The sequence below is a fragment of the Bradyrhizobium sp. U531 genome (genome assembly GCF_051710265.1).
Classification (GTDB): Bacteria; Pseudomonadota; Alphaproteobacteria; order Rhizobiales; family Xanthobacteraceae; genus Bradyrhizobium.
Window position 1 is genome coordinate 160,907 of sequence record NZ_JASVEN010000009.1, and the last position, 54,883, is coordinate 215,789.

Below are 54,883 nucleotides of genomic sequence, written 5' to 3' on the forward strand. Positions count from 1 at the left end.
ATCAGCCCCCAGGCGTAACGTGCGGTCGGCGAGAAGAACCATCGCCACAACCGCTTCAGGCGTCCCGGCCGTGCGGCGGCAACGGCTGCAGAAGTGCTGGTGTCCTGCATGTCAGCCTCACTTCGCCTGCGTCGCGTTCTGGAAGATGTTGCCGACCAACGGCTTCGCATCGGCCTGCGGCACGTGGCATTGCTGGCAGAAGTAGCGCGTGCCGGCGACCTTATCGAGCCGCACGCCCTGGCGGTCGACGTAATGCGTCTCGGAGATCTTCGGCGCGTTCACCCGCGTGTTGCCGGGCCAGTCGTGACAGCCCATGCACGCGTTGTTCTGCGTCGTGATCTGGTAGCCGTCGATCTTGTGGGGGATCAGCGGCGGCTGCTGGCGATAGGCGCGCTCGAAGCCGCTCGCGGGCACCGACTGCTTGGTCACGTCGGGCGGTGCCGACATCTCGGTCAGCGGAGCCTCACGCAGCGCCTTGGGTTGCTTGGCTTCCTGCGCGAGCGGCCCTGGCGCTGCGAACGGAATGACAAGCGCGACGGTCACGGCCGCCGCCGCAATCCACGGAATCAGTCGAACAAACGTCATGGGAGGTCCCTTTCAAGGACGGCCGGCTGGGAAGAGACGACACGCGCCGCTGGCGATGGCGCGGAAGGATCCGGACGCACCGCATTGCGGCCGCGCAGACCAAGATGGAAAACCTGCTTGGAGCAGACATCGATGCAGGCGCCGCAGACGGTGCAGTCGCCCGCGGTGATGACCGGCGTGGCGCCGCTGCGCTCGCCCCGCAGCGCCGGGCTGATGACGTGCGGCTCCGGACAGACCGCGAAGCAATCCATGCAGTCGTTGCAGGCCGCGCGGTTGTCGGCGGTGACGCGCAGCAGCGCGACCTTGCCGATCTGGCCGTAGAATGCGCCGACCGGACAGAGATGACCGCACCAGCCGTGCTTGGCGACCAGGAGGTCGAACACGAAGATCGCGGCGGTTCCGCCGGCGCCGAACCAGAGACCGAACACCAGCGCGCGATGCAGCGCCGTCACCGGGTTGATCAGCTCCCAGGCGATCGACCCCGACAGCACTGATGCCGCAAGCACCGCGCCGACGAAATAGAGCCTGAGGTCCGGGCGGATCTTGGCCGTGAAAGTGATGTTGAGCCGCCGCCTCAGCCAGGCCGCGAGATCGGTGGCCGGGTTGATCGGACAGACCCAGGAGCAATAGGTCCGGCCGCCGAACAACAGATAGGCCGCGAGCACGATGGCCGCGCCGATCGCCGAGAGGCCCTCGGGCCAGTGCCGCGCCGCGAGCGATTGCAGGAAGACGAAAGGATCGGTCAGCGGCAGCGTGCCGAGCGTCATCGACGAGGACAGCGTGCCCTTGGCGATCCAGACGCCCAGAAGCGGCCCCGACAGGAACAGCGCGAGGAAGAACAGCTGGCTGGTTCGGCGCAGCACGAGAAAGCGCGAGGCGGCCCACAGCCCCTTCTCCGCGCGCGCCTCGACATAGGGCCTGGCTTTGGCCGTCATGGCGTGCCTCCCTCGGGCCTGCGCACCGGCAGCTTGAGCGGCGCGTCGACGAGGGCGCCGCCGGCTTTTGTCTTCTCTTCCCAGCCGCGCTTGTAGTGCTCGTCCTGCTTCAGCGCGGCGATCTCGATCGGCAGCACCTTGATCGCGGACTCCGTCAGCACGCAGGACTTCTCGCACTTGCCGCAGCCGGTGCAGTATTCGGCGTGGACGACTGGCTCGAAGATCGCATGCTTGGTGGTGCGCGCGTTGTGCGAGACCTCGAGCGTGATCGCCTTGTCGATGGCCGGGCAGACCCGGTAGCAGACGTCGCAGCGCAGGCCCTGCAGATTGAGGCAGGTCTCACGGCTGGTGATCACCGCGACGCCCATCTTGGCCTTCGCGATGTCGGTCAGCGCATGCTCGAGCGCGCCGGTCGGGCAGGCCTTGACGCAGGGAATGTTGTCGCACATCTCGCACGGCACGTTGCGCGCGACATAGTACGGCGTTCCCATGGCCGGCCCGTCCGCCCAGTCCGCGAGCTTCAGGGTGTCGTAGGGACAGTCGCGCACGCAGAGCCCGCAACGGACGCAGGCTGCCAGAAAGTCCTTTTCTGGCAGCGCGCCCGGAGGCCGCAGCGTCTGCGCAGGCTTGGCTCGCGAGGACACGCCGAACGCCGTCAGCATCGTCGCGGCGACGGCTGCGCCGCCGCCGAAACGCGTCATATCCTGCATCGCCTTGCGGCGGCGCGGATCGCGCGGGATGCCTGAGCTGGAGTCCGACATGGCTCGTCCATCGAGGGTTTAGGCCGACGTCACGCGGCACGCGCACTTCTTGAAGTCGGTCTCCTTCGAGATCGGACAGGTCGCATCCAGCGTGAGCTGGTTGGCGAGCTGGCTTTCGTCGAAGAAGGGGAAGTAGACGAGGCCGCGCGGCGGCTTGTTGCGCCCCTTGGTCTCGACCCGCGTGACGACTTCGCCGCGTCGCGTCTGGATCTTGACTGGCTGTCCGCGCAACAGCTTGCGCTCGGCCGCGTCATCCGGATGCATGAACAGCGTCGCGGCCGGCACGGCACGGTGCAGCTCGGGGACGCGGCGCGTCATCGAGCCGGAATGCCAGTGCTCCAGCACGCGGCCGGTGCACAGCCACAGATCGAACTCCTTGTCGGGCGTTTCGGCCGCCGGCTCGAACGGACAGAAGATGATGCGCGCCTTCTTGTCCGGCTTGCCGTAGAACGACACGCCTTCACCCGGCTTGACGTAGGGATCGTAGCCCTCGCGGAAGCGCCAGAGCGTCTCCTTGTTGTTGACGACCGGCCAGCGCAGGCCGCGCGCCTGGTGATACTGCTCGAAATCCGCGAGGTCGTGGCCGTGGTCACGGCCGAACTTCGCGTATTCCTCGAACAGGCCCTTCTGCACGTAGAAGCCGAACGCCGCGCTCTCCGAATTGTCAAAACCCTTCTGGCATTCGGTGACCGCGAACTTGTTCACCTCGCCGTTGCCGTAGAGCACGTCGAACAGGGTCTTGCCGCGCACTTCGGGCTTCTTGGCGATCAGCTCCTCCGGCCAGACTTCCTCGATCTTGAAATGCTTGGAGAACTCCATCAACTGCCAGAGATCCGAGCGCGCCTCACCCGGCGCCTTCACCTGCTGGCGCCAGAACTGGGTGCGCCGCTCGGCATTGCCATAGGCGCCTTCCTTCTCCATCCACATCGCCGTCGGCAGGATGAGGTCTGCGGCGAGCGTCGTCACGGTCGGATAGGGATCGGAGACGACGACGAAGGCGGCCGGATTGCGATAGCCGGGATAGCCCTCCTCGTTCATGTTCGGGGCCGTCTGCATGTTGTTGTTGCACTGGACCCAATACGCGTTCAGCTTGCCGTCCTTCAGCATCCGGTTCTGCAGCACGGCGTGGTAGCCGATGTTGGCGGGAATGGTGCCTTCGGGCAGCTGCCACAGCTTCTCGGCCGTCTCGCGATGCTTCGGGTTGGTGACGACCAGGTCGGCCGGCAGGCGATGCGCGAAGGTGCCGACCTCGCGGGCGGTGCCGCAGGCGGAGGGCTGGCCGGTCAGCGAGAACGGGCCGTTGCCCGGCTCTGAGATCTTTCCCATCAACAGATGCACGTTGTAGATCATGTTGTTGACCCACGTGCCGCGCGCGTGCTGGTTGAAGCCCATCGTCCAGTAGGAGACGACCTTCTTCTTGGGATCCGCATAGAGCTTTGCGAGCCGCTCGAGATTCTCCTTCGGCACGCCCGACATCTTGTGGGCGTAGTCGAGCGTATAGGGCTCGAGCAGCCGCTTGTATTCCTCGAAGCCGATCTTGTCCTTGAAGCCGGCCGGATCGAGCGCGCCGTCCTTGCCGGCCTTGTGCGAGGCGTTGACCGCCTTGATCTCGAGGGCGTGGGTCGGGCGCAGTCCGTAGCCGATGTCCGTGACGGTGGACGCGAACTCGACGTGCTTCTCGACGAAATCCTTGTTCATCGCGCCGGAGTTGACGATGTAGTTCTGGATGTAGTTGAGGATCGCCATGTCGCTCTGCGGCGTGAACACCAGCGGATTGTCGGCGAGCTCGAACGAGCGGTGCTCGAAGGTGGAGAGCACGTGGACCTCGCAGCCCTCATGCGTCAGGCGGCGATCGGTGAGGCGCGACCAGAGAATCGGGTGCATCTCCGCCATGTTCGAGCCCCACAGCACGAACGCATCGGCGTGCTCGATGTCGTCGTAGCAGCCCATCGGCTCGTCGATGCCGAAGGTGCGCATGAAGCCGGTCACGGCCGAGGCCATGCAATGGCGCGCATTCGGATCGAGGTTGTTGGAACGGAAGCCGGCCTTGTAGAGTTTCGCGGCGGCGTAGCCTTCCCAGATGGTCCACTGGCCCGAGCCGAACATGCCGATCGTCGACGGCCCGCCCGCCTTAAGCGCGGTCTTCCACTTCTCGGCCATCAGCTTAAAGGCTTCGTCCCAGGAGATCGGCGTGAAGTCGCCGTTCTTGTCGAACTTGCCGTTCTTCATGCGCAGCATCGGCTGGGTCAGCCGGTCCTCGCCGTACATGATCTTCGACAGGAAGTAGCCCTTGATGCAGTTGAGGCCGCGATTGACCGGCGCATCCGGGTCGCCCTGGGTCGCCACCACCTTGCCGCTCTTGGTGCCGACGATCACGCCGCACCCGGTGCCGCAGAAGCGGCACACGCCCTTGTCCCAGCGGATGCCGTCGGTCTTGCCCGGCTGCGCGCTCACAGTTTCCGGCAGCGTCACACCGATGGTCGAGGCGGCGGCAACCGCCGCGGCCGCCTTCAACGCATCGCGGCGGGTCGCCGTGGCTTCATTTCCGTTTGTCGATTTCGTAACCATCGTCGGTCTCTCCGGCTCAACGAATCTCAAATTGTGGAGGCGCGCGCATGCGCACCGGAATTGTCGCAATGGCCGCCGCAGCACGCGGCAGGCTCGGTCTCGTCGGCGCCCTCGTCGTCGGCCGTATCGAATGCGTGAAAGATCAGCGAGGCGCTGACGACGCCGGGCAGGCGATGCATGGCGGCGATCTGGTCGATCGCCAGCGAGGCCGGCGTGTCGATCACGGTCAGCGCGAGCCGGTTTTCGCCGGATGCGGCTTCCAGCTCGACGCCGGGCATCGCCAGGATCCGGCCCGTCAGATCGCGCGCGGCTTCAGGCGCCAGATAGACGGCAACGCCGCAGATATTGGTGGTTTCAGCCATTGTGCACGACCAGGTTTGCGAGTTCGGATACCAGCGCGATCCGGTCGCGCGGCGCGAGCGTGATGGCCTCGACCGGGCAGACGGGAATGCAGTCGCCGCAGCCGGTGCAGGAAGCAGCGTCGATCACCGCGCCGAGCTTCTCGCGCGCGAAAATGCGGATGGCGGAATGCTCACAGGCTTCGACACAGCGGCGGCAGACCACGCCTTGTCTTTCAACGCAGGCGCTCGCGCTGGAGACGGTGGCCACCTGCTCGGGGCACGGCTGGTCCACGCGCGGCGCAAGCGCATCGCGGCCGGATGCGAAAGGCAGAACGGCGGAAAACAGTGAGCGTCGTGACATAGGTCTCGGCATATCCGAATCCCCACGGACAGACCCGTGTTGAGGAATTTTCAGGAGAATGCGCCCCATCAGGCACATCTCGGTCGACGCCGTTGTCACCGCTGCGGACCATAGGTTCGCGCTGTCCATATCGCATTGCGCTAGATCAACCGGCACCGCGAACGCGCGCAAGCAACGATTAACCTGCGCCTTGTTTGCCGCATGAAATTGCGCAAATCGGGCGAGGCGTTTACTTCGCATTCACCTGCAACGTGATGAGGCGGATGCGTGCTCGCGAGGCGCGCAAGCGGAAGCGGACCACCGCCCGCAAGCGGACGGTGCTCCTGCAGCGACGTTCGAAGCTGGGGGACGGCCCTTTCCGCCTCGATCTTCGCCGCCGCATCCCGCTTGAAAGCGGGGGTCGAATGATTAACTTGGGGCATGGCGAATCGCCGCCTTTTCGCCCTCCCACAAGATAGATATGGCCAGTTTCACCCCGCATCAGGATGCCGCGCTCAAGGCTGTTGGCGACTGGCTCAAGGCCAAGCCGGGCCGCAACGGCACGCCGCCGATTTTCCGCCTGTTCGGCTTTGCCGGCACCGGCAAGACCACGCTGGCGCGCCATATTGCTGAAGGCGTCGACGGCGAGGTGAAATTCGCCGCCTTCACCGGCAAGGCCGCCCTCGTCATGCGCAACAAGGGTTGCGACGAGGCCTCGACCATCCATTCGCTGATCTACCGTGCCCGCGAATCCGGCGAGGAGCAGCCGAGCTTCGAATTGTGGGACGACGCGCCGGCCTCGAAGGCGAAGCTGATCGTGATCGACGAATGCTCGATGGTCGACGCTGAACTGGGCCGCGACCTGATGTCGTTCGACTGTCCGCTGCTGGTGCTGGGTGATCCCGCGCAGCTGCCACCGATCCAGGGCGGCGGGTTCTTCACCAACACCGAGCCCGACGCGATGCTGACCGAAGTGCACCGCCAGGCGCAGGACGATCCGATCGTGCGGATGTCGATGGACGTGCGCGAAGGCCGCGAGCTCGACATCGGCCGCTACGGCGAGAGCGAGGTGGTCTCGCGCAAGGAGCTCGATCCGGACAGGGTCATGGGCGCCGACCAGGTCCTGGTCGGCCGCAACAACACAAGGCGCGCCTACAACATGCGGGTGCGCCAGCGCCAGAACATCGAGGACACCTTTCCGGTCGCAGGCGACAAGCTGGTCTGCCTGCGCAACAACCGCAAGAAGGGCCTCTTCAACGGCGGCCTGTGGCGCGTGAAGTCGCGCAACACCTCGCGCTCGAAATCACGCATCCTGTCGATGCGGCTGTCGCCCGACGAGGATTTCGGCCACAAGGTGACGAAGGTCTCGGTGCGCGCCGACTGCTTCGAGGGCGGCGTCGAGCAGATCGCCTGGGAGCAGCGCAAGCCCTATGACGAGTTCGACTACGGCTACGTGCTCACCGTGCACAAGTCGCAGGGCTCGCAATGGGACGACGTCGTGCTGTTCGACGAGAGCTTTGCGTTTCAGGATTCGCGGGCACGGTGGCTGTACACGGGCATCACGCGCGCGGCGAAACGGCTGAGTATCGTGGTATGATCCGTAGGGCGGATTAGCCGAAGGCGTAATCCGCCAACCTTGTCTCCGCGGGTGAAGACAGCGGCGGGTTACGCTTCGCTAACCCGCCCTACGCACCTACCGCCCTCACTTCCCCGCCACAAAATAAAAATCTTCCCGTCCCGGCGGCGAGCCGTAGGTGAAGGGCTGTTGCTCGTGCCTGGTCGCGGCCCAGACGTCGTCGCGGATGATGTCGAACAACTTTCTGATCTCGACGCGGGGCTGCTTGATCTCGCGGGCGAGCGCGGTGGCGAACGGGCTGTTGGCGGCACCGTCGCCATCCATCGCGGTCTCGCCGTGCTTGGCGGCGTAGACCACCATGAAGCCGGTCCCGGGCTCGATGTTGGAAAAGCCCTTGTCGACCAGCTTCATCGACAGCGTGCGTTGCATGGTCGGCGCGAACGGATTGTCGCGGCAGGCATCCAGCACCACGAGACGCATTTTTCGCGCAGCCCCGACCGCGGCGATGACCTGCTCCAGCGCGACGGCCTCGGTTTCCGCGTCCTTGTCGGCGGTGAGCTTGGCATCGACCGGCACGAGATAATTCACGCCGCCAATCTCGAACCCGTGGCCCGCGTAGTAGACCACGGCCCAATCGGCCTTCTCCGCTTCATTGGCGAAGGCCTGCAGGGTCTGGAAGAACTTGTCGCGGGTGAGGTCCTTGGTGTCCATCACGGTCTGGAAGCCGAGATCGCGCAGCACGCCTGCGATCAGCTTCGAATCGCGCGGTGGATTAGGCAGGGCGTGCACGTTCTTGTAGGCGCCGTTGCCGATCACCAGCGCAACGCGGCGGCCGGTGGGCGCGCTCCCCGGCGCCTGCGGCGTCAGCGCGGCGAGCCGTTCCTGCGCGACGGCGCGGGCGCGGGCGACGTCGGGCTCGTCGAACTTCGTCAGCGAATAGGCGGCCGCGCGGTAGTCGGCGCGCGCCTGCGCGAGATCCTTCTTGCGCTCGTAGATCTGGCCGCGGCCGGAATGCGCGCGGATGTTGTTCGGGTTGATCTGGATCGCCGTATTGTAGTCCTTCAGCGCAGCCTCGATGTCGCCCTTCATCATGCTGACATCGGCGCGGTTGTTGATCGCGTACACGTTCTTCGGCTGCCGCCCGATCAGGCCGTTGCAGTCGGCAAAGGCCAGGTCGAACTTGCCCATCATGCCGTAGGTGATGCAGCGGTTGCTCGCGATCTGCGGCGCGGCCGGGTCGATCTTCTCGGCCTCCGCGAAGTCGGCGATCGCGCCGTCGAAATCTTTCATCAGCGTGCGCGCGCGGGCGCGATTGGTCCAGCCGAGCAGGAATTTCGGCGTGTATTTGATCGACAGGCTGAAATCGTCGATCGCGCTTTGCATCGCGCCGCGGCGCGCGTAGATGACGCCGCGGTTGTTGTAGGGGACGCCATAGGCCGGACGTTTCTGGAGAGCGAGGTTGTAGTCGGCCATGGCGAGGTCGTCCTTGCCGCTACGTTCATAGGCGAGGCCGCGCAGGTTGAGGGCGATGACGTAGTCCGGATCGAGATCGAGCGCGACCGACAGGGTCTCGATCGCGTGGTCGTAGTCGCGCTTGTTGATCTGCGTGTTGCCGCGCACGGAGAGCGCGATCGCCTTGTCCTTGCTGCTGAGCTTGTCGGCCTTCAGCAGGTTTTCGCAGGCGCTAGCGCGGGCCGGCGCCTCGGCCTGGCGGTCCCGGCAGATGGTGAGGTCGTCGGCTTGCGGATCGGCCGCGGCGCTCGAGAGGCCGGCGGCCAGAATGACGAGGGTCAGGGAAACCGCGCGCAACATGGTGTCAGCCTGCTCCAGCCAGCAAGTTCTTCGTTAAGTCGAGGATCGATCAGCCGGGTTCATCTAGCCCGGAGTTCCCGGTCTCGCCAAGGCGGGCGCCCGCCGGGCCGTTCCGGCGCGCCCCATTTCACGGACTCGTGTCCGTCCCGTCGTAACAATCGGCGGCGGTGCCCGTATCTCGGATGACGCGAAAAGGCGGCCGGACAACTGGTCGTCCGGCCGCGACCGTCCTAGACTGTCAGCCCTTCCGAAAGAGGATACGCCATGCGCCGACCTGCCCTCGCTTCCCTGCTGGCCGCAACGACCGCTGTGTCGCTAACATTTGCGCTGGCCTTCGCGCCGTCCCGGGCCGCGGAAGAGGCCGTCGTGATCCCCACCCCCGCCATGGACGCGGCCCCCGCCAGCGGGATCCAGACCGCCGTGATCGCCGGTGGCTGCTTCTGGGGCGTGCAGGGCGTCTTCCAGCACACGGCCGGCGTCGTCAACGCGGTCTCCGGCTATGCCGGCGGCACCAAGGCGACCGCCGACTACCAGACGGTCTCGAGCGGCCGGACCGGCCACGCCGAGTCGGTCGAGATCAAGTACGACCCGAAGAAGATCTCCTACGGCAAGATCCTCCAGATCTACTTCTCGGTGGCGCACGATCCGACCCAGCTCAACCGCCAGGGCCCGGACAGCGGCCCGCAATATCGCTCGGCGATCTTCACCACCTCCGACGAGCAGAAGAAGGTGGCGGAGGCCTATATCGCCCAGCTCAACAGTGCCAAGGTGTTCGGCAGGCCGATCGTGACCAAGGTCGGCGCGCTGGAAGCGTTCTATCCGGCGGAAGCCTACCACCAGGACTATCTGACGCTGCACCCGAACCAGCCCTACATCGCCTATAACGACCTGCCGAAGGTCGAGAACCTGAAAAAGCTGTTCGCGGATAACTACATTGAGAAGCCGACGCTGGTGAGTTCCGCTAAGGCCACCAACTGATCGCGACATCACGCCAGAAACGGGAGACCCATGCCCGACATCAAGACGAAAACCACCGACGACAAGGTCATCAAGAGCGAAGAGCAGTGGCGGAGCGAATTGACGCCGATGCAGTACGCGGTGCTGCGCGAGAAGGCGACCGAGCGTCCCTTCACGGGCGAATATGAGCACGACCATCGGGCCGGCACCTATGTCTGCGCCGGCTGCGGCAACGCGCTGTTCGAGTCCGACGCCAAGTTCGATTCCGGCTGCGGCTGGCCGAGCTTCACCCAGCCCGCGGTCGAGAGCCATATCGACGAGGAGCGGGACGTCAGCCACGGCATGATCCGCACCGAGGTGCTCTGCTCCAAGTGCAGCGGCCATCTCGGCCACGTCTTCCCGGACGGACCGGGACCGACCGGCCTGCGCTACTGCATCAACTCGGCCTCGTTGAAGCTGGAGCCGAAATAACCCCGAGCGCCGCCGGGTTCCCCTGTGGAACCCGGCGGCGCGATGTGCTTTTCTTTTCTGGCGGTGCGGCCGATCATCGCAGTGGGCGGCCGCCAGGGAGGATGCCATGACCCTTGGGACCATCCTGATCATCCTGGTGATCATTTATCTGGTCGGCGGCCTGTCCGGCCGTTTCGGCGGCTACGGCTATGGCCTTGGCCATTCCGGCATAGGCATCGGTGGGGTCGTTCTGGTCGTCCTGATCGTCCTGCTGCTTCTTGGCAAAGTGTAAGCCATTTAACCCTTTGAAATAATTCACATTATTTCAGTCGCGGGGCTGCCATGCGCGGATTCATCATCTCCCATCGCAGGGGTCGCATTTTTGTCAGATAAGCCTATATTAGGAGGCGAAAATGACATGCGCGGCGGGCCCGCTCGATTGCGGCCCCTGCCACCCAAACCCCAACGCGCTTAAAGCCCCAGAGAAGCTCACGAGGTCTTTGACCATGCGTCCACTGCGTCCGTTCAACTTCAACACCTCCGCCGAACTCTTCCCCGCTGCGATCCGCAAGAAGAAGCGTGCCGGCTTCACCTATCGCCGGTTCGGCACCGCGGCCGAAGCCGTGCAGTTCGCGATGGAGCAGTTGCCGAACGATTCGCTGAACGGCGCCTATCTCCAGGTCGAGGAAGCGCGTTTCGACCAGAACGGCATCCGCTCCCTCTATGAGAGCGAAGCCTTCCCGCTGCCCCGCCGGCCGAAGCCCGCTCCGGCCGCCGAGACCGACGCCGACGCGGCGTAAGTTTCTTCCAAGCCTCCGATGTGCGGAAAGCGCGATGGCCGAAAGGCTGTCGCGCTTTTTGCGTTTCTGGACCAGCCTTCTCTTCGCCCGCGCTACATCCGCGGCTGCTTGTCGAGCCAGCGGCGAAGCAGGCGGACATTGCGCATGTTGGCGCGGAACATGACGTCGAAGGCGTCCCCGGCGAACGGCACGATGCCGACCACGCCGTCGAGCGCGACATTGCCGAGCATGCGCGCGGTGACGTACCAGGGCGCACCGAGCGCGCGGGCCTCGCGGACCAGCCACAGCGAGATCGCGGTTGTGATGATATCGCCGACGACGGGGATCAGGCCGATCAGCCCGTCGATGCCGTAGCGGATGTTGGTGCCGGGCAGGATGAAAGCGACGTCGAGCAGCTTTGCGATCGCCTCGATCCGCGCGATGCGCTGCTCGCGCGTCAGATTGCCGAACGGGCTTCCGGCGAACGGATTGTCCTTGCCGAACTCGAAACGGAACTCGCGAAAGCCCTGCTCCAGCGTCTCGGGGCGGACTTCCCGGCCGTCCTGGTCGATGATCGTGCCGCGGGCGTCGGCGCCCGAAAAGGCGCCACGCGAGCCGCTCCCCGAACGGGACCTTCGCGGAGGGAGAATATCGTCGTTGGACATGGTCATGGCCTCAGGGGAACGCGCCGGCGTGGCAGAAGTTGCTGCGCCGCGCCGGAACGTCGCGCTCAGGTCGGCGTCGGCGCCGCCAGTGCTTGCGGCTCCTTGATGTATTTATGCACGAGCCAAGACGAAATCACCGCCGGCACGAAGCCGACGAGGCCGTACAGGATGAACTGCACCGCGCCCGAATCCGGCCCGCGCGAGCTGTAGGTGAGCGAGGCCAGCACGAAGGCGAACAGGCCGACCAGCAGCATCCGCACGACCGGGCCGATACGCCGGATGTGGACCAGGATGTCGTCGATCGCGCCGATCATCAGCGACGGCAGCAAGCCGAACAGATAGCTGTATTGCAGGGTCTTGAAGAACACGACGAACAGCTTGCCGACCTCGCCGAGGCCGGTCTGGGCCCAATAGCCGGATTGATAGGTCGTCGTCAGCAGCAGCAGGAACCCGCCGATGAACGGACCGAGCAGCGCAAACACCAGATAGCGTTTCATCGAGCACCCTCACACTTCCCGGCCGGTTATAGCAGCGCCGCGGGAACCTTGAACAGCCGGGCAGGCTCCGCCGTCCGCGGAACAAGTGACAGGGCGACGAGTTCAGACAGGACCTCAATTGTCCCCTGTCAGACTGGAGCCGCCGATGCCCTGTAAATTTCTTCTGGCGACGATCGCATTCGCGGCCCTGACCGGTCTGTCGAACACGTCCGCTCTCGCGCAAGGCCACATGGGCTCGCCGCAGGAGCAGAAGGCCTGCTCGCGGGACGCATCGCGCCTCTGTCGCAAGGACCTCGGCAACGACATGGCCGTGCAGGGCTGCCTGCAAGCCAACCGCGCCAAGCTGTCGAAGTCCTGCAACAAGGTGTTTCAGAGCCACGGCATGTGAGCGCCCCCCGGCGAATGGAGAGAGAAGCCATGTTGCGTGACGAACAACTCTCGATCCTGCGGGACATCAGCCAATCCTTTGCCTTCGCCGACGACCGGCAGGGCAAGATGGGACAATTGATCGCCGACGGCTACGTGATGAAGGACGGCGATCTGTTCGAGCTCACGGCCAAGGGCGTCACGGCCGTCGAGGACCACGCCGCCGCGCTCGGTGTGAGCGAGCTGGAACAAGCGGGGGTCTCCTCCGATCGGCTGATCTGATCGCGCACGCAAGAGTGTTGCGTGACGTCCACGCAACAACTGCAATTTCCTTCATGGCGGCCATTGCAGCCGCTCGACAATGGCGCATACTTCACTCGGGCGGCGCAGCACTTTTCGATTCGAACAATCAAGAAATCGAGCGACCACATGCGGGAGCGAACTCCCGGCGTGAAGGCTGTGACATGCGGCAGATCAAGTCGCGTGCGGCGCCCCAAGAACCAAGCGGCTCAAGCCCAGGGAATTCGGGGATCAAATCTGCATGACACGCACTCAGACCATCGCTTCGCTGTTCAAGTCCACCGCCTCGCTGTTGGCCGTGGCGACCACCGCCATCGCGCTCCAGACTTCACCCGGCCTCGCCTTCTCGTCCGAAGCGCAGCAGATGTGCACGGGCGATGCGATGCGGCTATGCTCCAGTGAAATTCCCGACATTCCCCGCGTGAGGGCCTGCATGGTGCGGAACAAGGCGCAGGTCAGCCCCGGCTGCCGCGCCGTGATGGACCGCGAAGCGGCTGTCGGCGCAGCATCGCGCAAGCGGGAAGCGGCGGCGCAGTAAGCTACTCGAACGCCATTCCGGGGCGGTGCGCAGCACCGAACCCGGAATCCATTTCTCGACGTCGCCTGCTGCACAATAGATTCCGGGCTCGTGCTTCGCACGCCCCGGAATGACGGAAGTGAGATTGGCTCGGCTCAGTCGCCCCACTGCGCGAAGGCGTCGTTGAAGGCGCGCTCGCCGGGGGCGCCCTTCTCGATCGCGATGATGGCGCGGCGCTGGTTGGCGTAGACCAGCGGCACGTCGAACCACGAGCGCTCCTTCAGGAGCTGGACGTTGCGGGCGCGGTCGGCGTCGACGTTGGACAGGCCGACCAGGAAGAAGCCGTCGGTGACCTTGACAGCGAGGCCTGCGAGCGGCGTGCCGCGAGCCTGCTCGTTCGACTTCATCAGGATGCCCGGCACATTGGAGACGCTGCCGCCCGGAAAGTCCGGCGGCAGGATGAAGGTCAGCTCCGCCGTGTGGCTCGCCGGCAGCGAGGAGTCGGTGTTGCGGCGGAACGACATCGTCATCTTGAACTTGCGATCGGGGATCTCGATGTCGGCGCGCACGGCGAGGTCGGCCTTCTGGTTGCCGGAGGCCTTGATCGGCTCCAGCCGCCACACCACCGAGCCGACATATTGCTTACCCTTCGGATCGGACGGATCCTCGTCGTAGAGCACGACCTTCTGCGCCACCGGCGCGACCGGCTGGTCGCTCGCCGAGGGCTGGCCGACGCGATCGGGGATCTTCGGCTTGGTCTGCGGCTGCGAGACATTGCTCGGCGTCTCGACCACCTGGGTCGGCGAGGACTTGAACAAATTGGTGACGGTCTGGACCAGCGGCTTGCCCCAGAGGATGCCGGCACCGACCAGGATCAGCACGATGCCGACGGCGATCGCGCTCTTGAACGGAAAAGCCGAGCGGGTGCGGACCCGCTTCTTGGCCTCGCGCTCCGGTGCGATGCGCGGACGCGGCGACGGCGGCTGGGGCGCGTAGCGCTCGGCCTCCTCGATCGACTCGTCGTAGGAATAGGGCGCCTCGGCCTCGCCGCCGCGGCTTTCCAGGCTCGGCTCGAGCCGGTCGAATTCCGGCGAGGGCGAGGGCACGTTGGCATAGGTCCGGCGCGCGGCACGGCTGGCCTGCGCGGCCGCGCCGCCGAGATCGTTGGCATCGGCCGTGATGTCGCGGAAGCCGCGCACACCGGGTGCCGGCGGCAGCGCCGGCGGAGGTCCCATATCAGGCGGACGGCGCGCACCGGCGCGATCGCGCCCGGCGGCCGGCGGCTCCGGCATCGGGGGTGGCGGCGGCGCGGACGGTCCCGGCTGGCGCGGGGCGTCGAAGCGGGGCGCGCGCGGCGGTCGCTGGGCATCGCCCTGGTCGTCGACGTTGAAGGACGGACGGTCGGCCCGCGGCGGGGGCGGAGCCGGACGCGTCCGTGGAGGGGGTGGCGCGGCTGCCGGGGCGTGGCCCTCGGCGGCCCGGGTGCTGGCGCGGCGGAACGCATCGCCGCTGCCGCTGCCGCCGCTGCGTGCACCGCCACCAGGGCGCGAAGCCTCGCGGGCGCGCTGGGCCGCTTCCGACTCGACCTTGCGGACGGCCTCCTCCAGCGACAGCCGTTCGCGGGTGATCTCGGATTCGGAGAGCGGCGGCTGGACGCTGCGCAGCTGCGCGATCAGGGCCGTGCGCGCCCGTTCATAGAGCGCGCGACGGCTTTCGCCGGGAGCGTTGGGGTCCAGGGCGGCAATAGCGCGGGCGATCAGCGGATAGTAATCAGCCATTTCAACTCAACTATACGCGCGTCCTGGTAAGAGATCGTTAAGCCTCAAACGGGTTTTGCACGAGGATAGTATCTTCGCGTTCGGGGCTGGTGGAAAGCAGTGCGACCGGGCACCCCACCAATTCCTCGATCCGCCGGACATATTTGATGGCCTGGGCCGGCAGGTCGGCCCAGGACCGCGCACTGGCGGTCGGCTCCTTCCAGCCTTCGATGGTCTCGTAGATCGGTTCGACCCGGGCCTGGGCGCCCTCGCCGGCCGGGAAATGGTCGATCTCCTTGCCGTCGAGCTTGTAGCCGGTGCAGACCTCGATCGTGTCGAAGCCGTCGAGGATGTCGAGCTTGGTCAGCGCGAGGCCGTTGATGCCGCAGGTCCGGACCGCCTGGCGGACCAGCACGGCGTCGAACCAGCCGCAGCGGCGGGGGCGGCCGGTGTTGGTGCCGAACTCGCGGCCGCGCTCGCCGATCTTGCGGCCGGTCTCATTGTCCTGCTCGGTCGGGAACGGGCCCTGGCCGACGCGGGTGGTGTAGGCCTTGCACAGGCCGAGCACGTAGCCGACCGCGCCCGGTCCAAGACCCGAGCCGGTCGCGGCCTGCGCCGCCACCGTGTTGGACGAGGTGACGTAGGGATAGGTGCCGTGGTCGACGTCGAGCAGCGCGCCTTGCGCGCCTTCGAACAGCATGCGCTTGCCTTCGCGGCGCTTGATGTCGAGCAGCCGCCACACCGTCTCGGCATAGGGCAGCAGCTGCGGCGCCAGCGCGGTCAGCTCGTTCAGGATCACCTTGCCGTCGAATTCGGGCAGGCCGAGACCGCGGCGGAGTGCGTTGTGGTGAGCAAGCAGCCGGTCGATCTTGTGCGGGAGCGTGTCGAGATCGGCGAGGTCCATCAGGCGGATGGCGCGGCGGCCGACCTTGTCCTCATAGGCCGGGCCGATGCCGCGGCGGGTGGTGCCGATCGCGGTCGCGGCGCTGGCGGATTCGCGGTGCGCATCAAGCTCGCGGTGCAGCGGCAGGATCAGCGTGACGTTCTCGGCGATCCGCAGGTTCTCCGGAGTGATCGCGACGCCCAGCGCCCTCAGCTTGGTGACCTCGTCGAGGAAGGCGGCGGGATCGAACACCACGCCGTTGCCGATCACCGACAGCTTGCCCTCGCGCAACACGCCGGAAGGCAGCAGCGCCAGCTTGTAGGTCTTGCCGTTGATCACCAGCGTATGGCCGGCGTTATGGCCGCCCTGGAAGCGAACGACGATGTCCGCCTGCTCCGACAACCAGTCGACGATCTTGCCCTTCCCTTCGTCGCCCCACTGGGCGCCGACGACGACAACATTGGCCATTCGCGGGTAATCCTTCGAAGATTTTAGATGCGCCAGCCTAGCTGACGGCCGGGAGCCGTTCGCACGCAAGGCAGCCAACCGGATAACGGAAGCAGCCGCTCTAGGCAAGCAAGAACGGGGCTTTTTCGGGGCTCTGGACAGACTTTAAGCCTTTGATATCCCCGGAAAATCCAGAAACGTTTCAAGGGCGCTGTTCTGTCTTCGACCAAAGCGTGAGACCGGTCTTCCCCGCTGCATGGTCGCGATGCATCCGCCCCCCGTTGATGCCGCTCCGATTTCCGTGTCTTTGGACCATGCCGGGCGAAGAGCCGGCCCGACCTCGCCGGGCCGGGGCCTGGCGCGCATGACGCGGGGCCAAAACAATCACAATGTCCGCCACCGGCCAGAGCACGGGCTCCGAATCATCGGGCCACAACTGGATCGCCAACCAGCCCTATTTGCTGCTCAGCATCACCGCGCTGTGCTGGGCCGGCAATGCCATCGTCGGGCGGCTCGCCGCCGGGCACATCCCGCCGGTGACGCTGTCGTTCCTGCGCTGGAGCTTCGCCTTCCTGCTGGTGCTGCCGTTCGCCTGGAAGCACCTGGTGCAGGACTGGCCCGCGATCCGCAGCAGGCTCGGCCTGATGATCACGCTCTCGATCACCGGCATCGGCGCCTTCAACACGCTGCAATATTGGGCGCTGGAGCATACCCAGGCCCTCAACACGCTGCTGTTGCAGTCGGCAGCGCCACTGGTCGTGGCGCTGTGGTCGCTGGCCATCCTCGGCATCCGCCTCACCGCGGCACAGGCGTTCGGCGTGGCTCTGTCGATGTGCGGCGTGCTGACGATCCTGCTGCACGGCGACTTCACCACGCTGTCGAACATCGAGTTCAACAAGGGCGATTTGATCTTCATCGTCGCGCTGATCATCTTCGCGCTCTACTCGGTGTTGACCCTGAAGCGGCCGCCGATGCACGGCCTGTCGTTCCTCGCCTTCACCTTCGGGGTCGGTGCGGCCTGCCTCGTGCCGCTGGAGATCTGGGAATTGTCGGCACGCCCGGTCATGAAGCTCGACGGGCCGAACCTGCTGACGCTGTTCTACGTCGCGGTGTTCCCCTCGACGCTGGCCTATCTCTGCTTCAATCGCGGTGTCCGCCTGATCGGCGCCAACCGCGCGGCGCCGTTCTTCCATGTCGTGCCGGTGTTCGGCTCGATCATGGCGATGGCGTTTCTCGGCGAGCACCCGCAGGCGTTCCATTTCATCGGGTTTGCACTGGTGCTGTCCGGCGTGTTCGTGGCGTCGCGGAAGCAGGCGACCTAGCTGCACTCCATCCTCGCACGCAGGTGCCTTCCCTTCTCCCCTTGTGGGAGAAGGTGGCGCGGAGCGCCGGATGAGGGGTGTCTCTCCGCACGTATCAGTGAGAGTGGACTCGCGGAGAGAGACCCCTCACCCGTCTCGCCGCTATCGCGGCGAGACACCCTCTCCCACAAGGGGAGAGGGAAACAGCGCGCTACGCACGGCGGACATTTCCTACTTCATCCCGAACTTGCTGTAGGCCTCCCTCGTCGCGATGATCACATGCTCCGCGCAGCCGTTGACGCGGTGCGGGTCAGCCTGCGTCTCGTAGGACTCCGACGTCATCATGTCCAAGAAAGCCGAGACGGTGGGGTAGTAGACCAGCGCGACGAAATCCCAGTCGTTGCCGGCGTGCGGTCCGAGCGCGATGGCCTTGGCATCGCCGGTCCACAGCAAGGTGCCGCCGCGTGCTTTGATCATCGGCACGGTGACGGCACTGTAGCGCAGATAGGCATCCCAGCCGGATCCGTCGCCGTCGCGCGAGCGGTCGTGGAAACGCATCAGGTTCAGCATCACCACCGGCGACTGCGGATCGAGCTGCTCGAGGCCCGCGATGTTCAACATATTGACCGCCAAAGGCACCTCCTCAGGGTTTGGCTGCATTGTAGCATTGCGGCGGCGTGACTTGTGCCACGATACCGATCCAGCGCAAGCTCGTGTGCAACGCCAATGACGATCGCTTCGCCCGCGCCACCGGCCTCCAATCCAGCCAGTTGGCTCAACAACCAGCCTTATCTGTTGCTCAGCCTGAGCTCGCTGTTCTGGGCCGGCAACATCGTGCTCGCGCGCCATGTCGGCGCGCATGTGCCGCCGCTGACGGTGACGACGATCCGCTGGTTCGGCGTGTTCCTGATCCTGCTGCCGTTCACCTGGCCGCATCTGAAGCGCGACTGGCCTCTCTTGCGCAAGAGCCTGCCCTTGATGCTGTTCCTGTCGCTGGTGGGCTTTGCCTTCAACAACGCGATCTCCTACTGGGCGATGCAGTACACGGAGGCGCTGAACGCGCTCTTGATCCAGTCGGCAGGCCCGCTGTTCGTGGCGTTGTGGTCGCTGGCGCTGTTCGGCGTGCGGCTGACGGGGGCGCAATTCGCCGGCATCGCGGTCTCGCTGCTCGGCGTGCTGATCATCATCCTGCGCGGCGATCTCGCCGCGCTCGCGGGCATCAGCTTCAACCGCGGCGACATCATGTTCGCCTCCTCGCTGGTGGCGTTCGGCCTCTACTCCGCCTTCATCCCGCGGCGGCCGAAGATCAATCAGCTCTCTTTCCTGTCCTTCACCACCTGCTGCGGCGCGACGATGCCGATCCCCGGGGCGATCTGGGAGGCGGCCAGCGGCCGCGTCCTGCAATTCGACGCGATCACGCTGGCGACGCTGGGCTACATCCTGATCTTTCCCTCGACCCTGGCCTACCTGTTCTTCAACCGTGGCGTGGCGCTGATCGGGCCGAACCGGGCCGCGCCGTTCTTCCATCTGGTGCCGGTGTTCGGCTCGGCGATGGCGATCCTGCTGCTCGGCGAGAAGCTGCAGCCCTTTCACCTGATCGGCTACGCTCTGGTGCTGGCCGGCGTGGTGTTCGCCTCGCGCCAGGGTTCGGCGGCGAAGTAATTCCGCAGCACGGACGCGCGACAGTCTCATGTCCCGGACGCGCTGCGGCACGCAGTGACGCTGCGCTGCGTCCGGGGCACGCAACTCCCGTCTTCCGATTTCAACGCAGAGACGCTAGGTTCCCCGCCAACGAAAAAGAGGGAACGTCTCAAGATGATTTCAGGGCTGCTTCGAAACCTGCGTGCCGCGGCTGCGGCCGCACTCTGCCTTGCAGCGGCGTCCGCCGCCCAGGCCGACACTTATCCGAGCCGAAACATCACGCTGGTGCTCCCGTTCGCGGCCGGCAGCGGCACGGACACCACGACACGGCTGATCTCGCAGCATCTGTCGCAGGCGCTCGGCGTCGGCATCATCATCGAGAACAAGGCGGGCGCCAACGGCATGCTGGCCGCGAGCTATGTCGCGAAGGCCGCGCCCGACGGCTATACGCTGCTGGTGACCACCAACACCACGCATTCGGCCAATCCCTATCTGCTCAAGAGCCTCACTTACGATCCGGTCAAGGACTTCACGCCGATCGCGCGCACTGGCGATCTGCCCTTCATGCTGGTCATCAATCCGGAAGTGCCGGCGAAGACCGTCGCCGAGCTCGTCGCCTACGGCAAGGCCAATCCGGGCAAGCTGAGCTATGCCTCGGGCTCGTCCTCCGCGATCGTGTCGGGTGCGACCTTTGCGCACAATGCCGGGCTCGACCTGCTGCACGTGCCATACAAGAGCTCGCCGCCGGCGCTGAACGACGTCATGGGCGGGCGCGTCTCGATGATGTTCGTCGACATCCTGACGGGCCTGCCGCACGTCAACGGCAACGCGCTGCGCGCGCTCGCCGTCACCACCAAGGACCGCTCGCCGCTGGTGCCGAACCTGCCCTCGATGCAGGAGGCCGGCGTGCCCGATTTCGACATCTCGTCATGGCAGGGCTATTTCGGCCCTGCCGGCATGCCCAAGGAGATCGTGACGCGGCTCAACGCCGAAATCCGCAAGATCATCGAGAAGCCCGAGATCAAGGCCCAGCTCGCCACGCTCGGCATGGACGCGTTCTCAGGCACACCGGAGGAGCTCGGCAAGTTCGTGGGCGAGCAGCTGGTGCTGTGGGAGAAGCTGATCACCAACGCGAAGATCGAGAAGCAGTAATCGCCGCGCCCCGCGAATGCTGTCATCCCCCGCGTAGGCGGGGGATCCAGTATTCCAGAGGCAGCGCGGCTGGAACCGAGAAGCCGCGGCGTACTGGATGCCCCGCCTTCGCGGGGCATGACAACCAATGCAACTGAAAAACAAAAGGTGGGCACGACGCTTTCGCGTCAGTGCCCACCCTACGCAATTTGATGCGACGCTTACGCCGCGCGCACCTTGGCAAGGAAGCCATCCACCGCGCTGCGCAGCGCGCCGGACTGGCTGTCCAGCTCGCGGGCGTTGGTGAGCACGTCGGTGGCGGCCGTGCCGGTCGCTTCCGCGGCCGAGGTGACGCTGCCGATATTGGCGTTGATCTCGTTCGAGCCGGCCGCGACCGACTGGATGTTGCGGGCGATCTCGCGGGTCGCCTCGCCCTGCTGCTCGATCGATGCGGAAATGCCGGCGGTGATCTCGCTCATCTCGGCGATGGTCTGAGTGATACCGGAGATGGCCGTGACCGCGTCGCTGGTCGAGGTCTGCATCGCCGCAACCTGCGCGGAGATCTCCTCGGTCGCCTTGGCGGTCTGGTTGGCCAACGCCTTCACCTCGGAGGCGACGACCGCGAAGCCGCGGCCGGATTCACCGGCGCGTGCCGCCTCGATGGTGGCGTTGAGCGCGAGCAAATTGGTCTGTGCCGCGATCGAGTGGATCAGCTTGACGACCTCGCCGATCTTCTCTGCGCCGGTCGAGAGCACCTGCACGGTGGCGTTGGTGCGCTCGGCGTCGCTGACGGCGCGGCTTGCCACTTCCGTCGAACGGGTGACCTGGCGGGAGATTTCCGCAACCGAGCTCGACAGCTCTTCGGCGGCGGCCGCAACCGTGCCGACATTGCCGGAGGCCTTTTGCGAGGCCGCGCCGACCGTCGCCGCGCGCGACGAAGCGTCGCTGGCGGTCGCGGTCATCGACTGCGCCGTGGTCTGCATGCCGGCCGCGGCCGAGGAGACCGAGCGGACGATGCCGTTGACGCTGCGTTCGAAGTCGCTGGCGATGCCTTCCATGGCGCTGCGACGTTCTGCCGCGACGCGCTCCTTCGCATCGGCTTCGGTCTTCTCGAGGTCGCGGATGCGGACAGAGTTGTCCTTGAAGATCTGGACGGTCGCGGCCATCGCGCCGACTTCGTCGCCGCGGCCGACGCCGGGAATGTCACCCTCGAGCTTGCCGTCGGCGAGATCCTTCATGCGGGCGCCGAGCAGCGCCAGCGGACGGCTGATGCTGCGGCCGATCAGCCAGGCGACGCTGCCGGCGGCGATGACGATGCCGAGCATGGCCAGGCCGAGCAGCCAATAGACCGGGCCCATCTTGGCGTCGATGTCGTCGAGATAGGCGCCGGTGCCGAGATACATGTCGAGGCCGGGGATCGCCACCGCGTAACCGATCTTGCGGATCGGCTTCTCCTGGCCGGGCTTGACGTATTCATAATAGAGCAGGATCGAGCCATTGGCCTTGACGCCGTCCATCAGCTCGACGGACAGCTTGCGGCCGTTGGTCACGACGTCCATGCGATTGGCGCCGATCTGCTTCGGATCGGGCGCGAGCTGGGTGATGCCGTCATAGGACGTGCCGAACAGATAGCCCGAGCCGTTGTCGTAGGTCATCGCGTTGCCGTAGCGGCGAAGCTCGGCCAAGGCCGCGTCCTTCGTCATCTCGCCGGCGCTGACGCGCTTCATCAGCGCAGCGGCGTAGTTGCGTCCCAAGTCGACGATCGACTTGGCCTGGTCGATACGCGCATTCACCATCTCGCGCTTCATCAGGTAACCGGCGAGAACGCCGGAGATGCACAGGCCGAACAAGGTGACGCCGACAAGGATGCCGAGCTTCGGGGCGATCTTCAGATTGCTCAAGTTCACGGGATGGCTCCGGCAATAATGGGATACGGGCACGCGACCAGATCGATCAAAATCGAATCAATTTTTAGGGGGAGGCCTTAGCAAGTTACTTACAGGCCTCCGTAGAAGCCCTTACCCCATGCCGAAAACCGAAAAGAAACCTCGTCATCGACAACCGGGAATTGTACGCGCGCGCCCCGATTTCGCGTAAAAGACGCAAAGGCCCGCCCAGGGAGGCGGGTCACAACAAGAACCGACAAACCAAATCGGGAGCGAAGACATGCCGAAATACAGGGTGGTGACGCCGAAGGGCGCGAGCTTCACGGTCGCGGGCAGCGACTATTCCTACGAGCGCGAGGCGCTCGATCCGATCGATGCCGAGATCATCGAAGCCCCTGCCGACGAGGCCGGATTCATCGCCGCGGCGAAGAACGCCGACGCCATCTATGCCAAGGGCATCCCCATCACCAAGACCATCATCGACAGCCTGGAGAGCTGCAAGGTCATCACGCTGGGCTCGGTCGGCGTCGACAGCGTCGACATCAAGGCCGCCACTGCCCGTAAAATCCCGGTGACCAACATTCCCGATACCTTCATCGAGGAAGTTGCCGACCACGCCATGATGCTGCTGCTGGCCGGCTTCCGCCGCCTGGTCGAGCAGGACCGCATGGTGCGCGATGGCCGCTGGGCCGAAGGGCGGCCGGCGCTGCTCAAGGTCCCCCGGCTGATGGGCCAGACGCTCGGCTTCATCTCGTTCGGGCGCGTCGCACGTGCAGTTGCGAAGCGCGCCGCGCCGTTCGGCCTGCGCATGATGGCCTACGATCCCTTCATCCAGGAAACGCTGATGTACGACCACGGCGTCATCCCGGCGACGCTGAACGAGGTGCTCTCGCAATCCGACTTCGTCTCGATGCACGCGCCGGCAAGGCCCGAGGTGCATCACATGCTGACCGAGAAGCACTTCCGGCAGATGAAGAAGGGCTCGATCTTCATCAACACCGGGCGCGGCGCCACCGTGGACGAGGAGAGCCTGATCAAGGCGCTGCAGGAAGGCTGGATCGCCCATGCCGCCCTCGACGTGCTGGAGAAGAAACCGCCCTCCCACAACAATCCCCTGCTCCGCATGGAGAACGTGACCCTGACCGCCCACGTGGCCTCGGCCTCGGCACGGTTTGACGAAGCGCGCAAGCGGCGGGTGGGCTACGAATTGTCACTGGTGCTGCAGGGCATGTGGCCGGTAAGCTGCGTCAATCCGTCGGTGCTGCAAGACACCACGCTCCGTCGCTGGCAACCCGTCAGCATGGACCGCGGGCCGAACAGCTAGGCGGCTGGCGCAGTCGCGCCAACGACCGGAACGACCCTTCACCGGCGATCAACGCCGGGAAGGGAGACATCATAGGGAGGAACTGATGAGGAACGACATCACACGTCGTGATGCCTTGGCGCTGGGCCTGTCCGCTGCAACGCTCGCGGCCACCGGTGCTGCAGCGCAAACATCCAATATCAAGGCTGCCGATGTTGCGGCACCCAAGCGCGAGATCGAGAAGGGCGCATCCTTGCGCATGCTGCGCCCGGTGCGCTTCGTCCAGGCCGACGAGGACGTGTTCCGCGCCAATGCGGCCAAATTCACCAAGGAGACGGGGGTCGAGATCAAGGTCGACTTCGTCGGCTGGGAGGACATCAACCAGCAGACCGCGGTGACCGCCAATTCCGGCGCCGGCCCCGACATCATCATCGGCTTCTCCGATGCACCGCACATCTATATCGACAAGCTGATCGAGCTGACCGACGTCGCCGACTATGTCGGCAAGCGCTATGGCGGCTGGCTGCCGCTGGCGCAACGCTACGGCAAGAAGAACAAGAGCGACGCCTGGATCGGGCTGCCGTTCGGTGCCACCGCGGGACCGCTGATCTACCGCAAGTCGATCCTGCAATCGGTCGGCTTCGACAAGGTGCCGGAAGACCATGCCGGCATCCTCGACCTCTGCCAGAAACTGCACAAGGCCGGCAAGCCGGCCGGCTTCGCGCTCGGCAACGCCAAGGGCGACGGCAACGGCTTTGCGAGCTGGGCGCTGTGGTCGCACAACGGATCGGTGCTCGATGAAGAGGGCAACGTCATCATCAACAGCAAGGAGACCATCGCCGCGCTGAACTGGGTGAAGCAGCTGTACCCGACCTTCATCGCCGGCACGACGTCGTGGAACGACGTCAGCAACAACCGTGCCTATTCTTCGCAGGAAATTTCGCTGACCGCCAACGGCGTCTCACTGTACTTCTCGCTGAAGAACGACCCGGCGACCAAGGCGATCGCCGACGACAGCGAGCATCAATTGCTGCCGAAGGGCCTCGCCAAGGTCTCGCCGATGGCGGGCCTGACGCTGAACGCGATGGTGTTCAAGCACAGCCAGTACCCCAACGCCGCCAAGGCCTTCCTGCAATTCATGCTGGAAAAGGACCAGTACGAGCCGTGGCTCAATGCCAATTCCGGTTATTGGTCGCAGCCGCTGGCCGCCTATGCCGAGGCTGCGGTGTGGTCGCAGGATCCCAAGGTGAAGCTGTTCAAGGACACGATGAACAGCACCTATTACGACGGCTACAAGGGGCCGATCTCGACCGCGACCGGCGCCGTCAGCGCAGACTACGTGCTGATTCAGATGTTCTCGGCTGTTGCGACCGGCGCGGCGACGCCGGAGGCCGCGGCCGCGGAAGCCGAGCAGCGCTGCAAGCGGTACTTCCGGCGGCAGCGATAGCGCGACGACCCGAACAACCGTCATTGCGAGGAGCGAAGCGACGAAGCAATCCGGACTGCCTCCGCGGAAAGATTCTGGATTGCTTCGCTTCGCTCGCAATGACGGTGTGTTGAACTTCACAGAGACAACGCCCCATGTCCGTGACCACCCTCTCCTCTCCCCTCATGGCCAACCGCCAGCCCAACTGGCTGGTGCGGCTGTTCGACTACAAGCCGTTCCTGATCGTGATGTGCCTGGCGCCCGCGGTCGGGCTGCTCCTGGTGTTCCTGACCTATCCGCTCGGCCTCGGCGTCTGGCTCGCCTTCACCGACACCACGATCGGCCGGCGCGGCATCTATGTCGGCCTCGATAATTTCCAGTATCTGCTCACGGATTCCCTGTGGTGGAACGCGGTGTTCTACAGCGTGGTCTATACGGGGATCGCGACGTTCGGAAAGTTCGCGCTCGGCTTCTGGCTCGCGCTGCTGCTCAACAACCATTTCCCGTTCAAGAGCCTGTTGCGCGCGATCATCCTGCTGCCCTGGATCGTGCCGACCGTGCTGTCGGCGCTCGCATTCTGGTGGATCTACGACCCGCAGTTTTCGATCATCTCCTACCTGCTGGTGGACGTACTGCATTGGCGCACGAGCAATATTGATTTCCTCGGCTCGCCCTGGCCTGCGCGGTTCTCGCTGATCGCAGCCAATATCTGGCGCGGCATTCCCTTCGTCGCGATCTCGCTGCTCGCGGGCCTGCAGACCATCTCCCCATCGCTGTACGAGGCCGCGATGCTCGACGGCGCCAGCGCCTGGCAGCGCTTCCGCTACATCACTTTCCCGATGATGATGCCGATCCTCGCCATCGTCATGACCTTCTCGATCATCTTCACCTTCACCGATTTCCAGCTGGTCTACGCCATCACCCGTGGCGGCCCCGGCAACTCGACCCATCTGCTGGCCACGCTGGCGTTCCAGCGCGGCATTGCCGGCGGCGAGCTCGGCGAAGGTGCGGCGATCGCGGTGTCGATGATCCCGTTCCTGGTGTTCGCGACGCTGTTTTCCTATTTCGGCCTGGCGCGCCGCAAATGGCAGCAGGGAGAGAACAATGACTGACACTGCCGCGCAAGGCGCCGTGGCCAATTCGAAGGCGGCCCCCGACACCATGGAATGGGATTCCGGCCTGCGGCGGCTGATGATGATCTACCTGCCGCTCGGCTGCTTCGTGCTGATCCTGCTGTTCCCGTTCTACTGGATGGCGATCACCTCGTTCAAGCCGAACGCGGAGCTGATGAATTACAAGGAGCACAACCCGTTCTGGATCTCCTCGCCGACGCTGGCGCACATCAAGCATCTTCTGTTCGATACCGCCTATCCGCGCTGGCTGTGGACGACGATGATGGTCGCGATCGGCTCGACCACGCTGTCGCTGATCGCCTCGACGCTCGCCGCCTACGCTATCGAAAGGCTCCGCTTCCGCGGCAGTCCCTATGTCGGCCTCGGCATCTATCTCGCTTATCTCGTGCCGCCCTCGATCCTGTTCATTCCGCTCGCCACCGTGGTGGTGCAGTTCGGACTGTTCGACTCGCCGCTGGCGCTGATCCTGGTCTATCCGACCTTCCTGGTGCCGTTCTGCACCTGGCTGCTGATCGGCTATTTCAAGTCGATCCCCTACGAGCTCGAGGAATGCGCGCTGGTGGACGGCGCAACGCGCCTGCAGATCTTGCGGCGGATCACGCTGCCGCTCGCCGTGCCCGGGCTGATCTCGGCCGGCATCTTCTCTTTCACGCTGTCCTGGAACGAGTTCATCTACGCGCTCGCCTTCATCCAGAGCGGCGCCAACAAGACGGTGCCGGTCGCGATCCTGACCGAGCTCGTCACCGGCGACGTCTACCAGTGGGGCGCGCTGATGGCGGGCTCGCTGCTGGGCTCGCTACCCGTTGCCGTCTTCTATTCGCTATTCGTGGACTATTACGTGTCCTCGCTGACCGGCGCGGTGAAGGAGTAACAGCTTCCGCACGACCGCAAAGGTTCGTGCAATCGTGATAGATCGCTGACCCGTTTCGTTGGATCTTGCCGCGCGGACGGCGGGGGTCGCCCCTTGACGCCGTCCTTGATCGCATCAGATCGCGAGATCAGCATGGCATCGCCACGTACCCACCAGCTCTCCAGACGCGGCTTTTGCCTGTGCTGCGTCGGCGGCGCGACGCTCGCCGCCACCGGCGGATGGCTCACCCCGAAGCAGGCCTACGCGGAAGCGCGCGGTATCGTCAGCCTGATCAAGGACAGCGCGGCGACGTCGCCGATCAAAACCTACAAGCTGCGCAACAACATCAGCGTGCTCGAAGGACCCGGCGGCAACATCGCCGTGCTCACGGGACCTGACGGCAAGCTGCTGGTCGACGGCGGCATCGGCGTCTCGCGCCCGCAGCTCAGCAAGGCACTGGCCGAACTCGGCAACGAGCCGATCGCGCATCTCGTCAACACGCACTGGCACTTCGACCATGCCGACGGCAATGAATGGCTGCATGCGGCCGGCGCCAAGATCATCGCCCACGAGAACACCCGCAAGCACCTCTCCAGCATTCAGCGGGTTGAGGACTGGGACTACAATTTCCTGCCACTGGCCGCGAAGGCAGTCCCGACGGAGGTCTTCGCCAAGGAGCATCATCTCAAGGTCAACGGCGCATCCATCGCGCTGAAATATAGCGGTCCGGCCCATACCGATGGCGACATCTCGGTCATGTTTGCCGAGGCGAACATTCTTCACGCCGGTGACACCTACTGGAGCGACATCTACCCCTTCATCGACCATTCGACCGGCGGCAGCATCGGCGGCATGATCGCGGCCTGCGACGCCAATCTGGCAATCGCCAACAACGACACCATCATCATCACCGGTCACGGCAAGCCCGTCAGCAACAAGGCCGAGCTGCAGGAATTCCGCGACATGCTGGCGACCATCAGGGACAATGTCGGCAATCTCAAGAAGCAGGGAAAGACACGCGACGAGACGGTCGCCGCCAAGCCCACCGCCAAGTTCGACGCGAGGTGGGGACAGTTTCTCATCGACCCCGGCTTCTTCACCAGATTGGTCTACGAGACCGCGTGAGAGGCTACGCGCGGTGAAGGAATAGCATGAGCCTGCGGCGTTTGGCCCGGCTTCACAAAACTGCAATACGCCATCCGCATAAGGCGTGCGTCCGCCAACAGGAGACGCACATGCGCGCGACTTTTCTTGCCACCGTCGCAACGATCATTCTCATCGCGAGCCCGGCGCTCGCGCAGAGCGAGGGCGAATTCCCCGCCAAGCTCGCCGGCCACGTGGTGATGCCGGCCGAAACCTTCATCGACGCGCCCGCCGACGCCCCCGCCGATCTCAAGACATCGGGGAAATACACCACCGGCAAGCGCGTCGATGCGCTCGGCACCGTGATGGGCAAGTCCTATGAGCGGGCGACCGGCGTGTCGCTGCCGTTCAAGGGCCAGCCGCTGCAGGGCCATTCCGGCATCAAGACCATGCCCGACGGCAGCTTCTGGGTCATCACCGACAACGGCATGGGCGCGCGCGCCAACTCGCCGGATTCGATGCTGTACCTCAACCGCTACAAGATGGATTGGGCGAACGGCAAGATCGAGCGCCTGGAGACCATCTTCCTGCACGATCCCGACAAGAAGGTCCCCTTCCGCATCGTCCACGAGGACACGCAGAAGCGCTATCTGACCGGCTCCGACTTCGACACCGAAGGCTTCCAGATCATCGGCGATGTCTTCTGGATCGGTGACGAGTTCGGCCCCTACATCCTGAAGGCCGACAAGACCGGAAAGATCCTCGGCGTGTTCGAGACGGTCGCGGACGGCAAGCCGGTGCGCTCGCCGGACAATTGGGCAGTGGCGACGCCGGGCGCGCCCGGCGCGACCTACACCAACGTCAACCTCCGCCGCTCCAAGGGCTATGAGGGCTTCGCCGCGTCGAAGGACGGCAAGTTCATCTACGGCCTGCTCGAAGGGCCGCTGTGGGATGCCGAGAAAAAGGACTGGGAGAAGGTCGACGGCAAGGAAGCATCCCGCATCCTCGAATTCGACGTTGCCGCCGAGAAGTTCACCGGCCGCTACTGGCAATATGTGTTCGAGCAGAACGGCAACGCCGTCGGCGACTTCAACATGATCGACCAGGCCTCCGGCCTCATCATTGAGCGCGACAACGGCGAAGGCACCGCCGACAAGGCCTGTCCGCAGGGCACCCGCGGCGAGAACTGCTTCCCCGATCTCGCTAAGTTCAAGCGCATCTACAAGATCGAGCTCTCCGACGCCAATGTCGGCAAGCCCGTGCGCAAGATCGGCTATATCGACCTGATGAAGATCCGGGATCCCGACAAGAAGGCGCGGAAGCCGCTCAATGACGGCGTCTACACCTTCCCGTTCTTCACCATCGAGAACGTCGATCGCGTCGACGAGACCCACATCATCGTCGGCAACGACAACAATCTGCCGTTCTCCTCCAGCCGCGATCCCAACAAGGCCGACGACGACGAGTTCATGCTGCTCGAAGTCGCGGACTTCCTGAAGGCGAAGTAAGGCTGCTCTCTCAACACGGTCATCGCCCGGCTCGACCGGGCGATCCAGTACTCCGCAGCGCCAGCGATTGAATCGCAACGCCTCTGCGTACTGGATGCCCCGGTCAAGCCGGGGCATGACTGCGGAGAGAGCTACCGGATCGCAAACGAGATCGGCACGGTGAAGCCCATCGTGGCGTGCGTGATCTCGGGCGGGAACGCCGGGAATGGCTGCGCGCGGCGGACCATCGCCATGGTCTCGGCGTCAAGCGCCGCATAGCCGGACGAACCGGCAAGACGGCTGCCGAGAACCTGGCCGCTGCGGCTCAACGTAAAGCTCAGGCGTGACACGCCGTGCTCGCCGGCCGCCTTCGAGGCCGGCGGGAATTGCTTGAAGCGCTGCAAATGCGCAGCCACCATCTGGTTATAGGACGCGATCGCTGCCGCCGATGCGCCGCTACTCGCCGCCGATGCGGCCGGCGCCTGCCGCTCCGCGCGCGGCGAAGCGGTGGTGCGTGGCGCAGGCGTCGTGTGACTGGGCTTCTTGGCGTCAGGGCGCACGACTTTCGGCTTGACCGGCTCAGGCTTGGTCTCGGCGACCGCCTTGGCGGGCTCCGCCTCGGTCGGCTTCAGCTTCTGTTCGGGCGGCGCCACCACGTCAGGCTTTTCCTGCGGCGGCGTCGGCGCGATGGTCTCTTCCATGGCCTGCGGCGCGGTCTGATCCGGCGGCGAAGCGTCCGCCTGCTCCATCACCGGCCCCGGCGCGAGGTCGAGCGGCGTCGATTGCGGTGCCGACGTCACTGGCGACATGTCCACCATGATCGCCGGGAGGCTGACGCCCTGCTCCGGCTGCGACCTGACCCAGCTCACCGCAAGCACGGCAGCGGCGATATGCAGCGTGACGATCACCGCGCCCGACACGCCCCAGCGCGCGGTCTCGCGCTCGCCGAGCGGCTCGTGCAGGGCGAAGGCGTTCGCGGCCATCAGCTGCGTCCGTCGAGGCCGACGAGCGCGACCTTGAGATAGCCGGCGTTGCGCAAGATGTTCATCACCTCCATCAGGTCGCCATAACTCACCGCCTTGTCGGCGCGCAGATAGATGCGCTCGTCCTTGCGCCCCTGGGTGGCTGCCGCGAGGGCAGAGGCGAGACCCTCGCGCGCCATGGTGTCCTCGCCGACGGCAACGGTGAGATCTGGCTTCACGGTCACGAACACCGGCTTGTCCGGCCGCGGCGCAGGCTCGGCCGCAGTCGCGGGCAATTCGACGCCGATATCGACGGTCGCGAGCGGGGCCGCCACCATGAAGATGATCAGCAGCACCAGCATCACGTCGATGAAGGGCGTGACGTTGATCTCATGAGCAAGGTCGAGATCCCCGGGGTCGCCGCGCCCACGCGACGATCCCGCGGGCGTACCGAGCTTTGCAGCCATGACCTACTCCGCCGCCCGTGCCAGGCGGAACTCCCTGTGGTCGCGCTGACGGCTGACCAGCAGCATCAGCTGCGCCGAGGCATCGCCGAGCAATGCCCGGTAATTGGCGATGCCGCGGACGAGATGGTTGTAGATGACCACCGCCGGGATCGCCGCGACGAGACCAAGCGCGGTGGCGAGCAGCGCCTCCGCGATGCCCGGCGCGACCACCGCAAGGCTCGTGGTGTGGCTCTCGGAGATGCCGATGAAGGAATTCATGATGCCCCAGACGGTGCCGAACAGGCCGACGAAGGGCGCGGTGGCACCGATGGTCGCGAGCACGCCGGTGCCGCGCGCGATCTGCCGGGACATCGCGGCCTCGACCCGCTCCAGCCGCAGCGCGACACGCTCCTGAAGGCCGTCATCGACAATGCCGCCGGAGAGCTCGGCTTCTTTCGCGCAGGACCGGATGAGCTGGGCGACCGCATCGTGCGCGTCCCCGATCCGCTCCGCCGCGTCCGCCAGCTTCATCCTGCCTTCGAGCGCGCGCGTGCGCTGAACGGCAAGCGCGCCCTTGCGGCGCAGCTCGATGGTCTTGGTCAGCCACACCGTCCATGTCACCAGCGAGGCAATGGCGAGCCCGATCATCACCGCCTTCACAACGATGTCGGCGCCCAGGAACATGCCCCAAGGCGACAGATTGCGCGGCAACAGCGCCTCGTCGATCGCGAAGGCCGGCGCCGGCGCGAGGGTCAGAGCGGTTGCCAGGATCACGTGCCGAAGCCCGAAATTGCTTTGCATCCCGATCTCCCGACTGGTTGAAGCGAACTACGCCGAAGGTGCGGCCGCGATCCGGTCCGCGAGCTGACGGAACCGCAACAACTGATCCGCCCGCAGTGCCCTGGTCTCGTCGCGGCCGACGAAGACCTTGAACATGATGCCGCCGTCGGCATTGACGAAAGCGACGAAGGCGGAGGTCTTGCCCATGAAGGGGCGTTCGACGAACGCAACACCCGCGCAGCGTTCATGACGGAGATGGCCGTGCAGGCCCTTCGGCTGCATCAGGTTGAAATAGCCGCGGCCGATCTCGCCAGCGGGAATGCCGCCGGTGAACTCGAAGATGGCATCGTCCGTGTGGACGATCAGCGTGACCTCGCCCCAGGCTGCGATGTCCTGCATCGCTGCGGCAAAGTGCTCGCCGCCGCCGATCCGCACCATTGAGGATGGCAGCGCCTCGATCACCGCACGCGGGGTGACGTTGCGCTCACGCGCAACGTCCTCGATCACCGCGCCCGGATTGTCGGCCATATACGCCTTGATATCGGCGAGATCGGTGCTCAGCATGATCTGCTCCTGCGCGAACCGCCTCAGGCGGCCGCGTTCGCCTTGCGCTCGGTCAGGATGACCTCGAACCCCTCGAATTTGGGATGGCCGAGATAGAGGCTCTCGCCTGTCTGGTTGTCGGCGCGGGCATGAGCGCGGCGGAATTGATCTGACTTCGTCCAGGCCTCGAAGGCAGCTTTATCGACCCACACCGTGTGCGAGGAATACAACGTGTGATCCTCGAGCGCCGGCCCCTTGAGCAGGTGGAATTCGACGAAGCCGGCCATGCTGCCGAGATAGGATTCGCGGGTGCGCCAGACGGTCTCGAACGCGGCTTCCGAGCCGAGCTTCACCTGGAAGCGATTCATGGCGATGAACATAAAAGTCTCTCCTTCTGGTCAAAACGAAACAGGCCGAAGCCGCGCTGGAGCATCAGCGCGGCCCGGCGGAAGTTTGCGGTGTCGCGACGCGCCGTGCCTTACGCACCTCCAAAGTGGATCTTCATGCCGGCCTTGTAGACCCGGCCCGGTCCGGGGCTCGACCACAGCACGTCGTTCTGCGAGGTGCCGTCGGTCGAACTGCCGGGAATGGCATAGGGCCGGTAATACTGGTTCAAGAGATTGTCGATCGAGGCCGTGAACACGATGTCCTTGGTCGCGTTGTAGGTCATGTACAGGTTGATCAACTCGTAGCCAGTCGCCGGCAGATAACCGGCGGGCACGTCGTTGTTCGGACCGTACGAAGCCCATTGCGCGGACAGGATCAGCGTGCGGTCGAGCAGACGGACACCGCCTGTGGTGACGACCTTGCGCGGAGTGATGGTCGCGAGCCCGACATTGGTGACGGCGTTCTTGCCCTGGATGTAGTGACCGGAGACGCCGATAAACCAGTTGCCGGCATCGTACATCGTCTCCGCCTCGAAGCCCTGGATACGGGCCTGCGCGATGTTCTGGTACTGGTAGTACTGGGCGAACGAGCCGACGCCGGGGAACGTCACGAAGCCGAACGAGACGAGATCGATGTAATCGCTGACGTCGTTGCGGAACAGGTTGATCTTGCCGCGGAACGAGTCGTTGGCGCTGAAGATGTTGTCGTATTTCAGGTTGAAGCCGACTTCCTTGTTCTTGCCGACTTCGGGCCGAAGGCTCGGGTTGGGCAGGAAGCAGAACAGGCCGACGGTGCCATCCGGACAGGGGAAGAGGGCCGGTCCGCCACCGGTCGCGTGCGCGCCGGAGATCACGGTCTCGGTGATCGACGGGGCGCGGTAGCCTTCAGCATAGCTCACATAGGGCTGGAAGCCGGGAACGGGCGTCACGCCGAGGGTGATCTTCGGCGAGAAGCGGTCGCCGCTGCCGTTGGTCTTGCCCGATTCCAGATCGTAGCGATCGTAGCGGATCGCGCTCACCGCCTCGAACCAGGTGCTGTAGTTCTGCTTCAGCTGCAGGAATCCGCCCGACACGGTGCGGATGCCGCTCGGCGTGGTGATGTTGGAATTGCCGCGGCTGTCGGTCGTGATCACGTCGTCCTGGAAGGCATCGAAGCCCACCGTGAGCGCGTTGCGCCAATCACCGACGTTGAACCGCGTGGTGTTGTTGGCGTCGATGCCGAAAGTGTTGAGGACGTAGCCGCGCTTGTCGCCGACACAGCCGGAGATGTTGTTGCCGAAATTGCCGGTGCCGCACAGGGCCGCACCCGAGGTCGAATAGTGGTAAGTCTTGGTCTGGTCGTTATCGACGCGGTTGCCATAGACCGACACGTGCGAGTCGAACAGATTGTCACTCGGCAGCGAATAGTTCCAGGTGATGGTGCCGGTGTAGTTCTTGGCGTCGGACGCGTAGACCGACGAGCCCTGGTAAAGCGCGCGCTGGGCTGCGGTCGCGACCGGCCCCCTGTTGAACTGTCCGATATCGTATTGATAGTCCTGGAACACGGCGCCGAACTTGACCTCGTGGCCAAGGGCGGGACGCACCGTGAGCTTCAGCAGCCCGGCCTCGACCTGGTTGCCGGTGTTGCCGATCTCCGTGCCGTTGCCGTCCTTGTAATTGCCTTGCGTGCGGTAGACCGCGCCGCCGAAGATATCGACGTCGGGCGTGGCGCGCACGCCGCCGAATACCGAGCCGAGGCCGCGATTGTTGTTGGAGCCGTAGGAGCCCGAGAGATCGACGCCCCAGCGCTCGCCGGGACGCACCACATCGTCGATGTCCTTGGTGCGGAACGAGACCAGGCCGCCGATCGCGCCGGAGCCGTAGATGTTGGCGGTCGGACCGCGCACGACATCGACGCCGCCGATCAATTCGGGATCGAGGAAGAAGGAGCCGTTGGCGTTGTGGCCGGTGCGCTGGTAGTTCTGCCGGGCGCCATCGACGACCACCGCGACGCGCCCGAACTCCTGCAGGCCGCGAATGTTGATGACCGTTGCGGGATCGTCGCCACGCTCCTGGAACGACACGCCGGGCACCGCATAGAAGATGCCCGATAGCCGGTTCGGCTGGATGCCCTGGATCTGGTCGAGCGAGATCGAGCTGACAGGCGCCAGAGCATCGATCGCGCGCTGCTTGGTCTTGGTCGCGGCGACCGTGATGGTGTCGAGCACTTGCACGGGCGCCGTGCTGCCGGCCTGGGCGCGTGCGTTCAGGGCTTCAGGCGTTGCCTGTTGCGCGACCTGCGGCTTTGACGGCTTGCGCTTTGCCTGCCTCGGTTGCTCGGACGACGCATTTTCAGCCGACGGCGATGCCGTCTGTGCAAGACCGCTCTCCGTCGTCACCGCTGCAATAGAAATCACCGACGCGCCCAAAATCAGGGCGCGCGAATACCTAGCCCCGTCAGCCATATCAGCCCCAGCCTGCACTTCACTCTAGTTTTTGGAGTCTTCTGGCTGGCGTGCGTTCGCAACGCGAACGACTGGCTGGCTGATTGTCTCAACGAGCGGGCAAGCCGCCCGCTGCCATAATTGGTTACGTGGCAACACTCTGACGGTCAATGACATCAGGTTGCAGTTTATATCGATTGTAAATTGCAGCCGTTGGAATGCGCTTCGTGCCGCCTATACAAACAAGCAGCACTCCAGGATTTACGAAAGCGCATCACACCTCACATGTCAGCAATGTCCGCAGACAACAATGGCGGCGCGGCAGGGACGGCCGGAAGCCCTTCTGCGACAACGAGAACCCTCACCATGCGTGGGAGCCGGATCGACAGCCGCGAGCTGTTTGCGGCCGAGCGCGAGATCATCATCGCGCATGGCGAGGATCATTACCGGCTTCGCCTGACCTCGCAGAACAAGCTGATACTGACGAAGTAATCCGTAATGACATTTTGTCGCACCCTCATCGGCGTCGTGCTCTCCAGCGCAATCGCGCTCGCCTCCGCGCAAGCCGACGGCATCACCGTGCATGACGCGCGCAATCGCGAGATCAATGTAACCGACGCCGCGCGCACGGTCTCGATCGGCGGCGCCATCACCGAGATCCTCTATGCGCTCGGGCTCGAGAGCCGGCTGGTCGGTGTCGACACCACGAGCCTCTATCCGGCAGCGGCGCTGCGGGACAAACCCAATGTCGGCTACATGCGCCAGGTCTCCGCCGAGGGCGTGCTGGGCCTCAATCCCACCCTGATCCTGGCGATCCAGGGCGCGGGGCCGCGCGAGACCATCGACATCCTGGAAACGGCGAAGGTGCCGTTGGTGCTGGTGCCCGACACGTTCACCGAGGACGGCCTGATCGATAAGATCAAGCTGGTCGGCCATGCCATGGGCGTCGATGCGCGCGCCGCGTGCCTCAGTGCCGCGGTCGGCGCCGATCTTGCGCAGCTCGGCGCCTTGCGTGCCAGGGTGACCAAGCCGGTGCGCGTGATGTTCGTGATGTCGCTCCAGAACGGGCGGGCGCTGGTGGCCGGCCGCAAGACCGCGGCCGAGGAGATCATCCAGCTCGCCGGCGCCGCCAACGCCATCGACGATTTCGACGGCTACAAGGTCATCGGCGACGAGGCGATCGCGGCAGCAAGACCTGACGTCGCGCTCGCAATCGAGCGTGGCAAGGACTCGCTTCAAGCCGATGCGATCTATGCCCATCCCGGCTTCGCGCTGACGCCGGTTGCGGCCAACAAGAGCTTCATCACCATGGATGGGCTCTATCTGCTCGGCTTCGGACCGCGGACCGCAGCCGCGGCGCGCGATCTCTCCGCACAGCTTTATCCGGCATTGGCCGAACACGGCGATGGATTCAAATCGGCGCTGTCAGCGGCGAACTGCCGGCAATGAGCGTGGCGATCGGCAGTGAAGCGCGCCAGCCGGAACGACGCGCCGGCGCCGGCCGACCGTCCGCATCATTGACGATCGCTCTCCTGACGGCGGTTCTTGCTGTCACTGCCATCGTCGCGCTGACGCTCGGCGCCGCTGGCATCCCCCTCTCCCGCCTGCCTGCCGCACTCGGGCTGTCAGGCGAGACCACGGCCATGACGGCCCGCGACCAACTCGTGCTGTGGTCGATCCGCGTCCCCCGGATCGCGGCGACGGCAATGGTCGGCGGCCTGCTCGCGGCGGCCGGCGCGATCATGCAAGGCCTGTTTCGCAATCCGCTCGCCGATCCCGCGCTGGTTGGCGTCTCCAGCGGCGGCGCGCTCGCAGCGGCAAGCGCGATCGTTTTCACCGATTCGCGTTTCGGCGAGATGCTGCGCTCCCTGCAGACCGAGCTGCTGCCACTCGCGGCATTCGCGGGATCGCTGGCCACGACCGCGATCCTCTACGGCGTCTCGAGCCGCGCGGGCCGCACCTCGATCGCGATCTTCCTGCTTGCCGGCGTCGCCATCACCGCCATCGCCAATGCCGGCATCGGGCTTCTGGTGTTCGTTGCCGACGACCGCCAGCTCCGCGACATCACCTTCTGGATGCTGGGCTCGATGAGCGGCGTGACCTGGACCAAGGCCGCCGTGCTCGCGCCGGTCCTCGTCGTCACGGTGATCGCCTTCACCTTCATCGCACGCGGTCTTGACCTCTTGGTGCTCGGCGAGGCCGACGCCTTTCACGGCGGAGTCGATGTAGAACGCCTCAAGCGGATCTCGATCGTCATGGTCTCCGCCATGACCGGCGTCGCGGTGTCGATCAGCGGCGTCATCGGCTTCGTCGGCATCGTCGTGCCGCATCTGCTCCGCCTCGTCATTGGACCCGCGCATCGCCTGCTGTTGCCGGCATCGGTGCTGCTTGGCGCAATCCTGATGGTCGGCGCCGACACGCTGGCGCGCACCATCGTTGCCCCGGCCGAGATGCCGATCGGCATCCTGACCGCGGCGGTCGGTGCGCCTGTCTTCCTCTTCATCCTGTTGCGCCAGCGCGGGCTCGCTTCGCTATGAGCGCCGTGATCGAGGCGCGCGGCTTGAGCAAACGCGCCGGCCGCGCGACGCTGCTGGATGGCGTCGGCCTGACGGTTACGGCCGGCGAGATGGTTGCCATCATCGGCCCGAACGGCGCCGGCAAGTCGACGCTGCTGCGGCTGCTCTCCGGCGACCTCCGGCCGAACGCAGGCGAGGTGCGTTTGAAGCAGCGGGATATCGCCAGCTTCACGCCGCGCGAGCTCGCCGCGCGCCGCGCCATGCTGTCCCAGCACATCAACGTCACTTTCCCCTTCACGGTCGAGGAAATCGTGCTGATGGGCGCGGGCGAGCGCGGCGCACGCGAAGCAGGCCTGCTCGTCGACGCGGCCCTGGAAGAGGTCGGCCTTGCGCATTTTCGCGAACGGCAATTGCCGACGCTGTCGGGCGGCGAGCAGCAGCGCGCGCATTTCGCCCGCGTGCTGGTGCAGCTCGCCTGCGGCGAAGCCGAGCACGGCCCGGGCCTCCTGCTGCTGGACGAGCCGACCTCGAGCCTCGATCTGCGGCACCAGATCGACCTCGTCGAAGCTGCGCGCCGCCGCGCCGGCCACGGCACCGCGGTCATCGCCATCCTGCACGACCTCAACCTCGCGATCCGCTTTGCCGATCGACTTATCGTTCTGAACGGCGGCCGGCTCGCGGCCGATGGCCCCCGCGCAGACATCGTCACACGGCAGACCATCCGCGACATTTTCGAGATCGAGGCTGTGGTACATCGGAACGACGACGGCGTGCCCTATGTGCTGCCGCAGTCGATGCAGGCGGTGGTACCGCCGCGGTGAAGGTGCGCTCCCTCTCCCGCAAGCGGGAGAGGGGGCACACCTTGTTCTTGGCCCGCCCTTACCCGGCCGGCACGATCACCATGCTCTTGTCCTTCGGCCAGCGGATGCGCCAGGCGAAGTTGATATCCTTGACCTCGCCGGGCTTGGCGTCGAACGACCATTCCAGCACGCCGCGCTTGTCGCGGATGTTGCTGGCGGTCGGCGGCGTAGTCGCGGGCAGCATCTCGACGACGATGTCCTCGCTCTCGCTGACCGGCAACTGATCCTCGATCGCGACCTTGATCGGGAAATCATGACCGTTGCGGATCGTGGTCTTGAACGCGCGCTCGTCGGTCTTCGACGTCGTGACCAAGAGGCCCGCCGAGCCCTCGTTGCGCTTGAGCACGGCGCGCTCGATCTTGATCTTGTCGTCGGCGCCGAAGCCGAGCCGCACGGTGTCGTCCTTGGCCGACGCCGTAATCTTGCCGCGGCCGACAAAGACGCCGTCGCGGTAGATCGCGACCTTGCCCGGCAGCAGCGTCGTATCATCGGTCTGCTTGAAGCTGGCTTCGAGGAAAGCAGTCGGGTCCAGCACCGGAGCGGCGCGGACCGCGAGATCGGCCGGCACGGTCATGGCCGCAATGCGCATGCTCTTGGCGCCCTCCTGGGCGCCGAGGCTGACGCGACCGGGGATCTTGAATGTGGCCTGGAAGCCGCCGATCTCGGCCACTGCATGCTGCTCTTCGGCGCGCTCGCGCGGCTCGACCGCCTCTGCAATCTTGCCCATCACGGGCGATTGCATCTGGCGCGCAACTGGCGCGGGCCGCGCCATGTCCGAAGCCGCGCCGAGTGCCATCGGCTTCGGCACCTGCGGATATTGCGCCACCAGCGAGTTCAGCTCCGGCGCACTGCCGCCGCGGCCGATACGCGCGGTGGAGACGCCGAGCGTGACGTTGGACCAGTCCTCGCCGGTCGACTGTGTGATCTCGGCGCGACGGACCAGTTCGAGCTGTGGCTTGCGATCCTTGGCACCGGTGTCGAGCCGCGCGTCGTAAAGCGGCATCCAGCGCGCGTTGCGCACGGCATAGGTCACGCGCAGCGTCGCCTTGGTCGCGGCCGCCGAGGCGACGTCGATCCGCACCTCCAGCTTGCTCGGCGGCTTGGCCGAACGCTCGGCCTCGAGTTGCGCGATCTGCCGGTCGAGCTCGCGCTGCTTGCGCGTGGCGTCGCGGATCGCGGTGTCGGCCGCTGCGATCTCTTCGGCCACCGCGGCAAAGGCCGTGCGCCATTCGGTGATCGGCCGCGCCTCCCCCTTGTCGCCAAGGCCGGCGGGAGAGGCCTCTGCAAAGCGCTGGGCGAAACTGCGCCGGGCGCCTGCCGCGTCGATCATGCCTTGCAGGTCGGCCCGCTGATCCCTGAGCGCTTCGATGCGCTTGTCGAGCTCGGGCAGGTTGACGGGCGGCGCGGGCCGCGGCGGCCGGGCATCGATCGTGCCGATGGTGAGCTTGGCGCCCGCCTCGCCTTCGACGCGGAGGGAGGACGGATCGAGCGAGAGCGGAAAATCCCTGGCGACCAGCGTCTGGTCACCTGAGGCGAGATCCAGTGCGATGATGCGGGTGACGGTGGCGCCGTCGGGATAGACGGTGACGGCGTCGATTGCCGAACTGGCGTCCAGTTCGGCCGCCCATGACGGCACCGCGAGGGCCGTGGCCACCAGGACCAGGCTCGTGGTTGCCAGACATTTTGCGGTGATGCGCATGAAATTCCTCCCTGCCGATATCGACGCGTCGCCAGCCGGACGCGCGAAAGATGCCTCGCCATCGTGATGAGACGCGGCAGGGAAGGAACCGGTTCGATTAGGGTTTCCGTGGGGCGCCGCTGCGGCGGCAGCAAGGCCGCGGAACGCGCCGTCGTCCCCGCGGCTGGCCGGTCAAGCCTGGGTGGACGAGCTCTGGACGAAGATGCGCCGGAGCAGATCGGTCACGTTCTTGGCGCCCGCCTTCTTCAGGATGCTGGCGCGGTAACCTTCGACCGTCCGCGCGCTCAGATGCATGCGCCGGGCGATCTCCTTGTTGGTCAGGCCGCCGGCGAGGTGCTCGAGCACACCCACTTCGCGCGCGGTCAGCGGCTCGCAGCCGGGCAGCCAGCTCTGTCGGCTCGCGCCGGGCTGCGCGAATTCATCGATGGCGGCGTCGATCCGGCCGACAACGTCGTGGGTGCGGAACGGCTTTTCGATGAAGTCGGCCGCGCCCTTCTTGATCGCGTCGACCGCCATGGCGATGCTGCCATTCGCCGAGGTCACCAGCACCGGCGCCATGCAGTTCTCCTCGCGCAGCCGCTTGAGCACGTCGAGGGCGGACCGATCCGGCGGCATCTCCAGCACCACGCAGGCCGGCATCCGTGCCTTGGCCTCCGAGAGCAGAGAGGCACTGTCGGCAAAGCAGATCACGTCATAGGCGCTCTGTTGGAGCGCGGTGGAGAGTTGTTCGCGGGAGGTTGCGTCGGTTTCAATGACGAATACCTCACCCTTGGAAAGCATGTTTCCCGGCATAATCCCGATCCAGCAATGTCTTGGTCAAATGAAACGAGACGGCCGGGGGCCCCATCGCGCCCCGCCGTCGATAAGCACGGCATTCACGCCCGTGCTTCGGTTTCACCTATGTATGTTCGGTCCGGTTCCGGGATTTGACGGATTGAGACAGAAACTTTACATTTGGGGACATCTGCGGGAATGCCTGACAGGAACGGTTCGCATGACCGACCTCATTCGCAGCGCAGGCTTGAGCTATTACCCGGACGTCGCCCGGTCGGTCGGACTCGACCCGAAACAGATGATGCGCAAGGCCAGGCTGCCGCTGGCCTGCCTCGACAAGCCCGACACTCCCATCGCCGTTGCCGGCCTGCGCCGTCTGCTCGAATTGTCGGCAGAGGCGTCGGGTGCCGAAGATTTCGGCTTGCGTCTCGCCGAGCGCGGCGGCCTGACCAATTTCGGCGCGGTCGGCCTGATCGTGCGCGAGCAGGCGACCGTCGGCGAAGCCATCGAAGCGTTCTCGCGCTTCATCCATATCCATCATGACGGCATGCGGCTGGACGTCGCGCGCGGAAAGCAGACCGTCACCGTCACGCTGCATCTGCGTGGCCGTCAGCCGATCGCGCCACGCCAGTCGATCGACATGGCGCTCGGCAGCGTCCACCGCATCATCCAGTCGCTGTATGGCCATGACTGGCGGCCGCTGGAGGTCCATCTGCATTATCCGCCGCCGAAGGACCGCAAGCGCTACCGCGAATTCTACGGCTGCCGCGTCACCTTCAACGCGGAGCATGATGCGATCCTGCTGTCGGCCCATGACATGGAGCGCCGCATCCCCAGCGCGCATCCGCTGATCGCCACCTATCTGCGCAAACGGATCGAGGCGATCGAGACACGGCCCGCAAGCTGGGAGAAGAAGGTCGACGAGGTCGTGCGCATCCTGCTCGCCAGCGGCGACTGCACGGTCGATCGCGTCGCCGAGCATCTCGCCTGCACCCGCCGCACCATCCACCGCCATCTCGCCGCGTCAGGCACCAGCTTCTCGGCCATCCTCGATGCGCAACGCGCCGATCTCGTGATCCAGTTGATCGACGACCCCGACCGGCCGCTGGCCGATATCGCCGTGCAGCTCGGCTTCTCCGCGCAGAGCGCCATGGCGCGCTGGTTCCGCGGCCACTTTGGCTGCACCATCACGGATTGGCGGAAAGGTGTGCGGCCGCAGGCGCCGCCCGCCGATACGCCGACGGCGACCGCGGCCTGAGTTCAGCGCGCCGGCGCGGGCACGCCCATCGTGGCAAGGGCACGCCGCCGGCTGCCGGCGAGCAGCGGGCCGAAGGCAACGGCAAATCCGAGGAACGCAACGAGCCAGCCGCAGGCCGCAATGTGCAGCAAGGCGTCGCTCTGCGCTGGCAACACCACGGCAGCGACCCGGCTCAGAGCGGCGATGATGACCGCGGCATAGATCGCCTGGATTGCCGGCGAAGCCGTCAGCGCCTGTCCGGTATGGCCGAGGCTGGCGCGGGTCATCACCGCGAGCGTCATGGTGCCCGCCGCACCCGTCATCCAGGCGTGGATGCCGGCGCTCGGCGGCAGCGCGCCGAAAACCGCACAGGCATGGAGGATGAAGCCGAGCGGCACGAAGACGTAACCGACATGCAGGATCACCAGCAGCCGCTCGCGAAAGGTGCGATCGCCGGCCCAGCGCGCAAGCCGCACCAGATGCAGTCCGCCGACCAGCGCCATCAGACCGCCGGTGACGACGTTCAGCGGCGCCACGACCCAGAAGACGAGCGCGAGCGCGCTGCATCCAATCACCGCGCCGTCGAAGCGTGCGAACGGCACCGGCAGACGGCCCGGATTGAACTTGACCAGCCAGTTGCGGGTAAAGCTCGGGATGATGCGGCCACCGATCAGCGCGATCAGCAGTATGACCACGCCGATGCCGACGCGGATGCTGACATCGGCCGCGCCGCGATAGTGCGCCTCGAGATGGAACGCGACATTGCCGGCGAGCAGAACGGACACCAGCCCCACCACCGGCAGATTGCGCCAGTTGCCGCCCGCGATGATCTCGCGGGCCGCGGCGGCGACGACCAGTGCCAGGAAGGCGGCATCGACGAGGAGCGCGAACGCCCAGCCGGTATCGGCCGACAACGTCACCGCCGCACGCCCGGCAAGCCAGACCATCACCAGCGCGCCCAGCGAGGTGCCCTGGATCGGCAGCCGGCCAGTCCAGTTCGGGATGGCCGTGAACAGAAACCCGGTGATCACCGCCGGCAGGAAGCCGTAGAGCATCTCGTGGACGTGCCAGTCGCGCGGCGCGAATGCGGAACTCACCGACAATTCGCCATAGAACATCGGCAGCCAGGCCAGGATCGACAGCCCCGCCTGGATCGCGGCGAGCAGGAAAAAGGGCCGAAAACTGTTCGCAAACAGCGGCCAGCCCTCATAATTGCGAGATCGGGTGCCAGCCATGGGGTAACTCCAATAGGTTCAGACCGTCGTTTGAGGAAAAATACTGCCACCCGGCCGTCCCGTTTTGCGCTATCGCAAACTGCGAGACGATTGCAGGTGCCATCACACTCCCAAGCGCCAAGGAGACAGAATGGCCAAGGTCGACACATCGCTGGTTGCGCATCTGCCGCTGTTTGCGGGAGTCACGCCGGAAGCCCTGGACGAGATCCTGCGTGAGGCCCGTTCGGCGCGCTATCCCAAGAACAGCGCGATCTTCGAACAGGGCGCGGACGCGCAATCCTTCTTCCTGCTGCTGCACGGCCATGTCCGCGCCGCCAAGACCACGCCGACCGGCGAGCAGATCGTGGTGCGCTACGTCGCGCCCGGTGAAACCTTCGGGCTCGCCATGGCGATCGGCGCCGCAAGATATCCGGCGACCGCAATCGCCGTCGACGACAGCGTGGTGCTGATCTGGCCGACCTCGGCCTGGCCACGGCTGGTCGAGCGATTTCCCTCGCTGGCCGCCAACACGCTCCAGGCCGTCGGCACGCGCCTGCAGGAGAGCCACACACGTATCCTGGAAATGTCGACCCAGCAGGTCGAGCAGCGCGTCGCGCATGCGCTGCTGCGCCTCGCCAAACAATCCGGCAAGAAGCTCGACCAGGGCATCGAGATCGATTTCCCGATCAGCCGCCAGGACATCGCACAGATGACCGGCACGACGCTGCACACGGTCAGCCGCATCCTGAGCGGCTGGGAAAGCCAGGGCCTCGTCGAGAGCGGCCGTCAGCGCATCATCCTGCGCGATCCGCACGGCATCGTGGTGCTGGCGGAGCGGAGCGCCGACAGCGGCGCGGTGTGACGGCGACCAGACGCCTCGACCCAAGCTATAGGGGTGGGGGCGCTTCCGCTTACGGCGAAAGCCGCCCCGCACCCGAGAATCCGCGCGCGCGCGCGCGAACTCCAGACCGTTTTCACGCCGGCACGCAATCAACCAGTGCGGCGAGGAATTTTTCGCGGTCGACGTTATGCTCGCGGCAAGCGTCATCCACCGTGTGGAAGGTCGCGATCGGGCAACCGACACAAGCCATCCTGAAGGCCAGAAACACCCGGATCGTGTGCGGCGCCGTGCGCATGATGTCGTCGACCAGATCGTCGGTTCCAAAGGACATGGACAACTCCGTTCCGACACGAAACTAGCAGAACGGACCGGAGTCTCGTTGTCGAAGCGCAAGCTGCTACCAGTTCCCCAGCTTGTCATTCCGGGCTCGCGCCAACGGGCGCGCCCGGAATGACCGGAGAGAGCTTACACAGCCCGGCTGTGCAGCTGCTTTGCCGGATTGAGATGCGCATCGAACGCGGCGGCAACGCTGCGGACCAGGAAACGCGAGTCTTTTGCGACTGCGAGGCGATTGCCCTCGAGCCTCACGACGCCGTCGGAGATCAGCGGCTTCAGACGTGCGGCCGCGCTCAGCATCGGCTCGGCCTCCGCGCCATGGCGCGCGCAGATATCGCCGATGTCGGCGCTGAACTCGCACATGATGCGTTCGATGATGTCGGCGCGCAGCCGGTCGTCGTCGGTGAGCCCATAGCCCTTCGCGGTGGCGAGGCGGCCGGCGGCAATGCTCTGCGCATAGGCGCCGATCTGCACCTCGTTCTGGACGTAGCCTTGCGGCAAATGCCCGATCGCGCTCGCGCCGAAGCCGAGCAGGACCTCGCCCTTGTCGGTGGTGTAGCCCTGAAAATTGCGCCGCAGCGTCCGATCCTCGAAGGCCACCGCCATGGAATCGTCGGGCCGCGCGAAATGGTCGAGCCCGATCTGCACGTAACCGGCCTCCTTCAGCGCGTTGGCAATCGCGCAGGCCTGGTCGTGACGCGCGAGACCGTCAGGCAGCACACCCTCGTTGATCATGCGCTGGTGCTTCTTGAAATCGGGCACATGGGCATAGCCGAACACGGAGAAGCGGTCGGGCGCGAGGGTGAGGCTGCGGCGAACCGTATCCAGGCAGGATGCGACGGTCTGGTGCGGCAACCCGTAGATCAGGTCGAAATTGACACCCGTAATGCCGGCACCCCGAAGCTGCTCGACCACGGACGCCGTCTGCTCGAAGCTCTGCACGCGGTTGATCGCCCGCTGCACCACGGGATCGAAGCTCTGCACGCCAAGGCTGGCGCGGTTGACACCGGACAGGCGCATCGCCTCGACCATGTCGGCGGTCAGGGTGCGCGGATCGATCTCGACCGCGATCTCGGCCGAGGGCAGCACGAAGAACTTCTGGCGCATCGTCGCCATCAACTCGGCGAACGCCTCCGGCTGCATGATCGTCGGCGTGCCGCCGCCGAAATGGATGTGCTCCACCTTGATGCGGCGGCCGATGGTCTCGGCGACCAGTCCGATCTCGTTGCGCAGCGTGCGCTGATAGCCGGCGATGAGTTCGTCGCGACGAACGATCTGGGTATGACAGCCGCAGTACCAGCACATCTCGCGGCAGAACGGGACGTGGAGATAGAGTGACGCGCTGCCGCCCGCCGGCAGCTCCGCCAGCCAGCTGGCGTAGGCGTCCGGTCCGACCGCCTTCGAGAAATGCGGTGCGGTCGGGTAGCTCGTGTAGCGCGGCAACCGTTCTTCGCCGTAGCTCGCCGCAAGATCAGCTCTCATGTCTTACCCATTCGTAAATTTCGGCCGTGTGCAGACACCACGGCAAATCACGGAATGCATCCCATTACCCCGGATCCGAGGGAGCGACCTTGCGCTCGCGCAAAGTCGGCCGGGCCTGGAGATTGCGCTTGCGCAAAGCACAGCGGCCGGTCCCGGGCCATGATGACGGAAATCGGCACGGCATCCGGAGCGTTTGCCCATGAGGCTTCTTGCACTCGAAATTATTCTGTCCTTGCTCGACGTCCGCGGCCATATCCCGCGTTTCGACGACTTCCGGCCGGCCCCGGTCGCACCGGCCCCGTCCGGCATCGCGGGCGGCCTGGCCGCCGTCATCGCTGTCATCGCCGTGCCGTCGCTGGCGATCTGGGCGATGATCTGGCTGGCAAAGCATCTCTTCTAGTCGCGCCTTCTCCAAGACTTCCGAAGGCTCTCCCCAAGGCTTCCCACAGGGCGGCATCAAAGGCTCCGATCATGATCACATCCAAGCGTGCATTCGCCGGCGCGGTCGTCCTGACATGCCTTGCCGGATCGCCCTCCTTTGCAGCCGACACGACCCGCGGCGACCTCGTCATCACCAAGGCCTGGAGCCGGGCAACGCCCGGCGGAGCCAAGGTCGCCGGTGGATATCTGACGATCGAGAATAGGGGCCATTCAGCGGAGCGCTTGCAGGCTGCATCAGCCACTCATGCGCTTCGAACCGAGATTCACGAGATGACCGTCAACGACGGCGTCATGACCATGCGCCCGCTCGACAACGGGCTCGTCATCGCACCCGGACAGATCATGACACTCGCGCCCGGCGGCGGACATTTGATGTTCATCGGCCTCGACGGGCCGCTCCATGCCGGCGACCAGATGCCGGTGAAGCTGTCGTTCGAGCATGCCGGCGAGGTGAACGTGACGCTTGACGTACAGGCGATCGGCGCACAGGCGCCCGCAAATGCAGAGAGCACCGCGACAGCAGAGCCCGAGCACCGCAAGGAGAAGGCCGCAGCGGCCGCACCTGAAGCAGCATCCGAAGAGGACGAGAGCTTCTTCACGCATCTTCACGCCGAAAAGGCCATGGCCAACGTCACGGTTTCGCCGGGGCGCGCCGGTCCGGTCGAGATCGCGATCCAGCTCGAAGACGCGAACGAGCTGCCGTTGCGCGCCGATGCAGTTGCGGTCACGCTCGGCAATCCCGAGCATGGCGTAGCGCCGATCACGGCGAACGCCGAACGCATCGGCAATGATCAGTGGCGCGTCAAGATGTCGGCACCGTTGTCCGGCCGCTGGTCGCTCGGCCTCGACATCCGCATCACGCCGGCTGACGCGGTTAACGTCGTGTCACCGATCCTGCTCCGATAAGACACCTAAGTACTGTTGCGGAGCCGAATCCGGCAAAAACTTGTCGCAGCGCAAACTCTCTAGCCACGATCGGCGCAGAGTGCATCCGTCATCAAAAACCTTTCCAGATGAAGGATGCCTACGATGTTCACCCGCAGAGTCGCATTGATCGGCGCCGCAGCGACCGCTCTGATGCTGGCGACCCCCGCCTTGGCTGCCGACGATCTCAAACTGCCGCGCCAGAAGGTCGAGCTGGTTGCTCCGCCCTTCGTGCATGCTCACGAGCAGGCGACCAAGCAGGGCCCGAAGATCATTGAGTTCAAGCTCACCATCGAAGAGAAGAAAGTCGTCATCGACGAGAAGGGCACCACCTTCCAGGCGATGACCTTCAACGGCTCGATGCCGGGCCCGCTGATGGTCGTGCATGAGGGCGACTACGTCGAGACGACGCTGGTCAATCCCTCGACCAACACGATGCCGCACAACATCGACTTCCACTCCGCGACCGGCGCGCTCGGCGGCGGCGCTCTGACCCTGATCAATCCCGGCGAGCAGGTCGTGCTGCGCTGGAAGGCGACCAAGACCGGCGTGTTCGTCTATCACTGCGCCCCGGGCGGTCCGATGATCCCCTGGCACGTCGTCTCCGGCATGAACGGCGCCGTGATGGTGCTGCCGCGCGACGGACTGAACGACGGCAAGGGCCACGCGCTGAAGTACGACAAGGTGTACTACATCGGCGAGCAGGACATGTACGTGCCGCGCGACGAGAAGGGCAACTTCAAGTCCTACGACTCGCCGGGTGAAGCCTTCACCGACACCGAAGAGGTGATGAAGAAGCTGATCCCCACCCACGTCGTGTTCAACGGCAAGGCTGGCGCGCTGACCGGCAAGAACGCGCTGACCGCCAATGTCGGCGAGAACGTGCTGATCGTGCACTCGCAGGCCAATCGCGACAGCCGTCCGCATCTGATCGGCGGCCATGGCGACTACGTCTGGGAGACCGGCAAGTTCGGCAACGCGCCGGAAGTCGGGCTCGAGACCTGGTTCATCCGCGGCGGTTCGGCGGGAGCTGCGCTGTACAAGTTCCAGCAGCCCGGCATCTACGCCTACGTCACGCATAATCTGATCGAAGCCGCCGACCTCGGCGCCACCGCGCACTTCAAGGTCGAAGGCAAGTGGAACGACGATCTGATGACCCAGGTGAAGGCACCCGCCGAGATCCCGGCCGCCAAGACCAACTAAGCGCGACAAGGGGCCGGTCATCACCGGCCCCTTCTTTCTTCGAGGAATGACCATGCTGATCGCCTTCAAGCTCAAACTGGCACTCGCCTGCGTCGCGGGGCTCGCAGGGCCGCTCGCGGTCGCGCCGATGGTCTCGAACATGGAGGTCCGTGGCACGGCGACCGAGCCTGCGATCGTCAGGATCGCGCCGGGCAGCCTGACCTACCGCGAGGCCGGCGATTTCACGCGCGCGGGGCAGCAGGCGGAAGCGCCGCTGCGCGCGATGCGCGTCGACCGGCCGCTGCACATCATGCGCAACCAGGTCTCGTCATCCGACTTTCAGCTTTGCGTGCAGGACGGCGCCTGCCGCGCGCTCGATCGCGACGTGGCGGTCGGCGTCGATCGCCCCGCCGTGCAGGTGAACTGGCACGACGCCGAAGCCTATGCGGGCTGGCTGTCGCGCAAGACGGGCCATCATTACCGCCTGCCGAGCGATGCAGAATGGGCCTTCGCGGCCGGCTCCAAATTCAAGGACGACGGCGTCGCGGTCGATGCCAACGATCCGTCCAAGCGCTGGATCAGCCGCTATGAGCGCGAATCCGAACGCGACCTCTCCGACACCACGGCCTATCCGTTCGGCAAGTTCGGCCCGAACGAGCACGGCGTCGAAGATCTCGCCGGCAACGTCTGGGAATGGACCTCGACCTGCTTCGTGCGCTCGCGCGTCGACGAGGCCGGCAATGCCGGCCGCCCGACCGTGAACTGCGGCGTGCGTGTCGCCGAGGGTGCGCACCGCGCCTATGTCACCGATTTCATCCGCGACGCCCGCGCCGGCGGCTGCGCCCAGGGCGTGCCGCCCGCCAATCTCGGCTTCCGCCTGGTGCGCGAGGAGACGTCATGGGTGGCGAGCGTGTCGGCGCGGCTCGGCAAGGTGTGGGCGGCGAGGTCGTAACCGCCCCTGCTGTCATTGCCCGCGAAGGCGGGCAATCCAGTATTCCGAGACGGTGGTGATTGAATCGAGAAGCCGCGGCGTACTGGATGCCCCGCCTGCGCGGGGCATGACGGTGTCGGTTCAGAGACGAACCACGCCTCAAATCGCCCGCGCGAACATGCGAAAGCCGGGCGCGCCGATGATCGCCTCGAAGGCGGGATCGCGCTTTTCCTCGGCAAAGACAAAGCCTGCTTTCGCATAGGCCTTTTCGGCCGCCTCGTTGCCGATCAGAAACGATATCGTCGTCCGTCGGAATCCTGCGGCGCGGCCCTTCTCGAGCGCATGCGCGATCAGCGCCTGGACCAGACCGCGGCCGCGACAGGCGGGATCGGTCGCCACATGCTCGATCATCCAGTCACCCTCGCCGCCCTGAACCCAGCAGGCCCGCGTATAGGCGCCGCGGCGGCGGATGGTATCCAGCTCCGTCGTAGCCAGCCCGGCCGCACGCCCGACTTCCTCGATCGCGCACCAGGCGGCGGGTCCCGTTCCGGCTGCGGGCACCGCGCACACCGCCGCTGCAGGCCTGCCCTCGACCTCGGCGATCAGGAATTGCGAGACGTGCCACATCGACACGGCCTGCGCGACCGCGATGCGCGCGATGAAATCGCGGCATTGCGCGTCGGGCCAGCCGAGCGCGACGTCGAACCAGCCGCGCGACCGGTAGCCGCGCTGCGATGACTGGATGGTCTGTGCGATGAATTCGGCGTCTTCGGGACGCGCCGACCGTATCGTCATGCGCGCCCCTTTCGCGACGACCTTACGTGTTCTTCAGCGCCACGCGGAATTCGGCTTCGGTCTTGGCCTTGACCTCGTCGAGCGTGACGCCGTCGGCGAGCTCGATCAGGGCCATGCCGCCGTCGCCGTGCTTGTCGATGGTGAAGACGGCGAGATCCGTGACGACCATGTCGACCACGCGCTCGCCGGTCAGCGGCAAATTGCAGGTCTTCAGGAGCTTCGAGCCGTCCTTGGCCGAATGCTCCATCACCACGACGACGCGCTTGACACCGGCGACGAGATCCATTGCGCCGCCCATGCCCTTGACCATCTTGCCGGGGATCATCCAGTTGGCGAGATCGCCGTTCTGGGCCACCTGCATGGCGCCGAGGATCGACAAATCCATGTGGCCGCCGCGGATCATGCCGAAGGAATCCGCGCTCGAGAAATACGAGGTCGAGGGCAGCTCGCTGACGGTCTGCTTGCCGGCGTTGATGAGGTCGGCATCCACCTCGTCCTCATAGGGGAACGGGCCCATGCCGAGCATGCCGTTCTCGCTCTGCAGGCTGACGTCGACGCCCTCGGGGATGAAGTTCGAGACCAGCGTCGGGATGCCGATGCCGAGATTGACGTAATAGCCGTCGCGCAATTCCTTCGCGGCACGCGCAGCCATCTGTTCACGGGTCCAGGCCATATGAGTCTCCTGTATTAAGCAGCCGTGCGCGGGCGGGTGTTGCGGAATTCGATGCGCTTCTTGGCCGTGCCGACCTCAACGATGCGCTTCACGAAAATGCCGGGCGTGTGGATATGATCGGGATTGAGTTCACCGGCGGGAACCAGATGCTCGACCTCGGCCACCGTGATCTTGGCGGCGGTCGCCATCATCGGATTAAAGTTGCGCGCGGTCTTGCGGTAGATGAGGTTGCCGGCGGTGTCGCCCTTCCAGGCGTGCACGATGGCGAGGTCGGCGAACAGGCCGCGCTCCATCAGGTACTTCTCGCCGTCGAATTCCTTCACTTCCTTGCCTTCGGCGATCAGCGTGCCGACGCCGGTCTTGGTATAGAAGGCCGGGATGCCGGCGCCGCCGGCGCGGATGCGCTCGGCCAGCGTGCCCTGCGGATTGAATTCGAGTTCCAGCTCGCCGGCGAGGAACTGCTGGGCAAACAGCTTGTTCTCGCCGACATAGGACGAGATCATCTTCTTGATCTGGCGGGTTTCGAGCAGGCGGCTGAGCCCGATGCCATCGACGCCGGCATTGTTGGAGACGACCGTCAGGCCCTTGACACCGGACTCGCGGATCGCGTCCGACAGCTCCTCGGCGATGCCGCAAAGGCCGAAGCCTCCCGACATGATCATCATGTTGTCCTTGAGAATGCCGTCGAGGGCCGACTTGGCGTCGGGATAGACCTTGTTCATACAGGAAACCTTCGGCTTGCAGGCGTCGTGCCCGATTGGCGGCGATTATTAGGCGAAATCGTCCAAAGCCGTCAATGATACGGGGTTCTCGGTTCGGCGGGGTGGTGGTAGAAGCTGCCCACGCCGTGGGCAGAACCGCCCGCGGCCTTGAAAGCGACAAGAAAACCCATCAACTTGCGGCACTTAACACAACAGGACTTGTGACGTAGCAAGGCCTGTAACCTAACAAAGGCTTGGGCGTGGGGCACGCAGGTTTCCCGGCCCGCCTTTCTGGCTCCAACGACCAACCCGATCAGGACACGCCATTGACCATGGCCCAAGGAATGAAGCGCCTCGGGACGCCGATCGCGGCGCTGCTCGGCGTTGCGCTGATCGCCCTGATCGCGACCTCCTGGCTCATCAACCGCGACGCGCTGCGCAAGGCCGTCGAAGCGCAGATCCGCGACGTCACCGGGCTCGAGCTCACCGTCGCGGGCAGCATCGACATCTCGGTGCTGCCGGCGAGTTACATCTCGTTCCACGACGTCGGCCTCAAGGGCGGCGGCACCAGCGATTCCGCACTTCATGTCGACGTGCTCACCGCCAATCTGCGGCTGCTGCCGCTGCTGCTGCAACGGTTCGAGATCGCCGACCTGACGCTGCTGCGGCCGCGCATCCATGTCAGCCTGCAGCCGGACGGCGAGAGCAACTGGACGCCCTTCATCCAGACCATCGCGCGCACCATGAAGCCCGGCGCCGAAAACCAGGTTTCGTTCTCCGAGATCCGGATCCAGGATGGCGTGCTCGATTACGAGGACGCCGCCACCCACGCCACCGAGAAGATCGACGACATCGACCTGTCGCTGGCCTGGCCCTCGATCTCACGGTCCTTCGCCGCGACCGGGCAGTTCGACTGGCGCGGCGAGCGTGTCGACGGTTCGATCAGCTTTTCCGATTTCGTCGCCGCTCTCTCCGGAGATCGCTCGGGGCTGAAGGCGCGGATCGTCAGCGCGCCGCTCAAGCTCGCCTTCGACGGCAGCGCCGCCAACCGCACCAGCCCGATGATGGAGGGGACGCTGACCATCGACAGCCCTTCCTTGCGCAACGCGCTGCGCTGGACCGGGCAGCCGCAACCCGCCAGCGGCGGCTTCGGCCGCTTCGCGCTGAAGGCGCGCGCCAATGTCGTCGGCCCCTCGATCGCACTGACCAACGTCAATGTCGAGCTCGACGGCAACGCCGCCGAGGGCGTGATGACCTACGCCAATAACGGCCGGCAGACGCTGCAGGCGACGCTCGCCGCCGACGCGCTCGACTTCACACCTTATATCTCCACCTTCCGCCTGCTAGCGAGCGGTGCGCGCGACTGGAACAGGCAGCTGTTCGATCTCAACGGATTGTCGACCACCGACCTCGACATGCGCCTGTCGGCAGCCAAGCTGACGGTCGGGGCGACCAAGCTCGGCCGCACCGCGATCGGCGCCAACTTGCGCAACGGCACGCTGGCGCTCTCGGTCGGCGAAGCCCAGGTCTATGGCGGCATCGCCAAGGGCTCGTTCGGCATCGCGCGCTCCGACACCATCGCCGACATCAAGGCGCAATTCCAGTTCACCGACGTCGACCTCCAGGCCTGCGCCACCGAGCTGTTCGGCCTCAACAAGCTGTCCGGCCGCGGCAACATCAACGTCTCGCTGTTCGCCTCGGGCTCGAGCCCGTTCGGCCTCGTGCAGTCGCTCGACGGCAGCGCCACCGTCACCGGACATGACGGCGCGATTGCGGGCTTCAACGCCGAGCAGCTCCTGAAGCGCCTCGAGCGGCGCCCGCTGTCGGGCGGCGGCAATTTCCGCAACGGCTCGACGCCGTATAGCAATCTCACCATCGCGGTGAAATTCGCCGACGGGGTCGCCACCGCCGAGGATATTCGCATCGAGGGGCCGGCGGCGAAGATCACCCTCACCGGCACCGCCTCGGTGCCGACGCGCGAATACGACATGAAGGGCGTGGCGAGCCTCAATACGGCGTCCGGCTTTCAATTGCCGTTCATGGTGCAGGGCCCCTGGGACGATCCGCTGATCTTCCCGGACCCCGAGAGCCTGATCCGGCAATCGCCCGCGGCATCGCCCTTCCTCGACCTGCTGAAGCAGCGCATCACCGGGGGCGGAAAGCGCCCCGCGCAGGACGGATCGCCGACGGCGGAGAACGCCAAAGAGAACGCGAAGTCCAACTGAGGACCGCCATTCTCCGCCGCCGCCCGACCATCGCGAATTGATCGGGGCGAATTGATGCGGCGATTGGATCGATGCGCGCATTAAGCATCTTCGCAGCCCGACAGCCTACGACCTAGGTCTGACTAAGATGCGTTGATTGCGCTACCACCATGCGCTAGTGTTTTATACGACCGGTTAAAAACACCGGCCGTTTGAGGGAGAAAAACGTGAAATCCAAGGTTATTGGCGCAGTATCACTGGCGGTCGCTGCGGCCGGGCTGTTTGCAGCCGCTGCACCCGCATTTGCGCAGCAAAAAACGATCACGGTCTGGTGGGGCAAGGGCTTTTATCGCTCCGAAGACGACGCACTGATCGACACGATCAAGAAATTCGAAGCCAAGACCGGCATCAAGGTCGAATTGTCGCAATACGCGATCCAGGACATGATTCCGAAGACGGTCGCCGCGCTCGATGCCGGCACCGTGCCCGATGTCGCCTATTCCGATTCCTACGACGTGCAGGCGCAGGGCAAGTGGGCCTATGAGGGCAAGCTCGAGGATCTCTCCGACGTCATGGAGCCGATCAAGGGCCGGTTCGTGCAGAACACCCTCGATGCGTCGATCCTCTACAACGACGTCACCAAGAAGAAGGCCTATTACGGCTTTCCGCTGAAGCAGCAGAGCATGCACGTCCAGATCTGGAACGACATGCTGGAGAAGGCCGGCTTCAAGGTGGCCGACATTCCGAACGACTGGT

General features: G+C 65.3%; 57 protein-coding genes (2 of these 57 cut by a window edge). 29 read left to right on the top strand and 28 right to left on the bottom strand.

Going from position 1 to position 54,883, the window contains the following annotated elements:
- The 7 genes in view from QRQ56_RS31500 to QRQ56_RS31530 are tightly spaced (at most 26 nt apart) and all read right to left on the bottom strand, a layout consistent with a single transcriptional unit that may run on beyond the window.
- Positions 1–110: the start of a NapC/NirT family cytochrome c gene (locus tag QRQ56_RS31500; RefSeq protein WP_438745228.1), read on the bottom strand. Its footprint begins 607 nt before the window's first position; the window shows 110 of its 717 coding nt (coding positions 1–110); its start codon is at positions 108–110; the stop codon falls past the left edge of the window.
- A gap of 7 nt (positions 111–117) precedes the next feature.
- Positions 118–585 carry a nitrate reductase cytochrome c-type subunit gene (locus QRQ56_RS31505; RefSeq protein ID WP_438745230.1) on the bottom strand — a complete coding sequence of 156 codons (468 nt, stop codon included), beginning with the start codon at positions 583–585 and terminating at the stop codon, positions 118–120.
- Positions 582–1,520, bottom strand: coding sequence for a quinol dehydrogenase ferredoxin subunit NapH (napH, locus tag QRQ56_RS31510; RefSeq protein ID WP_438745231.1), 939 nt, complete (start codon positions 1,518–1,520; stop codon positions 582–584). Before napH ends, QRQ56_RS31505 begins: the two co-directional genes overlap by 4 nt.
- A complete protein-coding gene (gene napG / locus QRQ56_RS31515) occupies positions 1,517–2,281 on the bottom strand; it encodes a ferredoxin-type protein NapG (RefSeq protein WP_438745233.1) in 765 nt (254 codons plus the stop codon). Before napG ends, napH begins: the two co-directional genes overlap by 4 nt.
- Before the next feature lie 18 nt (positions 2,282–2,299).
- The gene (gene napA / locus QRQ56_RS31520; RefSeq protein WP_438745234.1) at positions 2,300–4,849 is read right to left on the bottom strand and encodes a nitrate reductase catalytic subunit NapA; all 2,550 of its coding nucleotides are present in this window, start codon (positions 4,847–4,849) and stop codon (positions 2,300–2,302) included.
- Between the two features lie 26 nt (positions 4,850–4,875).
- A complete protein-coding gene (locus tag QRQ56_RS31525) occupies positions 4,876–5,211 on the bottom strand; it encodes a chaperone NapD (protein WP_438745235.1) in 336 nt (111 codons plus the stop codon).
- The gene (locus QRQ56_RS31530) at positions 5,204–5,722 is read right to left on the bottom strand and encodes a 4Fe-4S dicluster domain-containing protein (RefSeq protein ID WP_438745236.1); all 519 of its coding nucleotides are present in this window, start codon (positions 5,720–5,722) and stop codon (positions 5,204–5,206) included. Before QRQ56_RS31530 ends, QRQ56_RS31525 begins: the two co-directional genes overlap by 8 nt.
- A gap of 289 nt (positions 5,723–6,011) precedes the next feature.
- On the opposite strand from QRQ56_RS31530, the gene QRQ56_RS31535 reads away from it, so the two are divergent.
- Complete coding sequence (locus QRQ56_RS31535) at positions 6,012–7,127, top strand: ATP-dependent DNA helicase (protein ID WP_438745237.1); 1,116 nt, start codon at positions 6,012–6,014, stop codon at positions 7,125–7,127.
- 105 nt (positions 7,128–7,232) lie between these two features.
- On the opposite strand, the gene QRQ56_RS31540 is transcribed toward QRQ56_RS31535, so the two are convergent.
- Positions 7,233–8,918, bottom strand: a complete 1,686-nt coding sequence (locus tag QRQ56_RS31540) for a caspase family protein (protein ID WP_438745238.1) — start codon at positions 8,916–8,918, stop codon at positions 7,233–7,235.
- A 264-nt stretch (positions 8,919–9,182) separates the two neighbouring features.
- Between QRQ56_RS31540 and msrA the strand changes: the two genes are divergently transcribed.
- The 4 genes from msrA (at position 9,183) to QRQ56_RS31560 (ending at position 11,125) form a co-directional block, all read left to right on the top strand.
- On the top strand, positions 9,183–9,896 hold the full coding sequence (gene msrA, locus QRQ56_RS31545) for a peptide-methionine (S)-S-oxide reductase MsrA (protein WP_438745239.1): 714 nt from the start codon (positions 9,183–9,185) through the stop codon (positions 9,894–9,896).
- Between the two features lie 30 nt (positions 9,897–9,926).
- Positions 9,927–10,346, top strand: a complete 420-nt coding sequence (msrB, locus tag QRQ56_RS31550) for a peptide-methionine (R)-S-oxide reductase MsrB (protein WP_438745240.1) — start codon at positions 9,927–9,929, stop codon at positions 10,344–10,346.
- A gap of 106 nt (positions 10,347–10,452) precedes the next feature.
- The gene (locus QRQ56_RS31555; protein WP_438745242.1) at positions 10,453–10,617 is read left to right on the top strand and encodes a DUF3309 family protein; all 165 of its coding nucleotides are present in this window, start codon (positions 10,453–10,455) and stop codon (positions 10,615–10,617) included.
- Between the two features lie 214 nt (positions 10,618–10,831).
- The gene (locus tag QRQ56_RS31560; RefSeq protein ID WP_438745244.1) at positions 10,832–11,125 is read left to right on the top strand and encodes a hypothetical protein; all 294 of its coding nucleotides are present in this window, start codon (positions 10,832–10,834) and stop codon (positions 11,123–11,125) included.
- A 92-nt stretch (positions 11,126–11,217) separates the two neighbouring features.
- On the opposite strand, the gene QRQ56_RS31565 is transcribed toward QRQ56_RS31560, so the two are convergent.
- Both QRQ56_RS31565 and QRQ56_RS31570 read right to left on the bottom strand, forming a co-directional pair.
- Positions 11,218–11,775, bottom strand: a complete 558-nt coding sequence (locus QRQ56_RS31565; RefSeq protein ID WP_438745246.1) for a DUF4112 domain-containing protein — start codon at positions 11,773–11,775, stop codon at positions 11,218–11,220.
- Between the two features lie 59 nt (positions 11,776–11,834).
- Complete coding sequence (locus QRQ56_RS31570; protein WP_438745247.1) at positions 11,835–12,266, bottom strand: DUF5413 family protein; 432 nt, start codon at positions 12,264–12,266, stop codon at positions 11,835–11,837.
- A gap of 145 nt (positions 12,267–12,411) precedes the next feature.
- On the opposite strand from QRQ56_RS31570, the gene QRQ56_RS31575 reads away from it, so the two are divergent.
- The 3 genes from QRQ56_RS31575 (at position 12,412) to QRQ56_RS31585 (ending at position 13,470) form a co-directional block, all read left to right on the top strand.
- Positions 12,412–12,654 (top strand): hypothetical protein, encoded by a 243-nt coding sequence (locus tag QRQ56_RS31575; protein WP_438745249.1) that lies wholly within the window; start codon positions 12,412–12,414, stop codon positions 12,652–12,654.
- 29 nt (positions 12,655–12,683) lie between these two features.
- Positions 12,684–12,914 (top strand): hypothetical protein, encoded by a 231-nt coding sequence (locus tag QRQ56_RS31580; protein ID WP_438745250.1) that lies wholly within the window; start codon positions 12,684–12,686, stop codon positions 12,912–12,914.
- Positions 12,915–13,173: 259 nt separating this feature from the next.
- Positions 13,174–13,470: a hypothetical protein gene (locus QRQ56_RS31585; RefSeq protein ID WP_438745251.1), complete on the top strand. Its 297-nt coding sequence runs from the start codon at positions 13,174–13,176 to the stop codon at positions 13,468–13,470.
- A 134-nt stretch (positions 13,471–13,604) separates the two neighbouring features.
- Here QRQ56_RS31585 and QRQ56_RS31590 read toward each other — a convergent pair whose 3' ends face one another.
- Positions 13,605–15,227 (bottom strand): hypothetical protein, encoded by a 1,623-nt coding sequence (locus QRQ56_RS31590; protein WP_438745252.1) that lies wholly within the window; start codon positions 15,225–15,227, stop codon positions 13,605–13,607.
- 37 nt (positions 15,228–15,264) lie between these two features.
- A complete protein-coding gene (locus QRQ56_RS31595; RefSeq protein WP_438745253.1) occupies positions 15,265–16,557 on the bottom strand; it encodes an adenylosuccinate synthase in 1,293 nt (430 codons plus the stop codon).
- A gap of 368 nt (positions 16,558–16,925) precedes the next feature.
- On the opposite strand from QRQ56_RS31595, the gene QRQ56_RS31600 reads away from it, so the two are divergent.
- A complete protein-coding gene (locus tag QRQ56_RS31600; RefSeq protein ID WP_438745254.1) occupies positions 16,926–17,858 on the top strand; it encodes a DMT family transporter in 933 nt (310 codons plus the stop codon).
- Positions 17,859–18,068: 210 nt separating this feature from the next.
- Here the strand turns inward: QRQ56_RS31600 and QRQ56_RS31605 are convergent, their stop codons facing one another.
- Positions 18,069–18,470, bottom strand: coding sequence for a DUF1330 domain-containing protein (locus QRQ56_RS31605; protein ID WP_438745256.1), 402 nt, complete (start codon positions 18,468–18,470; stop codon positions 18,069–18,071).
- 93 nt (positions 18,471–18,563) lie between these two features.
- On the opposite strand from QRQ56_RS31605, the gene QRQ56_RS31610 reads away from it, so the two are divergent.
- Together QRQ56_RS31610 and QRQ56_RS31615 are read left to right on the top strand one after the other, a co-directional pair.
- Positions 18,564–19,499: a DMT family transporter gene (locus QRQ56_RS31610; protein WP_438745258.1), complete on the top strand. Its 936-nt coding sequence runs from the start codon at positions 18,564–18,566 to the stop codon at positions 19,497–19,499.
- A 153-nt stretch (positions 19,500–19,652) separates the two neighbouring features.
- On the top strand, positions 19,653–20,630 hold the full coding sequence (locus QRQ56_RS31615) for a Bug family tripartite tricarboxylate transporter substrate binding protein (protein WP_438745259.1): 978 nt from the start codon (positions 19,653–19,655) through the stop codon (positions 20,628–20,630).
- Positions 20,631–20,830: 200 nt separating this feature from the next.
- Here the strand turns inward: QRQ56_RS31615 and QRQ56_RS31620 are convergent, their stop codons facing one another.
- Complete coding sequence (locus QRQ56_RS31620) at positions 20,831–22,516, bottom strand: methyl-accepting chemotaxis protein (RefSeq protein ID WP_438745261.1); 1,686 nt, start codon at positions 22,514–22,516, stop codon at positions 20,831–20,833.
- Between the two features lie 259 nt (positions 22,517–22,775).
- On the opposite strand from QRQ56_RS31620, the gene QRQ56_RS31625 reads away from it, so the two are divergent.
- The 6 genes from QRQ56_RS31625 to QRQ56_RS31650 all read left to right on the top strand — a co-directional run bounded on the left by QRQ56_RS31625 (position 22,776) and on the right by QRQ56_RS31650 (position 29,798).
- The gene (locus tag QRQ56_RS31625) at positions 22,776–23,819 is read left to right on the top strand and encodes a C-terminal binding protein (protein WP_438745263.1); all 1,044 of its coding nucleotides are present in this window, start codon (positions 22,776–22,778) and stop codon (positions 23,817–23,819) included.
- An 85-nt stretch (positions 23,820–23,904) separates the two neighbouring features.
- Positions 23,905–25,245, top strand: coding sequence for an ABC transporter substrate-binding protein (locus QRQ56_RS31630; protein WP_438745264.1), 1,341 nt, complete (start codon positions 23,905–23,907; stop codon positions 25,243–25,245).
- Positions 25,246–25,379: 134 nt separating this feature from the next.
- A complete protein-coding gene (locus QRQ56_RS31635) occupies positions 25,380–26,336 on the top strand; it encodes a carbohydrate ABC transporter permease (protein WP_438745265.1) in 957 nt (318 codons plus the stop codon).
- A complete protein-coding gene (locus QRQ56_RS31640; protein WP_438745267.1) occupies positions 26,329–27,228 on the top strand; it encodes a carbohydrate ABC transporter permease in 900 nt (299 codons plus the stop codon). The genes QRQ56_RS31635 and QRQ56_RS31640 overlap by 8 nt, the downstream gene beginning before the upstream one ends.
- 132 nt (positions 27,229–27,360) lie before the next feature.
- Positions 27,361–28,332 (top strand): MBL fold metallo-hydrolase, encoded by a 972-nt coding sequence (locus tag QRQ56_RS31645; RefSeq protein ID WP_438745269.1) that lies wholly within the window; start codon positions 27,361–27,363, stop codon positions 28,330–28,332.
- 110 nt (positions 28,333–28,442) lie between these two features.
- A complete protein-coding gene (locus QRQ56_RS31650) occupies positions 28,443–29,798 on the top strand; it encodes an esterase-like activity of phytase family protein (protein WP_438745271.1) in 1,356 nt (451 codons plus the stop codon).
- A 131-nt stretch (positions 29,799–29,929) separates the two neighbouring features.
- On the opposite strand, the gene QRQ56_RS31655 is transcribed toward QRQ56_RS31650, so the two are convergent.
- The 6 genes from QRQ56_RS31655 to QRQ56_RS31680 all read right to left on the bottom strand — a co-directional run bounded on the left by QRQ56_RS31655 (position 29,930) and on the right by QRQ56_RS31680 (position 35,338).
- Positions 29,930–30,760 carry a TonB family protein gene (locus tag QRQ56_RS31655; protein ID WP_438745273.1) on the bottom strand — a complete coding sequence of 277 codons (831 nt, stop codon included), beginning with the start codon at positions 30,758–30,760 and terminating at the stop codon, positions 29,930–29,932.
- Positions 30,760–31,206, bottom strand: a complete 447-nt coding sequence (gene exbD, locus QRQ56_RS31660; protein ID WP_438745275.1) for a TonB system transport protein ExbD — start codon at positions 31,204–31,206, stop codon at positions 30,760–30,762. The genes QRQ56_RS31655 and exbD overlap by 1 nt, the downstream gene beginning before the upstream one ends.
- A 3-nt stretch (positions 31,207–31,209) precedes the next feature.
- Entirely contained in the window at positions 31,210–31,986 is a 777-nt protein-coding gene (gene exbB, locus QRQ56_RS31665) for a tonB-system energizer ExbB (protein WP_438745276.1), read from the bottom strand.
- 27 nt (positions 31,987–32,013) lie between these two features.
- Positions 32,014–32,529 (bottom strand): heme utilization cystosolic carrier protein HutX, encoded by a 516-nt coding sequence (gene hutX, locus QRQ56_RS31670; RefSeq protein ID WP_438745278.1) that lies wholly within the window; start codon positions 32,527–32,529, stop codon positions 32,014–32,016.
- A 23-nt stretch (positions 32,530–32,552) separates the two neighbouring features.
- The gene (locus QRQ56_RS31675; RefSeq protein WP_438745280.1) at positions 32,553–32,888 is read right to left on the bottom strand and encodes an antibiotic biosynthesis monooxygenase family protein; all 336 of its coding nucleotides are present in this window, start codon (positions 32,886–32,888) and stop codon (positions 32,553–32,555) included.
- A 98-nt stretch (positions 32,889–32,986) separates the two neighbouring features.
- Complete coding sequence (locus QRQ56_RS31680; RefSeq protein WP_438745282.1) at positions 32,987–35,338, bottom strand: TonB-dependent hemoglobin/transferrin/lactoferrin family receptor; 2,352 nt, start codon at positions 35,336–35,338, stop codon at positions 32,987–32,989.
- Between the two features lie 264 nt (positions 35,339–35,602).
- Here QRQ56_RS31680 and QRQ56_RS31685 point away from each other — a divergent pair, with 264 nt between their 5' ends.
- The 4 genes from QRQ56_RS31685 to QRQ56_RS31700 are packed head-to-tail and all read left to right on the top strand — an operon-like array spanning position 35,603 to position 38,654.
- Positions 35,603–35,809, top strand: a complete 207-nt coding sequence (locus QRQ56_RS31685) for a hemin uptake protein HemP (protein ID WP_438745283.1) — start codon at positions 35,603–35,605, stop codon at positions 35,807–35,809.
- Positions 35,810–35,815: 6 nt separating this feature from the next.
- Positions 35,816–36,766, top strand: coding sequence for a heme/hemin ABC transporter substrate-binding protein (locus QRQ56_RS31690; protein ID WP_438745285.1), 951 nt, complete (start codon positions 35,816–35,818; stop codon positions 36,764–36,766).
- Positions 36,763–37,854, top strand: a complete 1,092-nt coding sequence (locus QRQ56_RS31695) for a FecCD family ABC transporter permease (protein ID WP_438745287.1) — start codon at positions 36,763–36,765, stop codon at positions 37,852–37,854. The genes QRQ56_RS31690 and QRQ56_RS31695 overlap by 4 nt, the downstream gene beginning before the upstream one ends.
- Positions 37,851–38,654 carry a heme ABC transporter ATP-binding protein gene (locus QRQ56_RS31700; RefSeq protein ID WP_438745289.1) on the top strand — a complete coding sequence of 268 codons (804 nt, stop codon included), beginning with the start codon at positions 37,851–37,853 and terminating at the stop codon, positions 38,652–38,654. The genes QRQ56_RS31695 and QRQ56_RS31700 overlap by 4 nt, the downstream gene beginning before the upstream one ends.
- Before the next feature lie 58 nt (positions 38,655–38,712).
- Here QRQ56_RS31700 and QRQ56_RS31705 read toward each other — a convergent pair whose 3' ends face one another.
- Both QRQ56_RS31705 and QRQ56_RS31710 read right to left on the bottom strand, forming a co-directional pair.
- On the bottom strand, positions 38,713–40,392 hold the full coding sequence (locus tag QRQ56_RS31705) for a mucoidy inhibitor MuiA family protein (RefSeq protein ID WP_438745290.1): 1,680 nt from the start codon (positions 40,390–40,392) through the stop codon (positions 38,713–38,715).
- Positions 40,393–40,563: 171 nt separating this feature from the next.
- Entirely contained in the window at positions 40,564–41,184 is a 621-nt protein-coding gene (locus tag QRQ56_RS31710; RefSeq protein WP_438745291.1) for a response regulator transcription factor, read from the bottom strand.
- 202 nt (positions 41,185–41,386) lie between these two features.
- Between QRQ56_RS31710 and QRQ56_RS31715 the strand changes: the two genes are divergently transcribed.
- Positions 41,387–42,424 (top strand): AraC family transcriptional regulator, encoded by a 1,038-nt coding sequence (locus QRQ56_RS31715; protein WP_438745292.1) that lies wholly within the window; start codon positions 41,387–41,389, stop codon positions 42,422–42,424.
- A 2-nt stretch (positions 42,425–42,426) separates the two neighbouring features.
- Here QRQ56_RS31715 and QRQ56_RS31720 read toward each other — a convergent pair whose 3' ends face one another.
- Positions 42,427–43,638 (bottom strand): NnrS family protein, encoded by a 1,212-nt coding sequence (locus QRQ56_RS31720; protein ID WP_438745294.1) that lies wholly within the window; start codon positions 43,636–43,638, stop codon positions 42,427–42,429.
- Between the two features lie 130 nt (positions 43,639–43,768).
- Here QRQ56_RS31720 and QRQ56_RS31725 point away from each other — a divergent pair, with 130 nt between their 5' ends.
- On the top strand, positions 43,769–44,479 hold the full coding sequence (locus QRQ56_RS31725) for a Crp/Fnr family transcriptional regulator (protein ID WP_097660108.1): 711 nt from the start codon (positions 43,769–43,771) through the stop codon (positions 44,477–44,479).
- A gap of 112 nt (positions 44,480–44,591) precedes the next feature.
- Here the strand turns inward: QRQ56_RS31725 and QRQ56_RS31730 are convergent, their stop codons facing one another.
- Positions 44,592–44,789: a DUF1858 domain-containing protein gene (locus QRQ56_RS31730; protein ID WP_438745295.1), complete on the bottom strand. Its 198-nt coding sequence runs from the start codon at positions 44,787–44,789 to the stop codon at positions 44,592–44,594.
- Positions 44,790–44,923: 134 nt separating this feature from the next.
- Complete coding sequence (gene hemN, locus QRQ56_RS31735) at positions 44,924–46,276, bottom strand: oxygen-independent coproporphyrinogen III oxidase (protein ID WP_438745297.1); 1,353 nt, start codon at positions 46,274–46,276, stop codon at positions 44,924–44,926.
- A gap of 199 nt (positions 46,277–46,475) precedes the next feature.
- On the opposite strand from hemN, the gene QRQ56_RS31740 reads away from it, so the two are divergent.
- The 4 genes from QRQ56_RS31740 to QRQ56_RS31755 all read left to right on the top strand — a co-directional run bounded on the left by QRQ56_RS31740 (position 46,476) and on the right by QRQ56_RS31755 (position 49,775).
- Entirely contained in the window at positions 46,476–46,676 is a 201-nt protein-coding gene (locus tag QRQ56_RS31740; RefSeq protein WP_438745299.1) for a hypothetical protein, read from the top strand.
- A 71-nt stretch (positions 46,677–46,747) separates the two neighbouring features.
- Complete coding sequence (locus QRQ56_RS31745; protein ID WP_438745301.1) at positions 46,748–47,623, top strand: copper chaperone PCu(A)C; 876 nt, start codon at positions 46,748–46,750, stop codon at positions 47,621–47,623.
- Between the two features lie 123 nt (positions 47,624–47,746).
- The gene (gene nirK / locus QRQ56_RS31750) at positions 47,747–48,844 is read left to right on the top strand and encodes a copper-containing nitrite reductase (RefSeq protein ID WP_438745303.1); all 1,098 of its coding nucleotides are present in this window, start codon (positions 47,747–47,749) and stop codon (positions 48,842–48,844) included.
- Positions 48,845–48,896: 52 nt separating this feature from the next.
- The gene (locus QRQ56_RS31755) at positions 48,897–49,775 is read left to right on the top strand and encodes an SUMF1/EgtB/PvdO family nonheme iron enzyme (protein WP_438745304.1); all 879 of its coding nucleotides are present in this window, start codon (positions 48,897–48,899) and stop codon (positions 49,773–49,775) included.
- A 138-nt stretch (positions 49,776–49,913) separates the two neighbouring features.
- On the opposite strand, the gene QRQ56_RS31760 is transcribed toward QRQ56_RS31755, so the two are convergent.
- From QRQ56_RS31760 to QRQ56_RS31770, 3 genes are read right to left on the bottom strand one after another with little or no spacing between them, the layout of a single operon-like run.
- The gene (locus QRQ56_RS31760) at positions 49,914–50,549 is read right to left on the bottom strand and encodes a GNAT family N-acetyltransferase (RefSeq protein WP_438745306.1); all 636 of its coding nucleotides are present in this window, start codon (positions 50,547–50,549) and stop codon (positions 49,914–49,916) included.
- 22 nt (positions 50,550–50,571) lie between these two features.
- Entirely contained in the window at positions 50,572–51,222 is a 651-nt protein-coding gene (locus tag QRQ56_RS31765) for a 3-oxoacid CoA-transferase subunit B (RefSeq protein ID WP_438745308.1), read from the bottom strand.
- Between the two features lie 14 nt (positions 51,223–51,236).
- Complete coding sequence (locus QRQ56_RS31770) at positions 51,237–51,944, bottom strand: CoA transferase subunit A (protein WP_011089830.1); 708 nt, start codon at positions 51,942–51,944, stop codon at positions 51,237–51,239.
- 311 nt (positions 51,945–52,255) lie between these two features.
- Here QRQ56_RS31770 and QRQ56_RS31775 point away from each other — a divergent pair, with 311 nt between their 5' ends.
- Together QRQ56_RS31775 and QRQ56_RS31780 are read left to right on the top strand one after the other, a co-directional pair.
- Positions 52,256–54,148, top strand: coding sequence for an AsmA family protein (locus QRQ56_RS31775; RefSeq protein ID WP_438745310.1), 1,893 nt, complete (start codon positions 52,256–52,258; stop codon positions 54,146–54,148).
- Between the two features lie 206 nt (positions 54,149–54,354).
- Positions 54,355–54,883, top strand: partial view of an ABC transporter substrate-binding protein gene (locus QRQ56_RS31780; protein WP_438745313.1) — the 5' end (the start) only. It continues 857 nt past the right edge of the window; 529 of the gene's 1,386 nt are visible here — the first part of the coding sequence; its start codon is at positions 54,355–54,357; its stop codon lies off the right edge, out of view.

Bases quoted from the DNA above. Each gene is read 5' to 3' on its own strand.
- QRQ56_RS31505 (WP_438745230.1), bottom strand. From the start codon at position 585: ATGACGTTTGTTCGACTGATTCCGTGGATTGCGGCGGCGGCCGTGACC.
- napH (WP_438745231.1), bottom strand. From the start codon at position 1,520: ATGACGGCCAAAGCCAGGCCCTATGTCGAGGCGCGCGCGGAGAAGGGG.
- napG (WP_438745233.1), bottom strand. From the start codon at position 2,281: ATGTCGGACTCCAGCTCAGGCATCCCGCGCGATCCGCGCCGCCGCAAG.
- napA (WP_438745234.1), bottom strand. From the start codon at position 4,849: ATGGTTACGAAATCGACAAACGGAAATGAAGCCACGGCGACCCGCCGC.
- QRQ56_RS31525 (WP_438745235.1), bottom strand. From the start codon at position 5,211: ATGGCTGAAACCACCAATATCTGCGGCGTTGCCGTCTATCTGGCGCCT.
- QRQ56_RS31535 (WP_438745237.1), top strand. From the start codon at position 6,012: ATGGCCAGTTTCACCCCGCATCAGGATGCCGCGCTCAAGGCTGTTGGC.
- QRQ56_RS31540 (WP_438745238.1), bottom strand. From the start codon at position 8,918: ATGTTGCGCGCGGTTTCCCTGACCCTCGTCATTCTGGCCGCCGGCCTC.
- msrA (WP_438745239.1), top strand. From the start codon at position 9,183: ATGCGCCGACCTGCCCTCGCTTCCCTGCTGGCCGCAACGACCGCTGTG.
- msrB (WP_438745240.1), top strand. From the start codon at position 9,927: ATGCCCGACATCAAGACGAAAACCACCGACGACAAGGTCATCAAGAGC.
- QRQ56_RS31555 (WP_438745242.1), top strand. From the start codon at position 10,453: ATGACCCTTGGGACCATCCTGATCATCCTGGTGATCATTTATCTGGTC.
- QRQ56_RS31560 (WP_438745244.1), top strand. From the start codon at position 10,832: ATGCGTCCACTGCGTCCGTTCAACTTCAACACCTCCGCCGAACTCTTC.
- QRQ56_RS31565 (WP_438745246.1), bottom strand. From the start codon at position 11,775: ATGACCATGTCCAACGACGATATTCTCCCTCCGCGAAGGTCCCGTTCG.
- QRQ56_RS31570 (WP_438745247.1), bottom strand. From the start codon at position 12,266: ATGAAACGCTATCTGGTGTTTGCGCTGCTCGGTCCGTTCATCGGCGGG.
- QRQ56_RS31575 (WP_438745249.1), top strand. From the start codon at position 12,412: ATGCCCTGTAAATTTCTTCTGGCGACGATCGCATTCGCGGCCCTGACC.
- QRQ56_RS31580 (WP_438745250.1), top strand. From the start codon at position 12,684: ATGTTGCGTGACGAACAACTCTCGATCCTGCGGGACATCAGCCAATCC.
- QRQ56_RS31585 (WP_438745251.1), top strand. From the start codon at position 13,174: ATGACACGCACTCAGACCATCGCTTCGCTGTTCAAGTCCACCGCCTCG.
- QRQ56_RS31590 (WP_438745252.1), bottom strand. From the start codon at position 15,227: ATGGCTGATTACTATCCGCTGATCGCCCGCGCTATTGCCGCCCTGGAC.
- QRQ56_RS31595 (WP_438745253.1), bottom strand. From the start codon at position 16,557: ATGGCCAATGTTGTCGTCGTCGGCGCCCAGTGGGGCGACGAAGGGAAG.
- QRQ56_RS31600 (WP_438745254.1), top strand. From the start codon at position 16,926: ATGTCCGCCACCGGCCAGAGCACGGGCTCCGAATCATCGGGCCACAAC.
- QRQ56_RS31610 (WP_438745258.1), top strand. From the start codon at position 18,564: ATGACGATCGCTTCGCCCGCGCCACCGGCCTCCAATCCAGCCAGTTGG.
- QRQ56_RS31615 (WP_438745259.1), top strand. From the start codon at position 19,653: ATGATTTCAGGGCTGCTTCGAAACCTGCGTGCCGCGGCTGCGGCCGCA.
- QRQ56_RS31625 (WP_438745263.1), top strand. From the start codon at position 22,776: ATGCCGAAATACAGGGTGGTGACGCCGAAGGGCGCGAGCTTCACGGTC.
- QRQ56_RS31630 (WP_438745264.1), top strand. From the start codon at position 23,905: ATGAGGAACGACATCACACGTCGTGATGCCTTGGCGCTGGGCCTGTCC.
- QRQ56_RS31635 (WP_438745265.1), top strand. From the start codon at position 25,380: ATGTCCGTGACCACCCTCTCCTCTCCCCTCATGGCCAACCGCCAGCCC.
- QRQ56_RS31640 (WP_438745267.1), top strand. From the start codon at position 26,329: ATGACTGACACTGCCGCGCAAGGCGCCGTGGCCAATTCGAAGGCGGCC.
- QRQ56_RS31645 (WP_438745269.1), top strand. From the start codon at position 27,361: ATGGCATCGCCACGTACCCACCAGCTCTCCAGACGCGGCTTTTGCCTG.
- QRQ56_RS31650 (WP_438745271.1), top strand. From the start codon at position 28,443: ATGCGCGCGACTTTTCTTGCCACCGTCGCAACGATCATTCTCATCGCG.
- QRQ56_RS31655 (WP_438745273.1), bottom strand. From the start codon at position 30,760: ATGGCCGCGAACGCCTTCGCCCTGCACGAGCCGCTCGGCGAGCGCGAG.
- exbD (WP_438745275.1), bottom strand. From the start codon at position 31,206: ATGGCTGCAAAGCTCGGTACGCCCGCGGGATCGTCGCGTGGGCGCGGC.
- exbB (WP_438745276.1), bottom strand. From the start codon at position 31,986: ATGCAAAGCAATTTCGGGCTTCGGCACGTGATCCTGGCAACCGCTCTG.
- hutX (WP_438745278.1), bottom strand. From the start codon at position 32,529: ATGCTGAGCACCGATCTCGCCGATATCAAGGCGTATATGGCCGACAAT.
- QRQ56_RS31675 (WP_438745280.1), bottom strand. From the start codon at position 32,888: ATGTTCATCGCCATGAATCGCTTCCAGGTGAAGCTCGGCTCGGAAGCC.
- QRQ56_RS31680 (WP_438745282.1), bottom strand. From the start codon at position 35,338: ATGGCTGACGGGGCTAGGTATTCGCGCGCCCTGATTTTGGGCGCGTCG.
- QRQ56_RS31685 (WP_438745283.1), top strand. From the start codon at position 35,603: ATGTCAGCAATGTCCGCAGACAACAATGGCGGCGCGGCAGGGACGGCC.
- QRQ56_RS31690 (WP_438745285.1), top strand. From the start codon at position 35,816: ATGACATTTTGTCGCACCCTCATCGGCGTCGTGCTCTCCAGCGCAATC.
- QRQ56_RS31695 (WP_438745287.1), top strand. From the start codon at position 36,763: ATGAGCGTGGCGATCGGCAGTGAAGCGCGCCAGCCGGAACGACGCGCC.
- QRQ56_RS31700 (WP_438745289.1), top strand. From the start codon at position 37,851: ATGAGCGCCGTGATCGAGGCGCGCGGCTTGAGCAAACGCGCCGGCCGC.
- QRQ56_RS31705 (WP_438745290.1), bottom strand. From the start codon at position 40,392: ATGCGCATCACCGCAAAATGTCTGGCAACCACGAGCCTGGTCCTGGTG.
- QRQ56_RS31710 (WP_438745291.1), bottom strand. From the start codon at position 41,184: ATGCCGGGAAACATGCTTTCCAAGGGTGAGGTATTCGTCATTGAAACC.
- QRQ56_RS31715 (WP_438745292.1), top strand. From the start codon at position 41,387: ATGACCGACCTCATTCGCAGCGCAGGCTTGAGCTATTACCCGGACGTC.
- QRQ56_RS31720 (WP_438745294.1), bottom strand. From the start codon at position 43,638: ATGGCTGGCACCCGATCTCGCAATTATGAGGGCTGGCCGCTGTTTGCG.
- QRQ56_RS31725 (WP_097660108.1), top strand. From the start codon at position 43,769: ATGGCCAAGGTCGACACATCGCTGGTTGCGCATCTGCCGCTGTTTGCG.
- QRQ56_RS31730 (WP_438745295.1), bottom strand. From the start codon at position 44,789: ATGTCCTTTGGAACCGACGATCTGGTCGACGACATCATGCGCACGGCG.
- hemN (WP_438745297.1), bottom strand. From the start codon at position 46,276: ATGAGAGCTGATCTTGCGGCGAGCTACGGCGAAGAACGGTTGCCGCGC.
- QRQ56_RS31740 (WP_438745299.1), top strand. From the start codon at position 46,476: ATGAGGCTTCTTGCACTCGAAATTATTCTGTCCTTGCTCGACGTCCGC.
- QRQ56_RS31745 (WP_438745301.1), top strand. From the start codon at position 46,748: ATGATCACATCCAAGCGTGCATTCGCCGGCGCGGTCGTCCTGACATGC.
- nirK (WP_438745303.1), top strand. From the start codon at position 47,747: ATGTTCACCCGCAGAGTCGCATTGATCGGCGCCGCAGCGACCGCTCTG.
- QRQ56_RS31755 (WP_438745304.1), top strand. From the start codon at position 48,897: ATGCTGATCGCCTTCAAGCTCAAACTGGCACTCGCCTGCGTCGCGGGG.
- QRQ56_RS31760 (WP_438745306.1), bottom strand. From the start codon at position 50,549: ATGACGATACGGTCGGCGCGTCCCGAAGACGCCGAATTCATCGCACAG.
- QRQ56_RS31765 (WP_438745308.1), bottom strand. From the start codon at position 51,222: ATGGCCTGGACCCGTGAACAGATGGCTGCGCGTGCCGCGAAGGAATTG.
- QRQ56_RS31770 (WP_011089830.1), bottom strand. From the start codon at position 51,944: ATGAACAAGGTCTATCCCGACGCCAAGTCGGCCCTCGACGGCATTCTC.
- QRQ56_RS31775 (WP_438745310.1), top strand. From the start codon at position 52,256: ATGGCCCAAGGAATGAAGCGCCTCGGGACGCCGATCGCGGCGCTGCTC.